The 57,671-nt window shown below is 32.8% G+C and carries 54 protein-coding genes (1 of these 54 running past the window's edge); 29 read left to right on the forward strand and 25 right to left on the reverse strand.

Annotated elements, in window-relative coordinates:
• The 12 genes from Q0856_RS02655 to Q0856_RS02710 all read right to left on the reverse strand — a co-directional run.
• On the reverse strand, positions 1-233 hold the 5' portion of the coding sequence (locus Q0856_RS02655; protein WP_298502307.1) for a response regulator. Its footprint begins 172 nt before the window's first position; the window shows 233 of its 405 coding nt (coding positions 1-233); its start codon is at positions 231-233; its stop codon lies beyond the left edge, outside the window.
• Positions 234-407: 174 nt separating this feature from the next.
• The gene (locus Q0856_RS02660; RefSeq protein ID WP_298502310.1) at positions 408-2,180 is read right to left on the reverse strand and encodes a DNA mismatch repair protein MutS; all 1,773 of its coding nucleotides are present in this window, start codon (positions 2,178-2,180) and stop codon (positions 408-410) included.
• A 40-nt stretch (positions 2,181-2,220) separates the two neighbouring features.
• Positions 2,221-2,580, reverse strand: coding sequence for an MmcQ/YjbR family DNA-binding protein (locus Q0856_RS02665; RefSeq protein WP_298502313.1), 360 nt, complete (start codon positions 2,578-2,580; stop codon positions 2,221-2,223).
• A 9-nt stretch (positions 2,581-2,589) separates the two neighbouring features.
• Positions 2,590-2,988, reverse strand: a complete 399-nt coding sequence (locus tag Q0856_RS02670) for a Dabb family protein (protein WP_298502317.1) — start codon at positions 2,986-2,988, stop codon at positions 2,590-2,592.
• Between the two features lie 79 nt (positions 2,989-3,067).
• Positions 3,068-3,703, reverse strand: coding sequence for a DUF4230 domain-containing protein (locus tag Q0856_RS02675; RefSeq protein WP_298473873.1), 636 nt, complete (start codon positions 3,701-3,703; stop codon positions 3,068-3,070).
• Positions 3,704-3,706: 3 nt separating this feature from the next.
• A complete protein-coding gene (locus tag Q0856_RS02680; RefSeq protein ID WP_298473876.1) occupies positions 3,707-4,063 on the reverse strand; it encodes a DUF4260 domain-containing protein in 357 nt (118 codons plus the stop codon).
• Complete coding sequence (locus Q0856_RS02685; protein WP_298502320.1) at positions 4,060-4,812, reverse strand: cyclase family protein; 753 nt, start codon at positions 4,810-4,812, stop codon at positions 4,060-4,062. The genes Q0856_RS02680 and Q0856_RS02685 overlap by 4 nt, the downstream gene beginning before the upstream one ends.
• 29 nt (positions 4,813-4,841) lie before the next feature.
• Complete coding sequence (hemW, locus tag Q0856_RS02690) at positions 4,842-5,975, reverse strand: radical SAM family heme chaperone HemW (RefSeq protein ID WP_298502322.1); 1,134 nt, start codon at positions 5,973-5,975, stop codon at positions 4,842-4,844.
• A 177-nt stretch (positions 5,976-6,152) separates the two neighbouring features.
• Positions 6,153-6,722, reverse strand: a complete 570-nt coding sequence (gene ruvC, locus Q0856_RS02695) for a crossover junction endodeoxyribonuclease RuvC (RefSeq protein WP_298473884.1) — start codon at positions 6,720-6,722, stop codon at positions 6,153-6,155.
• A gap of 6 nt (positions 6,723-6,728) precedes the next feature.
• Positions 6,729-7,205 (reverse strand): hypothetical protein, encoded by a 477-nt coding sequence (locus tag Q0856_RS02700; protein ID WP_298473886.1) that lies wholly within the window; start codon positions 7,203-7,205, stop codon positions 6,729-6,731.
• Between the two features lie 171 nt (positions 7,206-7,376).
• Positions 7,377-9,431 (reverse strand): M56 family metallopeptidase, encoded by a 2,055-nt coding sequence (locus Q0856_RS02705; protein WP_298502325.1) that lies wholly within the window; start codon positions 9,429-9,431, stop codon positions 7,377-7,379.
• Entirely contained in the window at positions 9,431-9,790 is a 360-nt protein-coding gene (locus tag Q0856_RS02710; protein ID WP_298473892.1) for a BlaI/MecI/CopY family transcriptional regulator, read from the reverse strand. The genes Q0856_RS02705 and Q0856_RS02710 overlap by 1 nt, the downstream gene beginning before the upstream one ends.
• A 143-nt stretch (positions 9,791-9,933) precedes the next feature.
• Here Q0856_RS02710 and Q0856_RS02715 point away from each other — a divergent pair, with 143 nt between their 5' ends.
• Positions 9,934-10,443, forward strand: a complete 510-nt coding sequence (locus tag Q0856_RS02715; RefSeq protein ID WP_298473895.1) for a DUF456 domain-containing protein — start codon at positions 9,934-9,936, stop codon at positions 10,441-10,443.
• A 1-nt stretch (position 10,444) separates the two neighbouring features.
• On the opposite strand, the gene Q0856_RS02720 is transcribed toward Q0856_RS02715, so the two are convergent.
• Together Q0856_RS02720 and Q0856_RS02725 are read right to left on the reverse strand one after the other, a co-directional pair.
• Entirely contained in the window at positions 10,445-10,996 is a 552-nt protein-coding gene (locus Q0856_RS02720; RefSeq protein WP_298502328.1) for a nitroreductase, read from the reverse strand.
• A 32-nt stretch (positions 10,997-11,028) separates the two neighbouring features.
• Positions 11,029-11,925 (reverse strand): LysR family transcriptional regulator, encoded by an 897-nt coding sequence (locus Q0856_RS02725; RefSeq protein WP_298502331.1) that lies wholly within the window; start codon positions 11,923-11,925, stop codon positions 11,029-11,031.
• Between the two features lie 71 nt (positions 11,926-11,996).
• Between Q0856_RS02725 and hutH the strand changes: the two genes are divergently transcribed.
• From hutH to hutG, 4 genes are read left to right on the forward strand one after another with little or no spacing between them, the layout of a single operon-like run.
• The gene (hutH, locus tag Q0856_RS02730) at positions 11,997-13,577 is read left to right on the forward strand and encodes a histidine ammonia-lyase (protein WP_298502334.1); all 1,581 of its coding nucleotides are present in this window, start codon (positions 11,997-11,999) and stop codon (positions 13,575-13,577) included.
• 4 nt (positions 13,578-13,581) lie between these two features.
• A complete protein-coding gene (hutI, locus tag Q0856_RS02735; RefSeq protein ID WP_298502336.1) occupies positions 13,582-14,829 on the forward strand; it encodes an imidazolonepropionase in 1,248 nt (415 codons plus the stop codon).
• 1 nt (position 14,830) lies between these two features.
• The gene (locus Q0856_RS02740) at positions 14,831-16,834 is read left to right on the forward strand and encodes a urocanate hydratase (RefSeq protein WP_298502337.1); all 2,004 of its coding nucleotides are present in this window, start codon (positions 14,831-14,833) and stop codon (positions 16,832-16,834) included.
• Complete coding sequence (gene hutG, locus Q0856_RS02745; protein ID WP_298502339.1) at positions 16,834-17,799, forward strand: formimidoylglutamase; 966 nt, start codon at positions 16,834-16,836, stop codon at positions 17,797-17,799. The genes Q0856_RS02740 and hutG overlap by 1 nt, the downstream gene beginning before the upstream one ends.
• A gap of 205 nt (positions 17,800-18,004) precedes the next feature.
• Here hutG and Q0856_RS02750 read toward each other — a convergent pair whose 3' ends face one another.
• The 3 genes from Q0856_RS02750 to Q0856_RS02760 all read right to left on the reverse strand — a co-directional run bounded on the left by Q0856_RS02750 (position 18,005) and on the right by Q0856_RS02760 (position 22,369).
• Positions 18,005-19,645, reverse strand: coding sequence for a hypothetical protein (locus tag Q0856_RS02750; protein ID WP_298502342.1), 1,641 nt, complete (start codon positions 19,643-19,645; stop codon positions 18,005-18,007).
• Between the two features lie 109 nt (positions 19,646-19,754).
• Positions 19,755-20,387 (reverse strand): response regulator transcription factor, encoded by a 633-nt coding sequence (locus Q0856_RS02755; RefSeq protein WP_298502345.1) that lies wholly within the window; start codon positions 20,385-20,387, stop codon positions 19,755-19,757.
• Positions 20,384-22,369: an ATP-binding protein gene (locus tag Q0856_RS02760; protein WP_298502348.1), complete on the reverse strand. Its 1,986-nt coding sequence runs from the start codon at positions 22,367-22,369 to the stop codon at positions 20,384-20,386. Before Q0856_RS02760 ends, Q0856_RS02755 begins: the two co-directional genes overlap by 4 nt.
• Before the next feature lie 264 nt (positions 22,370-22,633).
• Between Q0856_RS02760 and Q0856_RS02765 the strand changes: the two genes are divergently transcribed.
• On the forward strand, positions 22,634-23,824 hold the full coding sequence (locus Q0856_RS02765; protein WP_298502350.1) for a hypothetical protein: 1,191 nt from the start codon (positions 22,634-22,636) through the stop codon (positions 23,822-23,824).
• Between the two features lie 15 nt (positions 23,825-23,839).
• Here the strand turns inward: Q0856_RS02765 and Q0856_RS02770 are convergent, their stop codons facing one another.
• Both Q0856_RS02770 and Q0856_RS02775 read right to left on the reverse strand, forming a co-directional pair.
• Positions 23,840-24,742 carry a universal stress protein gene (locus Q0856_RS02770; protein WP_298502352.1) on the reverse strand — a complete coding sequence of 301 codons (903 nt, stop codon included), beginning with the start codon at positions 24,740-24,742 and terminating at the stop codon, positions 23,840-23,842.
• A gap of 308 nt (positions 24,743-25,050) precedes the next feature.
• The gene (locus tag Q0856_RS02775) at positions 25,051-25,740 is read right to left on the reverse strand and encodes a Crp/Fnr family transcriptional regulator (protein ID WP_298473926.1); all 690 of its coding nucleotides are present in this window, start codon (positions 25,738-25,740) and stop codon (positions 25,051-25,053) included.
• 130 nt (positions 25,741-25,870) lie between these two features.
• On the opposite strand from Q0856_RS02775, the gene Q0856_RS02780 reads away from it, so the two are divergent.
• The 9 genes from Q0856_RS02780 to Q0856_RS02820 all read left to right on the forward strand — a co-directional run bounded on the left by Q0856_RS02780 (position 25,871) and on the right by Q0856_RS02820 (position 35,049).
• Positions 25,871-28,285, forward strand: a complete 2,415-nt coding sequence (locus tag Q0856_RS02780; protein ID WP_298502354.1) for a heavy metal translocating P-type ATPase metal-binding domain-containing protein — start codon at positions 25,871-25,873, stop codon at positions 28,283-28,285.
• Positions 28,286-28,352: 67 nt separating this feature from the next.
• The gene (ccoS, locus tag Q0856_RS02785) at positions 28,353-28,559 is read left to right on the forward strand and encodes a cbb3-type cytochrome oxidase assembly protein CcoS (protein WP_298473931.1); all 207 of its coding nucleotides are present in this window, start codon (positions 28,353-28,355) and stop codon (positions 28,557-28,559) included.
• 6 nt (positions 28,560-28,565) lie between these two features.
• A complete protein-coding gene (gene ccoN / locus Q0856_RS02790) occupies positions 28,566-30,767 on the forward strand; it encodes a cytochrome-c oxidase, cbb3-type subunit I (protein WP_298473933.1) in 2,202 nt (733 codons plus the stop codon).
• A 3-nt stretch (positions 30,768-30,770) separates the two neighbouring features.
• Complete coding sequence (locus tag Q0856_RS02795; protein ID WP_298473937.1) at positions 30,771-30,956, forward strand: CcoQ/FixQ family Cbb3-type cytochrome c oxidase assembly chaperone; 186 nt, start codon at positions 30,771-30,773, stop codon at positions 30,954-30,956.
• A 5-nt stretch (positions 30,957-30,961) separates the two neighbouring features.
• Positions 30,962-31,903, forward strand: coding sequence for a cbb3-type cytochrome c oxidase N-terminal domain-containing protein (locus Q0856_RS02800; protein WP_298502356.1), 942 nt, complete (start codon positions 30,962-30,964; stop codon positions 31,901-31,903).
• Positions 31,904-32,030: 127 nt separating this feature from the next.
• Positions 32,031-33,446 carry a cytochrome c oxidase accessory protein CcoG gene (ccoG, locus tag Q0856_RS02805; RefSeq protein ID WP_298502358.1) on the forward strand — a complete coding sequence of 472 codons (1,416 nt, stop codon included), beginning with the start codon at positions 32,031-32,033 and terminating at the stop codon, positions 33,444-33,446.
• A gap of 7 nt (positions 33,447-33,453) precedes the next feature.
• Positions 33,454-33,906 (forward strand): FixH family protein, encoded by a 453-nt coding sequence (locus Q0856_RS02810; protein ID WP_298473947.1) that lies wholly within the window; start codon positions 33,454-33,456, stop codon positions 33,904-33,906.
• Between the two features lie 7 nt (positions 33,907-33,913).
• On the forward strand, positions 33,914-34,618 hold the full coding sequence (locus Q0856_RS02815) for a sulfite exporter TauE/SafE family protein (protein WP_298502360.1): 705 nt from the start codon (positions 33,914-33,916) through the stop codon (positions 34,616-34,618).
• Positions 34,619-34,647: 29 nt separating this feature from the next.
• Complete coding sequence (locus Q0856_RS02820) at positions 34,648-35,049, forward strand: group III truncated hemoglobin (RefSeq protein WP_298473953.1); 402 nt, start codon at positions 34,648-34,650, stop codon at positions 35,047-35,049.
• Positions 35,050-35,052: 3 nt separating this feature from the next.
• Here the strand turns inward: Q0856_RS02820 and Q0856_RS02825 are convergent, their stop codons facing one another.
• A complete protein-coding gene (locus Q0856_RS02825; protein ID WP_298502363.1) occupies positions 35,053-36,276 on the reverse strand; it encodes a hypothetical protein in 1,224 nt (407 codons plus the stop codon).
• A gap of 130 nt (positions 36,277-36,406) precedes the next feature.
• Between Q0856_RS02825 and Q0856_RS02830 the strand changes: the two genes are divergently transcribed.
• Complete coding sequence (locus Q0856_RS02830) at positions 36,407-38,212, forward strand: hypothetical protein (RefSeq protein ID WP_298502366.1); 1,806 nt, start codon at positions 36,407-36,409, stop codon at positions 38,210-38,212.
• 321 nt (positions 38,213-38,533) lie between these two features.
• On the opposite strand, the gene Q0856_RS02835 is transcribed toward Q0856_RS02830, so the two are convergent.
• Entirely contained in the window at positions 38,534-39,355 is an 822-nt protein-coding gene (locus Q0856_RS02835) for a universal stress protein (protein ID WP_298502368.1), read from the reverse strand.
• Positions 39,356-39,366: 11 nt separating this feature from the next.
• Positions 39,367-40,728 (reverse strand): oxygen-independent coproporphyrinogen III oxidase, encoded by a 1,362-nt coding sequence (gene hemN, locus Q0856_RS02840; protein ID WP_298502372.1) that lies wholly within the window; start codon positions 40,726-40,728, stop codon positions 39,367-39,369.
• A 333-nt stretch (positions 40,729-41,061) separates the two neighbouring features.
• On the opposite strand from hemN, the gene Q0856_RS02845 reads away from it, so the two are divergent.
• Both Q0856_RS02845 and Q0856_RS02850 read left to right on the forward strand, forming a co-directional pair.
• On the forward strand, positions 41,062-41,952 hold the full coding sequence (locus Q0856_RS02845; RefSeq protein ID WP_298502376.1) for a sugar phosphate nucleotidyltransferase: 891 nt from the start codon (positions 41,062-41,064) through the stop codon (positions 41,950-41,952).
• 3 nt (positions 41,953-41,955) lie between these two features.
• Positions 41,956-43,035: an aminoglycoside phosphotransferase family protein gene (locus Q0856_RS02850; RefSeq protein WP_298502378.1), complete on the forward strand. Its 1,080-nt coding sequence runs from the start codon at positions 41,956-41,958 to the stop codon at positions 43,033-43,035.
• Here the strand turns inward: Q0856_RS02850 and Q0856_RS02855 are convergent.
• Both Q0856_RS02855 and Q0856_RS02860 read right to left on the reverse strand, forming a co-directional pair.
• On the reverse strand, positions 43,021-44,463 hold the full coding sequence (locus Q0856_RS02855; protein WP_298473972.1) for a rubredoxin: 1,443 nt from the start codon (positions 44,461-44,463) through the stop codon (positions 43,021-43,023). The two genes, Q0856_RS02850 and Q0856_RS02855, sit on opposite strands and share 15 nt — an antisense overlap.
• A gap of 11 nt (positions 44,464-44,474) precedes the next feature.
• Positions 44,475-48,002 carry a nitrate reductase gene (locus Q0856_RS02860; RefSeq protein WP_298502381.1) on the reverse strand — a complete coding sequence of 1,176 codons (3,528 nt, stop codon included), beginning with the start codon at positions 48,000-48,002 and terminating at the stop codon, positions 44,475-44,477.
• A 339-nt stretch (positions 48,003-48,341) separates the two neighbouring features.
• Here Q0856_RS02860 and Q0856_RS02865 point away from each other — a divergent pair, with 339 nt between their 5' ends.
• From Q0856_RS02865 to Q0856_RS02915, 11 genes are all read left to right on the forward strand, one after another.
• A complete protein-coding gene (locus Q0856_RS02865) occupies positions 48,342-48,950 on the forward strand; it encodes a hypothetical protein (RefSeq protein ID WP_298502385.1) in 609 nt (202 codons plus the stop codon).
• A gap of 109 nt (positions 48,951-49,059) precedes the next feature.
• Positions 49,060-49,797, forward strand: a complete 738-nt coding sequence (locus Q0856_RS02870) for a hypothetical protein (RefSeq protein WP_298473980.1) — start codon at positions 49,060-49,062, stop codon at positions 49,795-49,797.
• 80 nt (positions 49,798-49,877) lie between these two features.
• Complete coding sequence (locus tag Q0856_RS02875; protein ID WP_298502387.1) at positions 49,878-50,324, forward strand: hypothetical protein; 447 nt, start codon at positions 49,878-49,880, stop codon at positions 50,322-50,324.
• A gap of 237 nt (positions 50,325-50,561) precedes the next feature.
• Entirely contained in the window at positions 50,562-51,086 is a 525-nt protein-coding gene (locus Q0856_RS02880; protein WP_298502389.1) for a GNAT family N-acetyltransferase, read from the forward strand.
• Positions 51,087-51,348: 262 nt separating this feature from the next.
• Positions 51,349-51,699 carry a DUF4180 domain-containing protein gene (locus Q0856_RS02885; RefSeq protein WP_298473988.1) on the forward strand — a complete coding sequence of 117 codons (351 nt, stop codon included), beginning with the start codon at positions 51,349-51,351 and terminating at the stop codon, positions 51,697-51,699.
• 382 nt (positions 51,700-52,081) lie between these two features.
• Positions 52,082-52,858: a hypothetical protein gene (locus Q0856_RS02890; RefSeq protein ID WP_298502391.1), complete on the forward strand. Its 777-nt coding sequence runs from the start codon at positions 52,082-52,084 to the stop codon at positions 52,856-52,858.
• Positions 52,859-53,428: 570 nt separating this feature from the next.
• Entirely contained in the window at positions 53,429-54,259 is an 831-nt protein-coding gene (locus tag Q0856_RS02895; protein WP_298502394.1) for a sigma-70 family RNA polymerase sigma factor, read from the forward strand.
• A gap of 57 nt (positions 54,260-54,316) precedes the next feature.
• A complete protein-coding gene (locus Q0856_RS02900; RefSeq protein ID WP_298502397.1) occupies positions 54,317-54,928 on the forward strand; it encodes an NAD(P)H-dependent oxidoreductase in 612 nt (203 codons plus the stop codon).
• 4 nt (positions 54,929-54,932) lie between these two features.
• The gene (locus Q0856_RS02905; RefSeq protein ID WP_298502400.1) at positions 54,933-55,448 is read left to right on the forward strand and encodes a cupin domain-containing protein; all 516 of its coding nucleotides are present in this window, start codon (positions 54,933-54,935) and stop codon (positions 55,446-55,448) included.
• A 158-nt stretch (positions 55,449-55,606) separates the two neighbouring features.
• Positions 55,607-56,137: a DinB family protein gene (locus Q0856_RS02910; RefSeq protein WP_298474003.1), complete on the forward strand. Its 531-nt coding sequence runs from the start codon at positions 55,607-55,609 to the stop codon at positions 56,135-56,137.
• Between the two features lie 10 nt (positions 56,138-56,147).
• The gene (locus Q0856_RS02915; protein ID WP_298502403.1) at positions 56,148-56,690 is read left to right on the forward strand and encodes a hypothetical protein; all 543 of its coding nucleotides are present in this window, start codon (positions 56,148-56,150) and stop codon (positions 56,688-56,690) included.
• Between the two features lie 331 nt (positions 56,691-57,021).
• On the opposite strand, the gene Q0856_RS02920 is transcribed toward Q0856_RS02915, so the two are convergent.
• Positions 57,022-57,603 (reverse strand): TetR/AcrR family transcriptional regulator, encoded by a 582-nt coding sequence (locus tag Q0856_RS02920; RefSeq protein ID WP_298474009.1) that lies wholly within the window; start codon positions 57,601-57,603, stop codon positions 57,022-57,024.
• Positions 57,604-57,671 lie beyond the last annotated feature (68 nt).

The raw sequence follows: 57,671 nt of genomic DNA on the forward strand, positions 1-57,671 counted from the left end.
TTCAGTACTGGGTCTTCTTTTAAAATTCCTAAGAATTCTATCCCACTCATCTTAGGCATATTTAAATCTAAAAGAATAATATCTGGTAGAACCTCATCTGATCTTAGAAAATTAATAGCTTCTTCGCCATTTTTTGCTTCCGTTATTTTGTGCTTTAATTGTAACTTAGAAACTGTTCTATTCAGTTTCATTGTTTCAATAGCATCATCCTCAATAAAAAGTACATTTAACATGTTATAAGATTTATACTACAAATCTCTGTTAAAAGTTTGAATAAAAGAATTAATTATCGGTTAAATGCATATTACCGTCGACGAATGGATTATTGATTTAGGTTAACAACTACAAAACAAAGCATTTCATCGATAAGATATAATAAAATATAGGCTCGCAGGAGCCTAAACTTTTTAGTCCACTATTTCCATTTTCTTTAATAAAAAGGAGGCATTCATGTTTTTACAAATCCCATTTTTGAAAGTATAATCAAAATGTAGCTCGTTATTAATTATTTCGGCATCAAAATAATAGTTCTTTACCTGTGAAAATTCTTTTGCCGATTCGCACAAGCTTAAATCATGAGTAGCAATAATACCGGTAGATTTAGACCGTACTAGTTTTTCTATAAATTTTCTTGAGCCGGTTGCTTTATCTGTACTATTTGTACCTTTTAAAATTTCATCTAAAACTATAAAATAACGATCTAGTTGAATTTGGTCTACAATGAACTTAAGCCTTTTTAGTTCTGAAAAGAAATAAGATTCATCATCGGTAAGCGAATCCGTAGTACGCATACTAGTAATTAACTTTATAGGAGCGTAATTTACCTCTTTAGCACATACTGGTAATCCTAAATTTGCCATGACTATTTGTAAAGAAACTGTTCTTAAAAAAGTACTTTTACCTGCCATATTTGCACCTGTGACAATAAAAAACTGCTCTTTTTCTATATTTATATCATTCAAAATAGTGCTCTTAGGATGTAACAAAGGATGCCCTGCGTCTTTGGCTTTAAGAACAGTACCGTTATCCTGTATAATAGGATAAGCGTACTGAGGATGGTTAAAAGCAAAATTGCCAAGACTATTATATGCATCAAAAAAAGCAATAATATGAAACCATTTTTCTACCGATTTGCCATGCATAGCAATCCATTTTTCAATTTTATAACAAGTAGATAGTCCCCGTAAAAAAAGCCCGTTACCAAAAACCAAATAAACTATATTGTTATTTTGGTCCAAAGCTCCTAAATGACGTGAAAATTCGTGCAAAACTACGGACGTCTTTTTATGGTTCGAGATTATCTCTTCTTTCTTTTTTTGCAATAAAACAGACTTAAATTCTGTATTCTCAATTATAGTTAGCAACTTGTTATACTGTTCAAACGTATTTTGCACTTTTGAGGCGTTAGCCCCTAATCTTGTAATTTTTCTAGTAAAAATGCCTGTTATCCCTAATCCTATAAACATCCAAATTATTAAAGAAGATTCTGGAAGAACATTCATAAAATAGAGTACCAACATTCCTAAAGAGAGTACCGAAAAAACTAAAGGTATATGCTTCATTATTTCTGGCATAAATGGCGTATAGTTTTCTAACCATTTCTCAATAGCTTCTACCTGTGTTTCTGTTTTAGAAAGAGACGCTATTGCGGAATATTCTTGTCGCCATTTAGGTTTCGCAGCGAGTTCCTTAATAGCCTCTTGTTTTTCTGTTATATTATCAATATTATTTTCATTAAACAAATCTGCCAAAGTATTACTACCATGCATTAACGCCGTTCTATTGCAGTATTGATAAAAAGAACCTCTCCCAAATAAATCTATATCTTGACTGTAATGATGTAGCGGATTTTTATATTCTTTACCATCAGGCAGGTGATGAAATTTTCTTTCCTGAACCTGTATCTCCGTTTCATTAATAGCGATTAAAGCTTTTAACTTATTCCGTTGTTTTTGTAAATTACTATGCCTTGTTACCAGATACAAAAAAACTATTACTGTTATTAAAACAACAGCCACTATATATTTGGTATTACCATATAAAAGATAAATTGACAAAGCTGCCATACAAAAAACAAATAAACGTAGCATGCTAGAAGCATACAACTGCTTTTTTATTTTTGTCAATTTACTTTTGTACTTATGTATTTCTTGGGTATAAAAGGAAATTAATTCCTGCATAAAATGTATCGTTTAAGGAAAAAATAGAAAATAAGACTACCTAAGATAATGCATCTAACTCCCCTTTTAATTTCTTCGTAAATTTAGAAACAACCAAATCATAAGAATGATTTATAAGTTCTTCAATTAGGTTGTTAGGAAGTTGTTCCAATAAAAGAGTATTCCAATGCACCTTACTCATATGATAGCCCGGAATAATATTTCCGTCATGCTCTTCTCTAAGCTCTATAGCTCTTTCTGGATTACATTTAAGATTTACTTGCGGTGGTCTTCTTTCCAATGCACATAAAGCAAACATTTTACCCATTACTTTAAAAACAAGCGTATGTTCATCAAAAGGAAACTCCTCTGTTATTCCTTTTTTTCTTATACAGTACTCCCTAAATTCTTCTATATTCATATAACATGCCTATTGCACAGGAACGGAATCAAAAACAATAACTTTTGTCCATAAATGACTAGACTCTTCTATGAATTTTAAGTGTACATCTTCTTCCTGATATTTTTGCTGGGCCTCCGCAGATTCAAAAGTAACAATCAATGAAAAAGTAAATGAACCATCTACAACCTCTCTACTTGCTTTTGGAGGGTATCCTATGAAATTCGTTTTTGCATATTTAGAAGCATTTAAAAACTTCTGTAAAGAAGCCACAAAACTTGCTTTATCTTCTTTACTTTCAGGGTTTTTTAGCCAAAAATAAACGGTATGCGCAAAATTAGAATCGAATTCTTTCATAGTTTTTTTCTCTTGTCCGTAACTGTTTACGGCGCTTATTAATACAATTACAAGTATACCAATCTTTTTCATTTAATTTATTTTTCTAATCATTTTATTATTATTCTATACTCAATTTTCAAATTCTTTACGGTTTTACTCTAAACAAAAATCAGTTTCCAATTAATGTATCCTGCTCCTGGCTCTTAAGTAATTTACTGTCTGGCAACTCTAATTTAGAGTAATCCAATTCCCAACCTATAGTTTCTACTATCTTTTCAATTAACAAAACCGTATCTAAAGCTTCTTTCCTTGCAGATTCCATAAGGCCACTTTCTGGTATTTTATCTTCAATATGCTTTTTTGCTTCTTGGTTAAGCGTGGTTAAATCATCTGGAGTAAAGGTATTAAAAAGCCCGTTTTTAATATCATAAAACTCCAATTCTGGAACTATCGATAAAATTTCTGGTTGCGGAAACTGCTCCAAAACAATTTTTTTGCTCTTTGTATCTGCACGCATAAAAATTTTCTTAAGATCATACCCTATTTGTGCTTTGGCATTTATAACTATTAGAGCTTTCTTTTTACTGCTTACAAGACTTAAAAAACGTTCCTTAGTATTTTCATATTTATAAATTTCTGCAAAATCTCCTTCAACAGAAATTAATTTACAGACACTCCGAATTTTTTCTAACAAAACCGTCGACTGGTGTTTCGTTAGTTGTTTGTTTTCTTTCTTTTTAAAAATAGAATACCCCCAAAATGTACCTACAATACCAAGAAGTAAACCTAAAAAACTTTCTAACATATCTTATTCTCCTTTTCCTATTTTTCCTAAATGGGTAAATTTAAATCCATCTTCATACTTTAAACCATATCCCAGCATTCTATCAAAGGCTGCATGGGAGAATAATATGGTTCCCGCCAATTGCCAAAGTGGTAATTCAAAATATATGCCAATAAAATATAACAAAATGGCTATTCCTTTATGATGAAGCAAATTATACGTTATTGCCCCTATTTTGGAATTTACCAAATATCCTAACATTCCAATGTCCGGTGTTAAAAATAATACTAAAAAAAGCCACCAAGAATATCCTAAGATAGAAAACATAAAAATACCTAAGCCTAACATGCAAAACTCCTCTATCTTTATACTATTTTTCATGGTGTTATTACTTTATATAAAATAGGTTTACTTGGGGAAGCATCATTATGAAACGGTGCCATTTGTAAATCTAACATATACGTACCATCTTCAATAGTATTATTTACATAAATTAATTCTGTAATCGTGGCTTCTTTTCTTGCTTCTCCCGTTATATTCCAAAAAGCCTTATGTACTGCTAATGCGCCACCATCCTTTTCTTTGTCAACGGAAGGTAGATCTATCAATAAATGTTGTATCCCTTTACCAACTAAAAATAATACCGATTCTTCTGTTAAATATGGGGGATTAGTATTTGAATATTGTTTACTTTTTTTATCCTCCAAATTCGGCAAAGTTCGTATTACCAGGGCTTCTCTCTTTTTATTCCCTAAAGCATATTGTAATTGCTTTTTAGATATAATGAAATCTTCCCCTAATTCTTCTGGAGCCACAGTGATTAATTCTGCTAAAAAGAAAAACTGTTTTAACTGCTCATTCACTGAATAAAACTCTTCTGTTATATGACCTAAACATTCTGTATGCGTACCATGCGCATGCGGATTAAATGAAATATTATTAAAATTAGTAGAGCTTCCTTCTGTTACTTTTCCTATAAATTTTCCATCTCTATGAGCTTCTATCATTGGGTGTTTAACATACCACGCATTCACATTAGAAGTATCTCCCTTTAGTGGCATAGAAATATCCAACGGTTGGTGTAAATTAATTTTTACAGTTTTAGTTTTATGTTGAATGGTTGCTAACACAGTTTTTTATTGAAAGATTATATTTAATTCTAGTCTAATTTAACCATAAATAAATCGGAAGCAATTCCGTCGGTTAAAAAATTGCCTTTTCGTGTAACCAACAAAATACTATCCTCCATCTTTATTAAGCCTTCGGATATATGTTTTTTAGATTGCTTTACGATATATTTATAATACTCCTCTCCAAATTCTGACTGAATTCTTTTTAAAGAAACACCCCAAATAGTTCGTAAACCAGTCATTACATACTCATTATAGGTATCCGTAATGGTTAACACCTCTATTTCAGAAGGAAGTTCTCCTACTTCTATTGCTTTTATGTACTTAGGGTTATTAGCTACATTCCAACTCCTATTCTTACCATCATAAGAATGTGCCGAAGGTCCAATTCCCATATACCTTTTTCCTAACCAATAGGCAGTATTATTCTTAGAAAAATAATTAGGTTTCCCAAAATTAGAAACCTCATACCCAATAAACCCTTCTTCCTCTAAACGTTCTTTTAAAATAAAAAAATGTTCTTGCGCCAACGCCTCGTCTAAAGGTGCTAATTGCCCTTTTTTAATAAAACTAGCCAAAGCCGTTTTTGGTTCTACCGTTAAAGCATAGCTAGATATATGTGGAATATTAAAAGACAATGCAGTTTCAATGTTTTGTAACCATCGTTCCTTTGCCATATTTGGCATTCCGTAAATTAAATCGATAGAAATATTATCAAATAGTGCTGTTGCTTCTTTTAAAGATTGATGTGCTTGTGTACTAGAATGTGCTCTATTCATTAACTTTAAATCGTCCTCAAAGAAAGACTGTACACCAATACTTAATCTATTAATGTCTGATGCATGAAGTTGTTGTAACTTTTCAGAGGTTAAATCATCTGGATTTGCCTCTAAAGTAATTTCTGGATTCTCTACAACTTTAAAATTATCATAAACTGTTTCTATAAGTTTATTAATTTCTGAGGTATCTAGCACAGATGGTGTACCTCCTCCAAAATAAATTGTTTCTACAATGGCATCTTTAAACTCCACTTTTCGTTGTTCTAATTCTTTACCAATAGCAGAAAGCATAGCTTCTTTCTTTCCTAAACTAGTAGAAAAATGAAAATCGCAATAATGACATGCTTGCTTACAAAAAGGGATGTGGATGTATATTCCGCTCATTTTATTCAATTAGCAATTAGCAATTAGCAATTAGCAATTAGCAATTAGCAATTAGCAATTAGCAATTAGCAATTAGCAAAATTAAAATATATATGAGAGGTCTTTACTATTAAAAAACATAATTTTAAACAAAGCATTAAAAGTATTGTTCATTGTAAACTGATAATTGTTAATTGGTCACTTTTTACTTTTTACCTTTGTTACCCGAGACTCATTTTGCTTCACAAAAGCGTCCCAACCAGTGTAACTTTTACCAACTTCAATTCTTCCAGAGTTATAAAAATGACACACCGCAGCTGCGAGTCCGTCTGTACTGTCTAAATTTTTAGGTAGTGTTTTTAAACTTAGAACACTTTGCAGCATCTTGGCAACTTGCTCTTTACTAGCATTACCATTACCCGTAACGGCCATTTTTATCTTTTTAGGTAAATATTCCGTAATAGGTATTTGTCTAGATAAACCTGCCGCCATTGCTACACCTTGCGCTCTACCAAGTTTTAGCATAGACTGCACATTCTTACCAAAAAATGGTGCTTCAATAGCAATTTCATCTGGATGGTACGTATCTATAAGTTCTATAGTACGCTCAAAAATAAGTTTTAGCTTGGTATAAGGATCCTTATATTTTTGAAGTAGCAACTCATTTAACTGCACAAATTGCATCTTCTTATTAACCACCTTAATAACACCAAAACCCATTATTGTAGTTCCAGGGTCTATTCCTAATATAATTCTTTCGTTTGCCAAATTTCTTTAATTACTATGTAGTACTATCGGAATTCTATATTTTGTAGTAACAGGAATTCCTTTTTTTAATGCTGGGTCTATTTCTGGTAAGCTCTTAAGGCTTTGTATTATTACGCCATCAAACTCAGGCATTTGCTCTATAATTTTTATATCTTTCTCAATGTCTAAAACCTTTATTTTCCCAATGGTATCAATAACAAAAACCACGTACACTGTGGAATCCACTTCTGGTGTAATAGTAAACTCAAATTCTTTTAATGTGTTAGAAAAATGTGAAACTAGTTCCTTTTCAAAACAAGCTTTTTGTTCTTCTTTAGAAGCAGTTTCATCACAAGTATAAAAAAGCGGGTAATTATCTATAGCATTCCAATTCATATGTAATAATTCTTGGTTTACTAATTGGCGAGTCTTTTCCTCTTTAGATACAAAAGGATTGCAGGAAGCTACGCAGCAAATAACCAGAAAGACCCAAACCTTATTCATTTTATACGATTCTTTGGGCAAATTACAATTTTTTAAGGACTTTAATCTCTCCTAGAATTAAATTACCAAATGCTGCAACGACATCTTAAAAAAGATAATCTTTAAAACATATAAAAACTAAAAATCCGAAGATTTCTCTTCGGATTATAATGTAATATCTGGAATAAATTTTTACTTTTTTAATGTAATTTCTATAACTCCATTTTTACCTTTTTTTCCATATTTTTCAGTAGCCATTTTATCTTTTAAAACATTAATAGATTCTATTCTATCCGTGTCTATTTTTTCCATTTCTTCTTTGGTTATTTCTATCCCATCTACTAAAATTAATGGAGGGTTATCCATTTTAAGTTTAACCGTGTTTTCCTGAATCTCTATACCACTAGATTTTTTATTTACTTCGTTACCGGAAACTAATTTAAAGGTTATAGGTATAGAATAACCTACATCTACATTGTTCCCCTTATGTACTCCTGGTTTCATTTTTGGTAGCTTAGATATAATACGTACAGCCTCCTTTTCTAACAACTCATGAGGCCCTCTTTTTCTAATATTGACTATCTCTCCCGTTTTAGATATTGTGAGCAATATACTTACCCTTCCCTGTATCCCTATTTCTTGTGCCTCCACAGGATAACTAAAATGCTTAGCAATATGCTTCTGCATCATTGTATTAAAACAAGCTCTTTTGTCTTCCTTATTTTCACAGCCTGGAAAAACGGGAACTTTATCTAATTGTGAAAAGGGAACAAAAGGTTTCTCTTGTACTTCTTCGTTAATTCTATAAATATTTTTTGTCCTGTACACTTTTACTGTTTTTTCTCCATCTTTTAGTATTAAATTATGTTCAAAGCCACCCCCCTTAAAAACAGCATCAATCTTAGTGTTTAAAAGTTTAATCTCATTACCCGATAACTTCTTTAAATTTTTCACTTTAAACTCATGAAAATTCTTGGGGTAACTGGATGAAGGTGAAACTAACTCTAAATAATACTCATCTCTACGGAGAGAAATATCTAAATTTCTATCTAAAACACGAAAAGCTTTTTCACGTTTTACATAGCGCTCATACAAAGGTGTAGATGGCAATGGAAGATAATGTTTTGATGCTTTTTGTTCTACATCATCCCCAAAAACAACTTTCGTATTTTTTGCATTTAATTTATACAAAAGAATAGTCTTAAAATATGTTCTTTTAGACCAAATTTCATTTTCTTTTAATTTGTTAGTTTCTTTAATCATGACTTGCATTACCTCCTCTATTGTACCATAAGTCGCAATTTCTTTCTTTATTTCTTTTTCTAACTCTTCTATTAATTTAGCATCTTCTTCTAATTGATATTTATCTGAACTACTATTATTTGCAGTTCCTTGCGCGGAAGAAGTGTAAAACAACATCCCCAATACTAAGGGCACTAATACTAAGTACTTTAATTGATTTTTTCTTTTAGATTTCGATTTTTGCAACATGACTATTCGTTTTTTGATTATTGATGATTTAAAAAATGTATTGATGAATGATATATTTTGGGTCTGAAAAACCTGCGATAACAATATCTGATACTGCTCTTTTTTATTCTTTTTTGATACTTGAGAATCTGCAATAAACTCATGCAATTCGGATATTCTTTTTTGATAGATATAGACCAAAGGGTTAAACCAGTTTATAATACGCATAACCTCAAAAAACATTAAATCGTAGGTGTGTTTTTGTTTTATATGCACTAACTCATGCGCTAAAATACTCTCATAATATTCCTTTTTAATCTGATCTCCCATAAAAATGGTCTTAAAAAAAGAAAAAGCAGAAGTACTCTTTTCTAATAGTACTTGGGTATAATTACTAAAAAACTGAATTTCACCCTCTTTTTTTAATCTTCTAAGTTGATATAATTTATAACCAAAAATTAGAGATGCTATGCACATTCCTATTGCTAAAATTCTATTTTCTAAAGGCATATTCAAAAACCAATTAGAGGCTTTTTCTGTAACAACTATTTCTGGCAAGTCTTGTTGCCATAAATATTCTGGATACACTATAAAATCTTCTGGCAGACTAGTTTTAAGCGCTGTAATTTTTATTACAGGAAGCAACAAAGACAACACATAAGAACCAATAAGATATACCCTATTCCATTGGAAAAATGTTTCTTTCTTTAAAAAAAAATCATATACCATTAGAAAAACTAACTGAAAAGCAATGCATTCTACCACATACTGTATCATTATTCTTCGCTTTTAATATCCTTTAAAATGGTCTCTAACTCTGAAAGGCTCATATCATTTTTCTTCATAAAAAAAGATACCATACTCTTAAAAGAACCCTGAAAATAACCATCTACTATTTTATTTATAGACTGGTTACTATAGTCCGCTTTGGGCACTAAAGCGAAATAAAGGTGCCCCTTCCCTGCTTTCTCATGATCAACAAAACCTTTACTTTCTAAAATTCTAACAATAGTAGATACTGTATTATATGCTGGTTTTGGTTCTGGTAACTCTTCTATTATAGATGCCACATTACATTTTTGTAATTGCCATATAATTTGCATTACCTCTTCTTCTGCTTTTGTGAGTTGTTTCATATTCAACTAAAAGTTTAGTTTTACAAATATAACTAAAAAATTAGTTTAAACTAATTTTTTAGTTACAAATTTTATAATACTCTAAAATTGGGGTTGTATGTGTAACAATAACCATCTATTTTCGTCCTATAGAAAACAACAAGATGGATATCTTTCTCCTAATTATAGGTTTTGCACTTATGTTTATAGGCATCATCGGTAGTTTTCTACCCGTGCTTCCAGGGCCACCCATAGGCTGGTTAGGTTTGTTGGTCTTGTATTTGACGAATGCTGTCCCCAAAGATTATTGGATTTTAGGAGTAACTTTAGCCGTTGCTTTAGTCGTTTGGGCACTAGATTATATAATACCTGCACTGGGAACCAAAAAATTTGGCGGTACAAAAGCTGGTATGATTGGAACTTCTTTAGGATTAATTGTTGGACTTATTGCTCCTATTCCAGGCGGAATAATTATTGGACCTTTTGTAGGTGCCTTAATCGGAGAATTATTAAATAAAGCGGACCAAAAAACCGCTCTAAAAGCGGCTTTCGGTTCTTTTTTAGGTTTCCTTACTGGAACTTTCTTAAAGTTTGTAGTTTCTATTGTATTCTTAGGGTTATTTGTATCTAAAACCTGGGAATACAAAAACGCCTTATTTCCTTTTCTTAATTAAATTATAACCACTCTACCTTTTCTGCTATTGGTTTTCTTGTTGCTTCTATAGGTTCATCATCTGAATATCCCATATAGAAAAACCCCAGACATTTTTCCCCTTCGTTTAGGTCAAAAAACTCATCCATATATTTTATAAGTCCCGGAGAACTCCAATAGCTACCAATTCCCATTTCTGTGCAACAAAGCCACATATTCTGTACTGCCATTGCTACAGCGGCAACTTCTTCCCATTCTGGAACACTTTCTAAAGGGTCTCTTTGCATACAAATAGCAATTACTGCTCCAGCCTTTTTAGGGTTTTCTATAAGTTTTTTAGATTTTATCTGCTTAGGTTTTTCTGTAATATCAATATACGTGTTCGATAAAAACTCCCCTAATTCCCCTTTCTTTTTCCCTTGCAGCACCTTAAATCGCCAAGGTTCAGTCTTCTTATGACTCGGTGCCCAATTGGCAGCATCTAATATTTTTTGAATATCGGTTTTAGCAATCGGTTTATCATTATACTGGACCGGAAAAACGGAACGTCTCTTTTTTATTATATCAAAAATCATTTGTCTTTATTATTTTAAACCATTAAAATAAGCTATTTCAAAGAAAATAGCATTTCTATACAATTAGTTAAGGCTTTATTCCTATTATCCTCTTTCCATACCGCCGAGAGGGTTGCTCGCTGCGGAATATTCTTTAATTCTATAAACTTTACACGCATATGAAACCCATACTGCAATGCTGTAGGGACAATTGCTACACCTAAATTATTCTCCACCAATTTAAAAATGGTATGAGCATGTACGGATTTATGAGAAATATTAGGAGTAAAACCTACATCTTCGCAAATGCTCATTACCGTTTCATAATATAAAGGACTGTAGTCTTGAGAAAAAAGAATAAAATCTTCATCCTTTAATATTTCTACACTATTAAAATCTCTAGTTAAAATAGGAAAAGATTCGGGCACCACAACAGAAAACGTATCCTCTTGCACGGTTTTCATCTGTAATCCTTCTGGTACTCTTGATAAGCGTATAAACCCTAAATCTAATTTATCTTTTACAATAGCATTTATTTGAGCTCCATTGGATAATTCTTCCAGACTTGTTTTAATCTTAGGAAAATTGTCCTTTAACTTTACCAATAAGTTGGGTATTACGCTTTGCATTGCAGAGCCTAAAAACCCAATTCTTACCTCTCCATACTCTCCTCCATCAATAACCTTTAGTTGCTTTGTGGTTACCTCTAAATGATTTAATATAAATTCTAACTCTACTTTTAAATATTCACCCGCAGCAGTTAATGATACTTTCTTTTTACTTCGAATAAACAGTTTCGTGTCCAGAATTTCTTCCATTTGCTTTATCTGCCTACTAAGTCCAGGTTGCGATATACACAACCTTTCGGCAGCTTTTCGGTAGTGCAGTTCCTCAGCTACAGCAATGAAATATTTAAAATGGCGTAACTCTAATTGATAACCTACAGGCATTACATGTGAATTATATGGTATTGGCAGGTATCAAAATTAATCAATAATTTTATACATCTAAAAGAAAATATATGGTTTCTACACCTACTACATTTCGTTTCGGAGAAGATCGGCTTACCACTAGTATTGCACTATCTATTGCAGATGGCAATACCAAAGTCATAATCTCACCAGAACAAAGAGGTAAAATTAGGCTCTCCGCTAAAAAAGTAACCGCAATTGTAGATAAAGGCGAAGCTGTTTATGGCATTAATACAGGCTTTGGCCCTCTTTGCACTACTAAAATATCTAAAGAAGAAACCCAAATATTACAAACCAATATTTTAAAGAGTCATAGCGTCGGTGTCGGCAAACCTATTGCTACAAAGATTTCAAAACTGATGCTTATTCTAAAAGCACAATCCTTAGCCAAAGGGTTTTCGGGTATTTCAGAAACAACTCTTGACCGAATTTTATGGCATATTGATACTGATGTAATACCTGTAGTTCCCTCGCAAGGTTCCGTTGGAGCCTCTGGAGATTTAGCGCCATTATCGCATTTGTTTCTTCCATTAATAGGTTTAGGCACGGTACAATTTGAAGGAGAAACAATTACAGTAAAGACTTTATTTAAGCGTAAGAATCTAAAACCCATAGAACTTGGACCAAAAGAAGGTCTAGCGTTAATAAATGGCACCCAATTTATAGCAGCACATGCTGTGAAAGTGGTAGACAAGTTGCAAAGTTGCTTGTCACAAGCAGATATTATTGGCGCTATGATGATTGAAGGACTCCAAGGCTCCATAAAGCCTTTTTATAAAGAATTACATGAATTACGACCTTTTAAAGGTAATATTCATGTAGCTTCCCGAGTAAAGTCGCTACTACATGGTTCAGAAATTATGGAAGACCATATCGACTGCGAACGTGTACAAGACCCCTACTCTTTACGTTGCATTCCTCAAGTACATGGAGCTTCTAGAAATGCGTGGCTACATTTAAAAGAACTGGTAGAAATTGAGCTTAACTCGGTTACAGACAATCCTATTATTATAAATGAAGAACTAACTATTAGTGGTGGTAATTTTCATGGACAACCACTTGCTATGGCATTAGATTATGCTTGTTTAGCTGCTTCGGAAATAGGAAATATATCGGACCGTAGAATCTATTTAGCCCTAGAAGGCAATAGTCCCGGAGTACCTAAATTATTGATGGAAGATACCGGAATAAATTCTGGTTATATGATTTTACAGTATACCACTGCTGCATTAGCTAGCGAAAACAAAGGGCTTTGCTTTCCATCGAGCGCAGATAGTATACCCACTTCTTTAGGGCAAGAAGACCATGTAAGCATGGGGTCTATAGGTGGTAGAAAAGCCTTACAGGTTATTGAGAATGTAGAGAAAATATTGGCTATTGAACTATTGACTGCTGCACAAGCATTTGAATTTAGAAAACCTCTAAAATCTGGAATTCTATTAGATGAAATTCATAAAGAAATACGTACTAAAGTTGCCTTTGTAGACAAAGACCGCGTATTCGCTGATGATATCCAAACTGGGATTAAAATTGTTCAAAACAAAACTATCATTCATGTGATTAATGAGACTTGTAAAAGAGAAGATATATCACTCCAAACAGAATATTCCAACGAATTTGAAGTATATTAAGGATATGCAAAAACAAACACTCATCGGGCCATTTTCACAGGTAGTAACCATGGCTAACTTACCTTTAAAAGGGACACTTAAAGAGGACCAACTTCAAGTAGTTCCAGAAGGCGGAATCCTAATAAAAGACACTATTATTGAAGCTATTGGAAACTTTGAAGAGCTACTAGAAAAATATAAAACTGCTGAAGTAATTATTCTAAAAGGGAAACACGTTTGTCTTCCTGGTTTCATAGATGCACATACGCACATTTGCTTTGGAGGAACAAGAGCTAATGACTATGCCATGCGTAATGCTGGTAAAACGTATTTAGAAATAGCAAAAGCTGGTGGTGGTATTTGGGATACAGTAACCCAAACCAGAAAAGCTACCCAAGAGGAGCTTACCAAAAACACTATAAAAAGAGCCAATCGTCATTTAAAAAATGGCGTTACTACAATAGAAGTAAAAAGCGGTTATGGCCTTTCCGTGAGAGAAGAGCTAAAAATGTTGTACGCCATAAAAGAAGCAAACGAAACTACAGTATCCGATTTAATTTCTACTTGCTTAGCTGCGCATATGTTACCTAAAGATTATGAAGGCTCCGAAGAAGAATATTTAGAGGAAATATCTACGCAGCTTTTCCCTTTATTGAAAGAAGAAAATCTTACTAACAGAATAGATGCTTTTATAGAAGAAAGCGCTTTTTCTAAAGAACAAATTACCCCGTATTTTAAAAGGGCAAAGGAATTAGGTTTTGATATCACAGTTCATGCCGACCAATTTTCTACTAGCGGTAGCCAAACTGCATTAGAACACAAAGCCATAAGTGCAGACCATTTAGAAGCTAGTACGGAAAAAGAAATTAACCTTTTAGCAAAAAGTAATGTTATATCTATGGCGTTACCAGGTGCTTCATTAGGTTTAGGATGTGGCTTTACTCCTGCAAGAAAAATACTAGATGCTGGTGGTGCCTTAGCAATTGCAAGTGACCACAACCCTGGTTCTGCTCCTATGGGAGATTTACTAACCCAAGCCTCTATATTAGGGGCTTTTGAAAAACTCACTAATGCAGAAGTTTTAGCTGGAATAACACATAGAGCAGCAGCTTCTTTAAATCTGGAAGACAGAGGACAGTTAGCCAAAGGTTTCCTTGCAGATATGAGTGTTTTTCACACTAACAATTATAACGAAATTCTATACAACCAAGGAAACTTAAAACCTTGTATGGTCTGGAAAAATGGCACATTAGTTTACGATAAGCACAAATAGTATGATTGATTTTAAAGCAACAATACTACAAGGAATTCCATCAGAATTACCTCCAAAAAGAATACGTTCTTCAAAAGTAAATCATGCGCCAAAACGAAAAGATATTCTTTCTAAAGAAGAAAAAAAACTAGCCGTTCGTAATGCTTTACGTTACTTCCCAAAAGCATGGCACTCTGAATTAGCTCCAGAATTTGCAGAAGAGCTAAAACAATATGGTCGTATTTACATGTATCGCTTTATGCCAGAATATAAACTATATGCAAGGTCTATTTCTGAATATCCTGCTCAGACTTCTCAAGCTGGTAGTATTATGCTAATGATTCAGAATAATTTAGACCCCGCAGTGGCACAACACCCAGAAGAACTCATCACTTACGGTGGAAATGGTGCTGTTTTTCAGAATTGGGCACAATACCTATTAACTATGCAATTTTTGGCCACCATGACTAATGAGCAAACATTACATATTTATTCAGGTCACCCAATGGGGTTGTTTCCTTCTACTAAAGAAGCTCCAAGAGTTGTGGTAACTAACGGCATGATGATTCCCAACTACTCACAACCTGATGATTGGGAGAAATATAATGCACTTGGTGTTACCCAATATGGACAAATGACTGCTGGTTCCTATATGTATATTGGTCCTCAAGGTATTGTTCACGGTACTACCATTACGGTAATGAATGCTTTTAGAAAAGTATTACAAAAGGATGAAACTCCTAATGGAAAAATATTCTTAACTGCAGGATTAGGAGGCATGAGCGGCGCACAGCCAAAGGCAGGGAATATTGTTGGTTGTATAACCATTTGTGCAGAAGTGAATGAAGCCGCTGCTCGTAAAAGACATGAACAAGGTTGGGTAGATGTACTTATAAACGATATTGATACCCTAGTATTTAGAACAAAACAAGCTAAAGCGCAAAAAGAAGTAGTTTCTATTGCTTTCATTGGTAATATAGTTACGGTATGGGAACGTTTTTATGAAGAAGAAATTTTTATTCATTTAGGCTCTGACCAAACATCATTGCATAATCCTTGGGCTGGTGGTTATTATCCTGTTGCTATTTCTTTTGAAGACGCCAATCAAATGATGGCTAATCAACCAGAAAAATTCAAAAAAGAAGTCCAACAAACATTAAAGAGACACGCTGCTGCTATACATAAACATACCGCAAAAGGAACGTATTTCTTTGATTATGGTAATGCTTTTTTACTAGAAGCTTCTCGTGCTGGTGGCGATGTAATGGCAGAAAATAATATCGATTTTAAATACCCTTCTTATGTACAAGATATATTAGGACCTATGTGTTTTGATTATGGTTTTGGCCCATTTAGATGGGTTTGTACTTCAGGAATACCAGAAGATTTAGACAAAACAGATGCTATAGCATGTGAGATTATGGAGCAAATAAAGTTGGATTCTCCAGAGGAGATTCAGCAACAAATGCAAGACAATATTACTTGGATTAAAGAAGCTAAAAAGAATAAATTAGTGGTAGGTTCCCAAGCTCGTATTTTATATGCCGATGCAGAAGGAAGAGCTAAAATTGCGGAAGCTTTTAACCAAGCAGTAAACTCTGGAGAACTTTCTGCCCCTATTGTATTAGGAAGAGACCACCATGATGTTAGCGGAACCGATTCTCCGTATAGAGAAACGAGTAATATTTATGATGGTAGTAAATTTACTGCCGATATGGCTATACACAATGTTATTGGGGATAGTTTTCGTGGGGCTACTTGGGTATCTATACACAATGGCGGTGGCGTAGGTTGGGGAGAAGTTATCAATGGTGGCTTTGGAATGGTATTAGATGGTTCTGATGAAGCGTCTAAACGACTTAAAAACATGTTGTTTTATGATGTAAATAATGGTATTTCTCGTAGAAGTTGGGCTCGTAATAAAGAAGCTGTTTTCGCCATTAAAAGAGAAATGGAACGAACTCCAGAACTAAAAGTTACAATTCCTAACTTAGTAGAAGATAATCTTTTAGAAGAATTGTTTTAATGCAGAATTACGAAGCACCAAATAAAGAAAATTGGTCTGGAAGAAATTCCGAAGATCAAAGCTATATTCATGAAAAAGTAGAATGCATTGCTTTAGACGACAACTTAAAAAAAGTCCTGCCAAAAAGTATTGCTCTTCTTGGCTACGCCTGTGATGATGGAGTAAAACGCAATCAAGGTAGAATTGGGGCTGTAGATGGACCAAACATACTTAAAAAAACGTTGGCCCCTATGCCAAATCCTATATCCCAAAAAACACATCTTTATGATTTAGGCAATATAGAATGTTTGCAGGAGAATTTAGAAAGTACACAAGAAAGTTTATCTATTACAGTTTCTAAAATCTTAGAAAGAAAATGCTTTCCCATTATTTTAGGAGGTGGTCACGATATTGCGTACGGTCATTACAATGGTATTAAAAATGCTATAAGTAAGAATAAAAAAATTGGCATCATAAATTTTGATGCGCATTTTGATTTACGTTCCTATGAAAACGGGCCAAACTCTGGGACTCCTTTTTATCAAATTGCAAAAGATTGCAAGAAAGAAAACACCCCTTTTAACTACTTATGTTTAGGGATTAGAAAAGATGCTAATACCAAATTACTATTTAAAACCGCTAAAAAATTTAATGTTGAATATATCTATAATTATGATTTTAATATACAAAATTTAAAAAGTGTAATTCGGGCTATAGACTCTTTTATAAACAAAGTAGATGTAGTTTATACTACTATAGATTTAGATGGGTTTTCCTCTGCTTACGCTCCAGGAGTAAGTGCTGCTTCACCCATGGGTTTTGCGCCAGATATTGTACTAAAATGCCTTAAAAAAACCATTAGATCCAAAAAACTAATTTCTCTAGATCTGGCGGAATTCAACCCAAAATATGATAGAGATAACCAAACTGCAAAATTAGCATCTTCTATAATTCATTTCCTTTTAAACCAACATAAACTACTGTAAATCAACCCCAAAATAACTTTTACAAAAAAAGCCTCCCAATATGGAAAGCCTTTCATTGGATAGTATCGATCACCATCGATATCTACACCTGGCTTCAATAAAAAATTGAAGCACAACACAACAGTTCAAAGATACTAAAGCTTTTAATATAAAACCATATGTTTCTAGGAACTTTATAAATGGTTAGCGTGTTTTACTTTTTAATTTATTTTTTAAAATTAGCACCATAGGCATTAAATGTATTGGTTACAGGACCAGTTTTACCAGTAGCCACCTCTAGCCACCAAACTTGTATCTTATTATTTTTAAGACGTAAAGAGTATACCATATACTTACCGTCTTTAGACCATGATATATTCGGGTATACAAAACCATGATCTAGTAGCGCTATATTACTTGTCTTATTCGTGTTTAGGTCCAAAACTACCACATTAGTAGCCCAATCAGAAGTCTCATTAATATATACAGAAGCCCCTCCGTTTTCTAAAAAAACCAACTTACTACCATCTGGCGACCAATCTACCACGTCGCGAATACCGGCATAACTTCTATGTACTTCATCATGCGTTATGGTAGTACCCGAAATATCGGAAACATACATTACATTTTTATACACATAAGCCAACCTACCTGTAGAAGACCAAACTGCATTAAAACCATTAAAACCTTCTCCGATTCTATTGCCATCACTATCAATAATATATATAAAACAAACATCATCCGACACATAAACATTACCCCTATTATTTGCACATACGGTTAATGCACCTTGATTTCTATCTTTATTCCAAAAACACCTTTTTACCTCAACATCTAACGCATCAGAGTTAGAAGCATCTTGAAAACCTACGTACTTTCCTGGATTACCTAATGTTTCATAAATAAACTCTTTATCCCCACTTTTTAAATCGTATTTATAAAGTTCAGATTGACTTGCTGGAATTACTGTTGGGTCTGGGCTTGGTAAAGGGTTAAATGTTTTTTCTGCAATAGTTATGCTAGAATTATCGTACCAAAAAGGAATACTAGTTATGTTCTCTGTAGAAATATCTGTATAGTTAACAAAATTGCTACCATCTAAATTTAAAGTTGCCGGTATACTTTCATCTAAATTGGTAACTAAAATTTGCTCTTTAGTTATCCCAGTTGGCATAACATCTGCCTGTATGGTATCCTCTTCTAAAGTAATACGTATATCATCAAAAGATAATTTAATTTCATAGTATGTTGCCATTTCTAATAACAACCATTTAGGGGTTTCTCCCTGCATTGCATTTTCGATAGTTTCTTTATCCAATGACATTTTAATTTTGGTCCAATCTTGACCAATAGCATTTTCATAAATATTTACGAAGGTTGCATTTCTCTTTCCAAAATAATTATAGATATCTTCATTACCCATTAAACTAAAATTAAAGATATCTTCAAAATTTAAATTTATGGGTACAGAAGATTTTACATAAAATGATATGTAAACATTATCTGGTATGGTTTGGAACTCTAATGGGTAATACGCATTGCCATTTAATGTACCTACAAGACTATTGTAATTTTCGCAAGTACCATCAGATTCTAGTTCCAATATTGTATTGCCGTCATAAGCTTCATTAGAATCAAGTATTTCCGTTGTACCACAAGTTACCCAAAGACTATTGTCTTCCTCGAAACTACCATTTAACAATAAATTCTCTGAAAGTGGTTGTTTTTCTGGTATTAAACTTTTATCGTAACCAGAGGCATTGGATATTGGCAATTCTCCTGACTCATCAATATTTTTATTTTCAGAATCTTTCTGGCAACTAATTAGTAGCCCTAAAACAAAGGCTAAAAGAGATAACTTTTTCATATAATCCTATTTTACTTTATCATTTAATTGGATAAAGCAAAATATTGGTTTTTGGATAAAATGGTTAAACACTCAAAAAAAATACCCAAAAACTAGTAGAAAAAAAGCCTTATATCAACTTTTTCTCGTAAGCCATTTTAACTAAACCTGCGGCATTAGACACCTTCATTTTTTTCATTATGTTTTTTCTATGGGTTTCTACAGTTAGCTTACTTATAAATAATTCCTCTGCTATAGTATTGGTAGTTTTACCAGCAGCTATTAACTGTAATACATGTTTTTCCCTTCTAGTTAATCTTGGTGCACCTACGGTACTAAAAATGGCATCTGCTAATATTTTTTTTATTTCTGAATTTAGGTATTCATTACCATTATATATTTCTTTTATTGCAAGAGCCAATTCTTGAGATTTTACATTCTTTAACAGGTATCCTTTTGCGCCATTTTTAAGCATTTGTTTTATTATACTTGGATCACTATAATTACTTAAAGCTAAAATTTTTACGTGGGGATACGTATCGCAAATAAAAGAACAAAGCTCTATACCACTATAGTCTGGCAAATTAATATCTAACACCACTACATTTACAATAGTCGTTTTTAAAAACTTCATTAATTCTTTTCCTGTAGAAAAACTCCCCAAAATTTGTATTCTTGTGTCTGCCGCAAGTGATGCTTGTAAACCATCCTGAACTAAAGGATGATCATCTACAACGACTACTTTAATTCCATGTATTTTCATTCTATATTATCTATTTCTATATTTACGGTAGTACCATCCCCTTTTACAGAATGCATATCTATTTTCCCTTTTAAATAAGCCACCCTATTTTTTAGATTTAAAAGTCCCATTCCTTTTTCTCTTTGCTCTAATTCCATACCATCTCCATCATCTTCTACCGTAATTAAAAGCTGTTTATCTTCTAAGGAACATTCTATTAAAACCTCCTTCGCATTGGCATGTTTTATTACGTTATTAATTAACTCTTGAATAATTCTATAAAGCATTAATAAAGTGTTTTTATCCTTTAAAGACTCTGTATTATAAAATTGAAGAACCATCTTAGTATTATTGTGTTTTAATGTGCTACAATAATCTTCTACGGCAGTTTTTAAACCGTATTTTAACAACGTTTCTGGCATCAGATTTTTAGCAATACTTCTTAGCTCTATTAAAGAATCGTTTAAATTATTTAAAATATCTTCTATGGGTAGCGTAGAGCCTGTTTTGTTATTATCATTAGCAAGTTTAGATAACTTTATACTTATACCAGAGAGTCTACCTCCCAGACCATCATGTAAATCAACAGCAACCCGCTTTCTTTCTTGCTCTACGCCCTCTAGCATAGATTTAAAAACAACCCCTTCTTGTTCTGCTTTTAAAATCTGAATTTCTTGCTTTTGCGCTTGGGCTATTAATATCGATTTTTTCTGCCTATTTCTATATATTATATAGACCAAAGCAAGTAAAAATAATAACGACCCTAAAACAAAATACAACAAATAGCTCTGCGTTTTTTTTCTTTCTAAGGTTAATGCGGTTTCATTATTACTATTTTTTAATGCTAATATTTCTCGTTCCTTTTTTTCACTTTGGTACTGGGTTTCTAAGATTGCAATCTCTTTTAGCACTTCTTCTTTATGTAAACTATCGTTTAAATCTAAATATTGATTTATATAATACAGAGCTTTTTTATAGTTATGCTCTTTTTCTTCATATTTAGAAAGCTCTTGTAATGCATCTAATTCTAAAACGCCATTTTCACCTTGTACTTGTTCATAAAAATTATACATAGCTCTTTTACCATTTTCATGATCCCCCATTAATTTATAGGTTTCATGATAGTGCAGGTATAGCTCTCTTAAATACCTAAACATTTTATTTTTTTTAATAACCTCCATAGATTGCCCATACCTATGTAAAGCTTCTTTAAAATTTCCTTTGGCAGACAAATATCTTCCCCAAGCTTCATGATATTGTTGCCATTGCGGAATATTTGGCATTTGCTCTAATAACTTTCCGGTTTCTTCTAAAACTACTTTACAAGAATTTAGGGAATCTAATTCTAATAAGGTGTGAGAAAACATTAAACGATCCGTTACAAAAGCATTAGGTTCTTCTATTTTTTGATACTGCTTCTCATTATCTTTTAAGTAAAAATATGCTTTAGAATAGTCCTGAATATTTAAAAACGTTATACCAAGATTGGTATTAATAAATGCACTTATCCTATACTGATTGTATTTTTTTGCAATAGGAGCTAGCTTTAATAAATGTTGTAGTTGTTTGTCATCTGATCCTTGATTAGAGTAGGTTGCACTCAAATTAAAAGTAGTTAACACCCATTGTTCTATTAATGCTTCAGTGCTATCTTTCTGCATTAAATTTTCACATATTTCTTTAGAAGCGATATAATAGTTTTGCGCTATTTTCATATCGCTATAATCAAAATAAGCGCCACCTAATGCTGTATTTGCTTTAGCCAACCCAAAAGAATCTCGTGTTTTTTTAAAATAACGCAAAGCTTCAAAACCATAATTAAATGCTTTTGCCGAATCTCTAGAACTATATTGTTTAGAAAGATCACATAAAATATAAGCTCTTTCTGATTTAGAAACTTTATCTAACTTTTGTTCTAAACTATCTAAATATAACTGGGCCTTATTTTGTCCATTAGAGACGATGGAAACTAAAAAGAAAACCACAAAAAAGAGTATACGCATAACATTAAAATGTATTTATGAATATAAGAAACATTACTTTTTATTAAAAACAAACCAACTAATATACCAGTAAACCATTAGAAAATTCTTTTTATCGATATTACTATCTCATTAATTTTTATACCACATAGATTAAATACAAAAAATAGAGATTAAAAAACAACTCTTTACCCTAAGACGAAAAACCTTACATTTAAACGTGTATTTCTTTTTTGCATTATTAACAAGTTTAATTTTGTTGCAGAAAATAATTAACTATTGGGTATGCGTAAATTTGTTCTGCTTTTTGTTTGTTTTTCTTTTTTTATTAGTTCTTGTTCTAAAGAAGAGGTTACTGCTGAAGTACTTTTACCAGATGGTTTAACTCCAGAAATAACTCCTATTGAAGAACCTGTTTCTATTAATTTATCTGCTGCGGCTACAAAAACCAATACCTGGGTTTTTAATATGCAACAAACTAATGGATTATTACAAAGCTCGGAGAATTCGGACTTTGTTTCTCTTTACGATAATGCTTTAGCTGCTTTAGTTTTTATTAAACAAGGAGAACATGCCAAAGCCGAAAAAATCTTCGATTTTTTTAATGGCCAGGTCCAAACCGAATTATTAAACAACACGGGCGGTTTTTTTCAATTTAGAAATGCTAATGGCGAACAAGGTAGTAGAACTTGGATGGGAGATAATGCTTGGTTGTTAATTTCGCTTAATCATTATCATGAAGCTACGGGGACTCAAAAATATGCCTTTATGGCTAACGAACTTGAACAATGGTTGCGATCCTTACAAAAAGAAGACGGAGGGTTAATAGGTGGTTTCAATGAAAATGGCACTGAGATTCCAAAAGTAACCGAGGGTATTATCACTGCTTTTAATGCCGTTCCGGGTTATGATAATTTTCATTCTAACATTCTCTCTTTCTTAGAAAATAACCGTTGGGATAGTACAGAGAAACTATTAACAGCTTGGCCAGAAAATGCAGATTATAAATTTGCCTTAGACCTACATGGTTTAAGTGTTGGTATATTACCAGATTTTCCAATAGAAGCTTTATCTAAAACAGATCGCTACGAAACAACACAAACAAACACTACAAACGGCGAGTTAATAACAGGATATTCTTTCGATGAAGATAAAGATGTAATTTGGTTAGAAGGCACTGCGCAAATTTTAGTGGCATACCAGCAAGCCAATAAAAATGTTGAAGCCAATAATATTATTCAGAATATTGAAAAAACATTTATTAAAAGTACATCTTCAGAAAATGCGCAAGGCATTCCATACACTACAAATCATGGTACATCTTACGGTAGTGGTTTATTATGGGATCATGCGGATCTTACCCCAGCAGTTTCTTCCTCTGCTTGGTATCTTTTTTCTCAGTTAAATTTTAGTCCATTAACTTTAGGGAAAAATAAAAATATTCCGGAAGCAGATAAATTTTGGAATCTTAATTAACATCCAAAAAGTAGGTTATTTTGCAACTGCTTCCTGCTGCACCTTAGAAACACCAGATGCAGCAACCATTCCTAATTCAGGAATTACTAGTAAAGGTATTTGTGTATGAAAAGCAAGTCTTTTTACAACTGGTTCTCTTGTCATTTTTTCCATATAACTATGCTGAAAGTTTAGCATTGCTAATAAATGAATGTCTAATTCTGCGCTAAAAACTTCTAAAGTTTTGGATACCGAATTTAATTCAGACACTGTGTGTACATAGTGTTCTACACCATCAAAATATTTACGTAGCATCCCAAGATTAAAATGTTGTAACTCCGTCAGTGCTTTTATTTCATACTGCACATGTACAATCCTAATTACTGCTTTAAAAGTTTTCGCTAAATCTATAAGAGGTTTTAATTCTGAAGCAGTATAAAAACGATTAAAATCTGTAGCAAATGCAATTTCAGATGGACTAGTAAAATCAAAATATTGCGGAATTGCTAAAACTGGACAGTTCTTTACAGATTTAATAATACGAACCGTGTTACTTCCCATAAAAACTTCTTCTAAACCCGAAGCTCCTTTAGTTCCTGTTACAATAAGATCTATCTTTTTTTCGTCTACAATTTCTTTTATCTCATCTACCAATAAGCTAAAGGATGAAATAGTATTAAAACTATGTTTAGGGTTATTATACCTCTTTTTTATTTTTTGAACTACAGTATGAAGGCCTTTCTTAGATGCTGTATGTACTCCATCCTCAATTTGTCCTCCATTTAATGTCGCCGCCATAAAACGACTGTTAGCAATAGCGGGAGTATAGGTGTTAACCAAATGAAAAACACAATCTTCATTTTTAAAAAGTTCTAAAGCATATTTAGTTGCATTCCATGCATTATCTGAAAAGTCTGTAGGTAATAATATGTTTTTCATGCTATTATTTTAACTAAGCCGTAAAATTAGCATGACAACATTACCAAAACTATGACAAATGTCAGTTTTCAACAAAGTACAGAACTAAAACCACGAAAAACGTATTAAAATAAAGGGTTAAGAGATGTAAGAACATTCATGGAAAAAAACTTAATTACTTAAAGCTACACAGTAGTTATTTAAAGTAAAAGCCCAAAAATAATCCACCTATACCCTTGTTATACAACAATGCACTAATTAAGAAAATTCTTTAATCTAGCGACACAGGAACTTGGAAATTAAGTTCTATAGGACTATCTGCCCACGCCTTAAAAACCATCTACTAAATCTTGGAGTTGTTTTTCATTAACAATACCTATTCTCTTTCCAGATGTTTTTATGTACTCTTTTTTCTTAAATTCAGATATTATCCTAATACAAGATTCTGTAGCAGTACCAACTACATTAGCAATATCCTCTCTTGACAAAGTAAGGCTTAGATACCCTTCTTCATCGACTCCATAATTATTTTTTAGATATAAGAAAGCTTCAGCAATACGCTGCTTTACCGTTTTTTGAGACATATTAACAATAACATCGTCTGCCTCTTTTAAATCATGAGCCATATGCCGTAATACTTCTAAAGTAAAGTCTGGGTTTTTATGCATGCTCTTAGAAATAACCTCTTTGGGAACAAAGCACAACTCCATATCGCTAACAGCAATAGCACTTAAATTAGTAGGTTCTTCTACAACAACTGCACGCTGCCCTATAACTTCCCCCGTTGTTGCCAACTTTACAATTTGGTCCTTACCATTAGCACTAAGTTTAGACATTTTAGAAACTCCATTTCTAACACAGTAAACCCCATTTAGTTTTTCTCCTTCCTCAAAAATAGATTCTCCCTTTTTAATCTTCTTAGTGATTTTAGAATCAGAAACTTCTTTAAGTTCTTCCTTACTCATAGCTCGTAGTGTATTAAACTTACGAACAATACAATTTTCACATCTACTTTCCATACCTGTTATTATTTAGATCTGATTCTACAAATTTACTCTTAGTAAGATAATAAAAACCTGACAATTATCATATTTTATTTGATCTATTAAAAACACCTTTGCAATAGGTATAGCAAATGTAAATAAAGAAATGACAGAATGTTTCCATTGTGGTGACGATTGTGGTAATATCCCTATAGAGTTTGATGAAAAAAAATTCTGCTGTAATGGATGCAAAACAGTCTATGAAATATTTTCAACCAACGATTTATCCTATTATTACGATATACAATCAACGGCAGGTGCCACTCCCAATGAAGTGGAAGGAAAATATGATTTTTTAGAAAATCCCGAAATCATTGAAAAACTTATTGACTTTAATGACGAAAACATACAGATACTCAATTTATATATTCCACATATACATTGTAGTTCTTGTATTTGGGTTCTAGAAAATTTAAACAAACTAAACTCCAATATTAATCATTCTCAAGTAAATTTTCCAAAAAAAACAGTTCGTATTACCTATAATCCAGAATTGATTTCTTTAAAACAGCTTGTTCTTTTATTAGCACGTATTGGATATGAACCCTATATTTCTTTAGATGATTTAGAAAAAAAAGACACCCCCATCAATAAAACTTTAATTTATAAATTGGGTGTTGCCGGCTTTGCTTTTGGAAATGTTATGTTTTTATCTTTTCCAGAATATTTTGATTTAGCTAGTAGTGCCTCTAATGGAGGGGAATACTGGTTAAACAAATACCAAGACATTTTTCGGTGGTTAATGTTTACTTTTTCATTACCTGTGGTATTCTATGCTGCCCAAGATTATTTTATATCTGCCTATAAAGGTCTCCGCACAAAACTGTTAAATATTGATGTTCCTATAGCCCTTGGAATTATAGTTTTATTTTTAAGAAGTACTGCTGAAATAATTTTTAATAGGGGGCCAGGCTTTTTTGATAGTTTAACTGGTCTTGTCTTCTTTTTATTATTAGGTAAATTTTTTCAGCAAAAAACATATTCCTTTTTATCTTTTGAAAGAGACTACAAATCCTATTTTCCAATTGCAGTAACGCGTATTCTAAGCAATGGAAAAGAAGAAACCGCTCCAATATATGATATAAAAAGAGGGGATAGAATTCTTATAAGAAACGAAGAACTTATCCCCGTAGACGGAATTTTAATTAGCGAAAAAACGCAAATCGATTATAGTTTTGTTACCGGAGAATCAGAGCCCGTTACCAAACAATCCGGAAATAAAGTCTTTGCTGGTGGAAAACAAATAAACAGTGCCATGGAAATGGAGGCTCTTAAATCGGTATCACAAAGTTACCTTACCCAATTATGGAGCAACACCATTTTTCAAGATAATAAGGCTAGTAAATTTCAGTCTATTACCGATAGTATAGGTAAGCGTTTTACCACTAGTATCTTGAGTATTGCGTTTGTTGCTACTGCTTTTTGGCTTTATTATGATAGCAGTATGGCTCTAAATGTATTTACAGCTGTATTAATAATTGCATGTCCTTGCGCTATTGCCCTTGCCTCTCCTTTTACACTAGGCAATATGTTGCGCATTTTTGGTAGCAAAAAATTCTATTTAAAAGACACCCATACCATTGAGCAACTTGCAAAAATAGATACTGCTATTTTCGACAAAACGGGAACAATCACTGCTGCTAAAAAAAGTACCGCTACTTATGAAGGATACTCTCTTAATAAAGAAGAAGAATCTTTACTAAAAAACACGCTACGTTCCTCTAACCATCCATTAAGTAGAGCGCTATATGATATTCTCTCTGAGCAAAATATAATAACGCTAGACGAGTATGAAGAACATTTAGGCAAAGGAATTTCTGGAACCAAAGCAAAGGATACCATAAAAATTGGTTCCGCAGAGTTTATTGGCAATACAGAAACAAAAGATACGGAGAATACATCTGTATATATTAGTAGTAACAATAACTATAAAGGGCGCTTTGTTTTTCATAATGAATATAGAGACGGATTATCTAACTTATTCAAAACCATGTCTCAAACATTAAACTTAGCCATTTTATCCGGAGATAATTCTGGAGAAAAATATCGTCTTGAAAAATTACTACCAAAACTAACTCCATTATATTTTAATCAAAAACCAGAAGATAAATTAGAGTTCATAAAGTCACTACAAAACCAAGGTAAATCGGTTATGATGGTTGGAGACGGATTAAATGATGCAGGTGCACTAGCCCAGAGTAATGTTGGTATAGCAATATCTGAAGATGTAAATGTATTCTCACCTGCTTGTGATGGAATTTTAGACGCAACAAAATTTAAAGATCTATATGATTTTATTATAGCTTCTAAAAAAGCCATGAGAATAATAAAGTGGAGTTTCATTTTATCCTTAGCATATAATATGGTAGGTCTTTATTTTGCAATAACTGGCCAATTACTACCTGTAATAGCAGCCATTTTAATGCCTCTAAGCTCTATTAGTGTAGTTGCTTTTACTACGATAGCAACGAACATTTTGGGGCAAAAATTGGATAAAAAAGAAATAGATGAAAAAAATTAAGAAACTGATATATGTCATATTTTAAAAATAACCCCAGGTGTATTTTTACACCCGAATTCAGGTAGGTATGAGTGTTATTTATGTGTTATTAGCAATAAGTATTATTGTTGCCATTATTTTTTTTACGGCATTTATTTTTTCTGTAAAAAACGGACAATATGATGATTCCTATACTCCTTCTGTACGAATGCTTTTTGAAGATGAGCTAGTTACAGACTATTCTAAAGAAGAAAAAACAAACAAGAATAAATCAATCCAACTAAATAAAGAGTAATTAATTATGGAAGTACAACAGTTTTATTACGACAACAAAATCGTAAAAAATTTCCTCTATGCTACTATGTTTTGGGGTATCGTGGGAATGTCCGTGGGGCTTTTATTGGCCTTTATGTTTTTGTTTCCAAATGTAACAGATGGCATATCTTGGTTAAGTTTTGGTCGTTTAAGACCGCTACATACTAATGCCGTAATTTTTGCATTTGTCGGAAACGCAATTTATGCAGGGGTATACTATTCCACACAACGTTTACTTAAGGCGAGAATGTTTAGTGATGCTCTAAGCCAAATTAATTTTTGGGGATGGCAGTTAATCATCGTCGCAGCAGCTATTACACTTCCTTTAGGATACACTTCTTCTAAAGAATATGCTGAACTAGAATGGCCCATTGATATTGCTATTGCTTTAGTTTGGGTAGCGTTTGGTGTAAATCTTATTGGTACCATGATTAAACGAAGACAACGACATTTATATGTTGCCATTTGGTTTTACGTTGCCACCTTTGTAACGGTTGCTGTATTGCATATTTTTAATAGTTTAGAACTTCCTGTAAGTGCCTTTAAAAGTTATTCTGTTTACGCCGGTGTACAAGACGCATTAGTACAATGGTGGTACGGGCATAATGCCGTAGCTTTTTTCCTAACTACTCCTTTCTTAGGATTAATGTATTATTTTGTTCCAAAAGCCGCGAACAGACCAGTTTATTCCTATAGACTATCTATTGTACACTTTTGGTCTTTAATATTTATATATATCTGGGCAGGCCCACACCATTTGCTATATTCTGCTTTACCAGACTGGGCACAAAATTTAGGTGTTGCATTCTCTGTAATGTTAATTGCTCCTTCTTGGGGAGGTATGATAAACGGATTATTAACCTTAAGAGGTGCTTGGGATAAAGTTAGAACTGACCCAACTTTAAAATTCATGGTGGTTGCTATAACAGGTTATGGTATGGCCACCTTCGAAGGGCCTATGCTTTCTCTTAAAAATGTAAATGCTATTGCTCATTTTAGTGATTGGATTATTGCCCACGTACACGTAGGTGCATTAGCATGGAACGGATTTCTAACTTTTGGTATGATATACTGGTTGGTTCCTAAAATGTTTAAAACCAGATTACACTCTAATGGATTGGCTAATTTCCATTTTTGGATTGGTACTTTAGGAATCATCCTGTATGCCTTACCAATGTATGTTGCTGGGTTTATACAAGCTTTAATGTGGAAAGAATTTAACCCCGATGGCACCTTAGTTTATGGTAACTTCTTAGAAACGGTAAATGAAATTATTCCTATGTACTGGATGCGCGCAATAGGTGGCAGCTTGTACATTGTTGGTGCATTAGTAATGATTTACAATGTAGTAATTACCATAAAAGCAGGCGAAAAAGTAGAAGATGAGTTAGCCGAAGCTGCTCCTTTAACAAGAGTATCTAAAAGGAGAACTGTTGGAGAAACATTCCACACTTGGCTAGAACGTAAACCAATACAATTAACCATTGGGGCAACTATAGCTATACTTATTGGTGGTATTGTTCAGATTATTCCGACCATTATGGTAAAATCTAATATTCCTACTATTACCAGTGTAAAGCCATATACTCCGTTAGAATTGGAGGGTAGAGATTTATACATAAGAGAAGGTTGTGTAGGGTGTCATTCACAAATGGTAAGACCCTTCCGAAGTGAAGTAGAACGTTATGGCGAGTACGCCAAAGCAGGAGAGTTTGTTTACGACCACCCATTCTTATGGGGTAGTAAACGTACGGGACCAGATTTACTCAGAGTGGGAGGAAAATATTCCGACAACTGGCACTTAAACCATATGTATGATCCACAAAGTACTTCTTCTGGTTCTATTATGCCTGCATATCAATGGTTAGTAAGAAATGAGCATGACAGAAGCGATATTCAAGCTAAAATGGAAGCAATGGTAACTCTAGGTGTTCCTTATACTGAAGAAGATATTGCAAATGCCCATGAGAATATGGCGGCACAAGCGGAGAAAATAGAAAAAAATCTATATGCAGATCCTGATTTTGCAAAAGGGTATGAAGAAGATAAAAAATATGCTGCGGAAAATGGTGAAAAGTTTGTTGAAATGAGAGACAGAGAAATTGTATCTCTAATAGCATACTTACAACGTTTAGGAACGGATATTAAGATTAAAGAAACTGATGAATTAATCTCTGAAAACAAATAAGCTATGTTCAAATTCGTAAAAGGATATATGGAAACAATAGATGGTGTAGCTACGTACCCCATGATATCGTTATTAATTTTCTTCATTTTTTTTACGCTTCTCTTCTGGTGGGTATTTACTGCCTCAAAAGAACATATCGAAGAAGTTAGTAATATCCCATTAGAAAACAATAATCAACCTAAAGAATAAAAATCATGAAAAATATATCACCTTGGTGGATCCGAGTTCCTGTAATTTTCTTCCTTATCTTCGGAATGATGGAATATTTTATTGACTCAGGAGATAAACCTGCAATCATAGAATACCCTATTACGCAATTCTTTTTGCTCATGGTTCTTCTCATTTTAATAGGAATAGAAGTAATTCTAAAATCTATTGAAAATGTTTTATACCAAACACTTTCGAAAGAAGCAAAAGCAAAATATGACGCCTCTAAAGCCAGTAAGTGGAAAACATCATCTATAGGAAGAATATATAAAAACCTAACAGGCAATAAGCCAATAGAAGAGGAAGGCGAAATAATATTAGACCATAATTATGACGGGATTAAAGAATTAGATAATAATTTACCTCCATGGTGGGTATATATGTTTTATGCTACAGCTATTTTCGCTGTTGTTTATTTTCTCCGTTTCGAGGTATTTAATGCTTACAATCAAGATCAAGAATACGAGCAAGAAGTTGCAGAAGCACAAATAGCTATAGAGGAGTACAAAAAGACTGCTAAAGGCTTGGTTGATGCTAACTCCGTAGAACTATTAACAGACCCATCGGACCTTAAAGCAGGTGAAGCTATTTTCACAGCCAATTGTATTGCTTGTCATATGGCAGACGGTGGAGGTGGAATTGGTCCCAACTTAACAGATAAAAACTGGATTCTTGGCGGGGGTATTAAAAATGTATTTAATACTATCTCTGAAGGTGGTAGAGACGGAAAAGGAATGGTAGCTTGGAAACAAAGCCTAAAACCTGCAGAAATTGCGCAAGTTGCTAGTTACGTAATTCAGGAAATTGGAAACAAAACACCTGCCAATCCAAAAGACCCAGAAGGCGATATTTGGGTAGATCCAAACGCTCCCGTAGAAACAGTTCCCGAACAAGTAATAGATTCTACTAACATTATAGTTAACGAATAGACATTTAATTAAACAACTACTTATAGGCTAGTTCTTTTCGTAAAGAAAACAACTTTAGATACGTATTTCGTACGAATAAGTACTCAAAACATTCCAATCTCGATTATCGAGTAAAGCAAGAGTCGTAATGGCACAAGACGAAAAATTTAGAGATTCTATAGGTACCATCAATGAAGAAGGGAAACGTGCTTGGGTTTTTCCTAAAAAACCTAGCGGTAAATTCTATGAATATCGCAAATGGGTGAGTTATGCCCTACTCTTGTTCCTTATAGCATCTCCTTTTATTAAAATAAATGGGAATCAATTTTTAATGTTTAATGTCTTAGAAAGACGATTTAATATATTCGGATTCCCTTTTTGGCCTCAGGATTTTCATTTGTTTGTAATCTCCATGATAATAGGAGTTATCTTCATTGCTTTATTTACGGTAGCTTTTGGACGTATATTTTGTGGATGGATGTGTCCACAAACCATATTTTTAGAAATGGTATTCCGTAGAATAGAATACTGGATTGATGGCGATCGCGGGGCTCAAATAAAATTAGAAAGACAACCTTGGAATCCTGAAAAAATAAGAAAACGCGTTCTTAAATGGACTGTTTTCTTTGTTATTTCTTTTCTCATTGCCAATGTATTTTTGGCTTATTTAATCGGTAGCGACCGTTTAATACAATACATAATAGACAATCCTTTAAACCATATAAGTACCCTAGTTTCATTATTAATTTTTACTGGAATCTTCTATTTTGTTTTTGCTTGGTTTAGAGAACAGGTTTGTATTATAGCTTGTCCATATGGCAGAATGCAAGGTGTTTTGTTGGACAATAAATCTGTAGTTGTTGCCTATGACCATAAACGCGGAGAAGGAGAAAATGGAAGGAAAAAATTTAGAAAAAATGAAGATCGTTCGGCCCTTGGCAATGGCGATTGTATTGACTGTTTTCAATGCGTAAACGTCTGCCCCACTGGCATTGACATTCGTAATGGCACCCAACTAGAATGTATTAACTGTACTGCTTGTATTGATGAGTGCGATACCATAATGGATAAAGTAAATTTACCAAAAGGGTTAATTCGTTATGCAAGTGAAGATAATATAGAAAATAAAGATAAATTTAAGTTCACGACAAGACTTAAAGGGTATTCGGCTGTTCTTTTTATTCTTATCGGAATTCTTGTAGGTATGCTATTTTTAAGAAACGAACTAGAAGCCAATATCTTAAGATTACCAGGACAATTATACGAACATAAAGAAGGAAACATTATTAGTAATGTTTACACCTATAAATTAGTAAACAAAACGTCCAGAAACATTGAAGATGTTAGCTTTAAACTACTATCTCATAAAGGAACAATAGAGTTGGTTCGTCATGAAGATTTTACTGTAAAAGCACAAGAATTAGCAGAAGGAACTTTGTTTATTGAAATTAATAATTCCGCTTTAAATGGTGACAAAGACAAATTAGAAATCGGTGTGTATAGTGGTGATAAACTCATTGAAACCACTATGGCTAGATTTTTAGCACCAAGAAGTTATAAATAACAGAACTATGAAAATAAACTGGGGAACAGGTATTGTAATTGCTTTTATTGGCTTTATTAGCTTTATTCTATTTTTTGTAGTTAGAATGAGTACCGATAATAGAGCTAATCATGATCTAGTAACTAAAGAATATTACAAAGCAGAATTGGGCTATCAAAAAGAAATAGATGCTGAAAATAATGCAAAAGAAATGAATGTCTTTCTAGAAAAAACAAAAGAAGGCCTTCTAATTAAATTTCCGAAAAATATAGATTCCCAAAGTGTAAACGGAACTTTGTCCCTATACAGACCATCTAATAAACACTTGGATTTTGACTTACCCTTAAGTCTGTCCAATTCACATTTGCTCATACCTGACAAACGTTTGTTAGATGGTCGCTGGGACATTAAAATATTCTGGAACTATAAAGGCAAAGAATATCTTTACAAAGAAAGTATTACTTATGTACAACAAAAGTAAAATGTAAATGCTACTATCTGCTATAGCTTTAGGAATAATGGGTAGTTTGCACTGCGTGGGCATGTGTGGCCCCATTGCATTTATGCTCCCGGTAGATAGAGAAAGTAATCTTAAAAAATTTACACAAATTTTTATTTACCATTTTGGTCGTTTATTAGCTTATGCGATTATGGGATTAGTATTTGGTTTTTTAGGTAAAGGCCTACAAGTATTTGGTTTACAACAAAAATTGTCAATCGCTATTGGAGTTCTAATGATTCTAATAGTTCTTATTCCATATAAAACATTTAACAAATACAATTTTTCTAAACCTGTATATAAAATTATAAGCAAGGTTAAAAACCAATTAGGAAAAGAGTTAAAGAAAAAAACTCCAGACACTTTTTTAACCATAGGTTTTTTAAACGGTTTTCTTCCTTGCGGTTTAGTATATATGGCATTATTTGGAGCCATAGCTATGGCTAACGCATGGCAAGGTTCTGTTTACATGCTTCTTTTTGGACTAGGAACCATTCCTTTAATGACCACTGCAATTTATTTTAGCAGTCTTTTAAAAGGAGTGGCAAGGCAAAAAATACAAAAAATAATTCCCGTATTTGTTATCCTTATAGGAGCTCTCTTCATTATAAGAGGATTGGGGTTAGGTATTCCATATATTTCACCTAAACCTGTAACAGAAGTAGTATCATCTGGAATGGAGTGCCATAATTAACTATCTTAACATTTTTTAAACAAATAGTCATGATTCTAAAAAAGGACATCGAAAATAGAGACGATGTAAAACTACTTGTAGAAACCTTTTACGAAAAAATTAGAGCACATCAAGTACTTGGCCCCATATTCAATTCCATTATAAAGGATTGGGATGCCCATTTAGTTCTACTTACCGATTTTTGGGAAACTCAACTTTTCTTAAAACGAAAATACCACGGCAACCCCGTTACAGCACACCAAGAGGTAGATACCAAAAGTAATGGCACTATTACCTCTGAGCATTTTGGTCTTTGGTTAAATACCTGGTTTGCTACTATTGATCAATTATTTGATGGAGAAACAGCTTGGATAGCTAAAAATAGGGCTCAAAAAATGTCTACCATGTTATTCATGCATATGTTTGAACATAGAAAAAAAAATACAGAATAGATGTTATTTCATATATACTCCCTTAATATTGTCTTTTAAAATTAGTAGTAATGCTATGGGAATAAAGATGCTTACTATGGCCAAAATAATGTCGTAATTATCTATAATGGGTTTATTCTGCCAAACACCAAATCCCTTGTAAAATATTAAAAATTCCGTAGGTAAAAAACCAATAATATACACATAAAAACTCCTTTCAGATATTCTTATAAGCCCAAAAATATCTGCAAATAAAAAGAGACCGATAGTTACCACTCCTAAGAATGTCCAATGTAAATATGCAATGGTAAAATCTAAGACTGTAGCCGCCAATGTTGCAAAATAAGGAACCGCAGAAAGCAATTGCAAAGACATTTTAAAAATTAATAAACCAACTAAGAAAGTAATCATACTTAGTTGTACATTAGAAAATAGCCCTCTATAAGTTATTTTAAGCTTTAAGAATCCCCGGAATAAATAACCAAAAGCTGCCATCTGCAATACAGCTCCAAAGCCCGCCAAATAATTAACATACACAGGAGGATTTACCCATAAAACAGAAAGTAAAAAAGTAAATACTATTCCTATATTAAAACCCCAGATAAAGCGTTCAAATTGCTTTTTTCCTAGTACTATTTCACTACTTTCCAATAAAAAAAAGAAAGCTCCTAGCAGTCCCATAATCATCCAACCGTTATATTGAAAATGCAAATAAAAATATATTGCAATTCTGTACCAGACAGAGGTTGGCCCTAAAGTATTCATTACAATACCCAATACCCATGGACCAATACTAGAGAGCAACAAATAACCCAGGGCTATTAAAAAACAGGTATAAGAATAGGTGTTCTTAATTTTTTTAGGAGTGTTCGTAACAAAAAAACATGCAAACCAATAAGACGCAAATAAAAACAGGGTAGAAAATGTAATGGATAATAAGGCATACCCTTGAAAAGGAAAACTGCATAGCATTCCCGCTAAAGTCATTTGGGTAAACCAAAAAATACGACTATAGCGTTTATCTAAATTTTGATTACTTAAATATAACCTATACAATAAAGTCGTTAAAGCCAAATAAACCCAACCTAAAAGTGCTATATGCGAGTGTGTATGTACTATAAACTTATAATTCACAGGAATATCTAACACACGAAAAAAACGCAATACAACACCTAGGAATGCAGCTATAAAAAAGTACCCGAGAGCAATTAAAATATGTTGTTTTAACTTTAAGATGGTTGGTTTCATTACGTTAAACTAATTACAATACAGCTATTAATACCTGACAAATATCATGTTTTATAGAGTAGAAAAATCGAAAATTTGCGTTTGGTAAATTAACTAATGTATTTACCTATCCAATCGTAACAAAAAAGACATGGCAAAAAAACATTCGTTTCATATTCCTGTTATGGGAATAGGCTTTACCATAGATTCTCCTTTAAAAGTTTCTCCTTTTGGAATAGACTCTGTAATTTCCTTAGTAGATGATATTCTATTAGAGAAACTTCGCAAAATGTATTGCGAAATTTCAGAATTACCCTATTCCGAAATTACAGAAAAAATGGAGGATTTTAGAGCTAAAAGAATAACTTCTTATCTTAATCTAATTCAAAATTTAGCAGAAGAAAAATTCGAGGCATTAAAAAGTGCCACGCAAGAATCGAGCAATGAAATAAAAAAATACTTTTCTATTTTACCAGATTCTTCGTCCTTAAAGCAAGAATTTAATACGTTAACGAAAGAACATTTTAACCTAGATGAAATTAAGCATTGGCTTAAAGACAATTTATCTATGGGTAGTATTGACGTTAACATAATGACCAAAGTTGACAAGGATAATTATGTAAAAAAAGAGCAATTACCTACGGAGTATAATGACGCTCATGCGGCCCTTAGAGGGTATGCAACTAGTAACCTTAACTCCTCTCTTATTCTGTCTGCTGGAATGAACCCTAGATTATATAGTTATCTAGAACAATTTGAAGATTTTTTCCCAGATGAAAACGGATACATAAAAAAGAAAATTGTTCTTAAAGTTAGTGATTATAGATCCGCATTAATTCAAGGTAAATTTTTAGCTAAAAAGGGGCTATGGGTTTCCGAGTACCGCATAGAATCTGGTCTAAATTGTGGCGGTCATGCTTTTGCGACCGATGGCTATCTAATGGGCCCGATTTTAGAACAATTTAAAAATGAAAAAGAAGATTTGGCCGCTTCTATATATTCTATTTTTGCTCCTGCCTTAGAAAGAAAAGGAAAAAAGGCTCCCAAAAACGTATTACCTATAAAACTAACCGCTCAAGGTGGTGTAGGTACATCAGAAGAGCACGATTTTATGTTAAACCATTACAACGTAGATTCTGTAGGTTGGGGAACACCTTTTTTACTAGTTCCAGAAGCTACAACTGTAGACAATGCAACCGTTAAACAACTTGTCGAAGCCAAAGAAAAAGACCTTTATCTAAGTAATATTTCTCCTTTAGGAATTCCTTTTCATAGCTTAAGAGGAAATACAAAAGATGAGGAAAAAGCAAAGAATATTGCAAAAAACAGACCCGGTAGTTCTTGCCCAAAAAAGTTCGTTTCTCTAAACAAGGATTTTGAAGATTCTGGTTTATGCGTTGCTTCTAGACAATACCAACACCTAAAATTGCAAGAACTAGATAAAGAAAAATTAACGGAGCAACAGTACAAACTTAAATACGAAAAAATAGTTGAAAAATCTTGTACTTGTGTTGGCCTAGGCACCTCTGCGTTACTTGCCTATGGTTTAGATACTAAAACAGAAGGTCCAGGTGTATCTATTTGTCCTGGTCCAAACATGGCATACTATTCTAAAATAATGAAATTAGAAGAAATGATAGATCATATTTACGGGCGTGCTAACGTTATTACTAGAACCGATCGTCCACATATGTTTATAAAAGAATTGGGTATTTATTTAAATTATTTAGAAGAAAAAATAGAAGAAACCAAAAATGTAATTACTGCCAAACAAATTAAATATCTTACTACATTTAAAAACAACTTAAATGAAGGTATAACATACTATCAAAATCTATTTATCAAAAAAGCATCTTTCTTAAAAGAGCTAGAACTTGGTAAAAGTGTATTAGATAATATGGCTATTGAAATTGAAAAAATGCAATTACCAAAACCATTAAAAAGTGCTTTAACTTAACGTTTTTTCTCCGAATAGAAGTGATTTATTCGATAATGGAGATTAACTACTCCAAGGCAAATTTCTAAATAAAAAGTAGTCTTCCATTGATGCCTCATAGATATACTATGAGGCAGCTACTTTTTTACTCTTAACCTTTAGTAAAAAACCTCGGGGCAAGCCCACGAGGCATTAGAAGGAAAATTAGCATTGATTTCGACGCAAGCGTCGGAGCATTTAAATCTCGATTATCGAGTAAACGTATTTCAATTTATAACAAAAGAAAAGGGAAGCCAACTACAACTTCCCCTTTACATCAACTAAAACTATATAAATAAATCACTAAATCCTAAACGTTACTACAGGTATATTAGAGTGGTTTGCCACATCTTCCCCTATACTTCCCATAAAAAAATGCGAGAGACCTTTACGTCCGTGCGTAGGAATACCAATAATATCTGCACCACTATGATCACTATAATTTAATATTCCTTTTTCTACACTATAGTCATTATAGATCTGTACCTCAGCACCAATAGAACCTTTACGTAAAAATTTATTAATACGCTTATACGCATCAGAGGTACTTAAAAAATCGTCTCCAGGAATATTTATAAAAATCAATTCCATTTTTGCATTTAACATATCAGAAAAAGCTTTTGCTTTTTTATAAGCTACTAAGCTTTCCTCTTTAAAATCACAGGCAAAAACGAAATTGTCTATTTTAAAATCTTGGTGTTCTTTTTTTATTACCAATACTGGTATATCTGCGTTCCTAACTACTTTTTCGGCATTAGAACCAACAAATATTTCTTTAAGTCCGTCGGTACCATGAGAACCCATGATAATTAAATCGGCATTATTTTCATTTGCTACTTCATTTACTTCACTAAACACTTTAAAGTGTTTTATAATTGGAGTAAGTTTAATGTCTTTTAAATACTCTTTATTTAAAAATTCTTTAAACCTCTTTTCTGCAAGTTTTAAAAAGAAAACAGTTTGTTCTGGATGCATTCCTCCTTCGGAAGAAATCATAGCTTGGTTTAGCTCTAACATATGCAATACTAAAATTTCTGAATTATGTTTTTTAGCTAAAGACACAGCTACTTTTAAAGCATTCTCAGATTGTTCGGAAAAATCTATAGGTACAATTATTTTTTTCATGATATTAGAATTTAAATGGTCATTGAAAATAAACGAGTTTCGGGGGATTTTCTGTGTAAAAGAACATCAAAAGCCATACATATATTACGTATAAACGGCTTCCCCTTTTGTGTCACTTGCAATGTATTTTCAGTTATAGTAACTAATTGATCCAATTGCATTTCGTGCAATTTTTCTAAAACAATTTCTATATCTTCAAAAAGCATTTTATTACTAGACCAAGAAGTCTGGTACGTACACATAAGGTTTAAAATGTGCTTCCTAATTATTTCATCTTCCTGTGTTAAAATGTGTCCTCTATATATTGGTATTATTTGGTTTTCTACTAATTGTTTATACTCTTCTAAGCTTTTTACATTTTGAGCAAAACTATACCAGCTATCGCTAATACTAGAAGCTCCTAAACCTATCATAAGCTGTGTTTTAGATGCAGTATACCCCATAAAATTACGATGCAACTTACCAGCATCCATAGATTTATGTAGACTATCGGAAGGCAAGGCAAAATGATCCATCCCTATTTCATTATACCCTACTTCCTTAAGTAATTTTTTACCTTCTTCATACTGCTCTCTCTTTTCTTCTGCAGACGGTAAATCAGAATCTTTATATCCTCTTTGTCCATTTCCTTTTATCCATGGAACATGTGCATAACTATAAAATGCTAAACGATCTGGCCTAAGCTCTTTTGTTTTTAGTATGGTCTCCTTTACATGTTCTAGAGACTGAAATGGCAATCCAAATATGATATCGTGACCAACAGAGGTATACCCTATTTCTCTGGCTATTTCCGTGGCTTTTTTTACGTTTTCAAAAGGTTGTACTCTATGTATTGCTTTTTGAACGGTTTCATTATAATCCTGTACTCCATAACTAACCCTTCTAAAACCAACATCATATAATGCTTGCAAATGCTCTCTCGTGGTATTATTAGGGTGACCTTCAAAACTAAACTCGTATCCTTCTGCTTTCTCAGCTAACATAAAAATGCCATTTATGAGCATTTTTAAATTTTCTGGAGAAAAGAACGTTGGTGTACCACCGCCAAGATGTAATTCTTTTATTTTAGGTCTTTCTGAAAATAAATTAATATATAACTCCCATTCTTTTAATAGTGTTTTTATATAAGGAGATTCTACTTCATGGCGCTTGGTAATGCGTTTATGGCAACCACAAAAGGTACATAGACTCTCACAAAATGGTAAATGTATATATAAACTTATACCCTCTTTAGCATTACTCTCTGAAAAACTCTGGGCTAGCGTAGCCTCCCATTTTTTTCCAGAAAATGTATCCATATTCCAATAAGGAACTGTAGGATAGCTAGTATACCTAGGACCTGGAATATTATATTTTTGAACTAAACTGCACATACCTGTTATTTACACCACAAAATTAGGTGCATCTAAAAGGAAAAAACATGATAAATGTCATATACGATTTCTATACATGTAAAACTTTAATAAATAAAAATTTTGGCAGGAACTAATTATTACAAAACATCCACAGTAATTACAATAAAAGTCAATTTTATTCTCTTCGTTAACCCTACTAAAAGACAGATTTAGGACAAAAAATCTATTTATTCCTATTTTCTCTTAAAATTGCAAAACAAAACGTAAAATTTAACGTTAGATTTCCATGCTAACCAAATTTTAAAATATCTTTATAGTAGTAAAAAAACTACTTTTTAACATTTTTAAATTATGACATTATTATTGATGGCAGCCGGACGCGGAAGCCGATATGGGAAGTTAAAACAATTTGATGATTTAGGGCCTAATGGAGAGCTTTTAATGGAATTCAGCATTTTTGATGCTATAGAAGCCGGATTTACCCAAATCGTTGTTATTACCCAAAAAGATAAAGTGGACTTTACACATAACCACTTAGACGAACGTATTCCTGAAGATATAGATTTGGATGTAATTGCGCAAGAAACTTTAGACTTGCCATATGGTGTTGGTTTTTCGGGAGAAAGAGAAAAACCTTGGGGAACTGCCCATGCTGTATGGGCTGCACGCCATGTTATAGAAAATCCATTTGTAGTGATTAATGCAGATGATTACTACGGAAAAAATGCATTTATAAATGCTGCTAATTTTATTAGTAACCCAGACACGGAAAATAGTTACGGACTTGTTGGCTATACTTTAAAAGATACATTATCTAATAATGGTTCTGTCTCAAGAGGAATATGTAAAATAAACGGAGATCATAATTTAGTAGCTATTGAAGAACATTTAAAGATTGAAAAGAAAAATAATACAATAACCGATTCTGCTACTGGAACTATTTTCTCTGGGGAAGAATTAGCTAGTATGAATTTTTGGATATGTCAATCCGAAATATTTGAAGCTATAGAAGAAGAGTTTATATCTTTTTTAGAAGATGAGCGCTTAATTAAAAATAGTGAACTATACCTTCCATTAATTCTAAAAAAACTAATAGAATCTGGAGAAGATTCTATAAAAGCTGTACCATCTAACGGGCAATGGTTTGGGATAACCTATGCCGAAGACCGAGAGGAAGTAGCCCAAGCCTTAAACGAAAAGGTGGAGAACAAGGAATACCCTGTTCCGCTTTGGCAAGATTAAAAAATGCGAAAGTATTCGGATAAAACTTTACATGCTATAGTATCTCATTTTATAGAAGGCGATAAAAAGTATCATTTTTCTCCTTTGACCAATGGGTTAATAAATGCGACCTTTTTAGTTTCGGATGCAAGCACTCCTATTTGTATTTTACAACGGATTAACACCAATGTTTTTCCAAATATAGATGGGTTAATGCAAAACATAACCAGAGCAGTTCATCTTTTAGAGCATAAGGAATATGCTAAAATTGAATTTCTTAAAACAGAGAAAAACCAAACATACCTTAATACAGAAAATGGTGTTTGGCGCGTAATGACCTATCTAAAAGATAGTATTGTTTATAATACTACTACCAATACAAACATTGCTTTAGAAGCTGGTAAAATAATTGGTATTTTTCATTACCAGCTACAAAAAGAATACGCCAAAGATTATACAGATACTATTCCCGATTTTCATAGTTTAGAGACTCGGAGAAAACAGTTTATACAAGCTTTAGAAACCGCTACAGCTGAAAGAAAAGAAACCGCTAAAGAGGCATTAGCCTATACCGATACTTTTTTCCAGGTACTGGCTCCTTTGGAAAATCCTAAATTACCCGCTAGGGTTTGCCATAACGACACCAAATTAAATAACATATTATTTTCCACAACTAACAATAAGGCACTTTGTCTTATAGATTTAGATACTATTATGAACGGATACTTCTTTTATGATTTTGGCGATGCTATCCGTACTATTGTAAATACAGCTCCGGAAGATGAAAAAGACCATAGCAAAATAACCTTTAATAAACAGTTGTTCACTGCATTTATAAATGGTTTAAAATGCCACTCGGGCTTTTTATCCTCTGCCGAATTAAAAACCTTACCCCTAGGTGTTATCTTTATGCCCTTTATTCATGGTTTGCGGGCTTTAACAGATTACCTCAACGGTAATATATATTACCAAGTGGCATACGAAAATCAGAATCTAGACCGAGCATTAAGTCTATTTAATTTTGCAAAAAAAGCACTTGCCGAGATAGATTTTATTACTCAGGAAATTATGCCGCTTAAACAAAGACTATTACCGAGTTCCTAAAACCAAATACGTCTTTTTAAAAGAAGATTTGGATGCTTCACAAACAGGGCAAGTATACGTTTCTGGGAGCTCTTCAAAAGAAGTTCCTGCTTTTATATTCCTTTTACTATCCCCGTAAAAAGCATCATAAATAGTAAAACAAGAATTACACTGGTGTATTTCCGAAGGCTCTTCCGGGTTTTTCTTTTCTGCTTTCTTTGTGGGCTTTTTAGGGCTTCCCAATTGTCCAAAATACTTTTTACTAAGTTCCATTAATAAACCCGGCAATTCTATTTTATCTACATCTTGGGCATATAGCTTATACCGCTGTGTATTGGGGTCAAAGTTTTTAAAATGCAGCACGTTATACGTTGGTCTAACATCAAAATCTTTAACAATACTTGGTGGCGTATTTTTTTCTATTAAAACCGATGCAAAATGGGTTCTCTTTCCGGGTGTATCACTAATACCGAAGGTAAGTCCATAGGTACTAATATCATTCTGGTCAAAACTACGCACCAAGAATTTTTTAAGCTCTAGAGCTTCCTTATCATCTACAGGCAAATGCCAATTCATTTCCAATTGCGAATGTCGAACATTAATTCCCCACTGTCCTAAGAAACGTTCTAATTGCGGCCTACTTTCTGTTTTAATTCCTTTTACGATAAAAGATTTCCAAGGTGTAATGCATATTCTACCAATACTATTGTCTAGACAGAATTCGCAAAAATGTTTTAAAAAATCTAAATCGTACTTATTATTACGCCAATATAAACCCAGCCAATACTCATCTAGGCCCATACGGTTCATCCCCTCATAGTACGGAAAAGTAATATACGGAATGTCTAATTCCTTCTCCATTACCTTATTATTGGTTTCTAACTTTTTGTTTAGGATAAAAAAGATATCGTCCACAGATGCTACCTCTTCGTAAATATCTTCAATAGCCTGCGCAATCTTTGTAATATCCCAACTGTATACTAGTACTGGGTAATAAGCCCCTTCTTGCCAACCTGGTAATTTTATATACAAATACCAATAGTCTTCACTCTCTGATGCTATAAAATTTAGATTTCCACTAAAAACGGGAACCAATCTTTGCTTAGGGTCGGTAATATTTATTTTTAGTTTGGGCAAAAAATTAAATCCCTCTAAAATATAGAGATAGGTAGAACCTTTTAACCAATGCGTCATATCAAAAATATCGGCTGCGACATAGGAACATACTATATTTTGATACGCTCTTTCTGACGCTATATCGGTATTAAACATAGATAAATTCTCCAACTGTTTTTCGGATACATCATCCAGAGGAAAAAGTAAATCTTGTCGCGAACCAAAGTAAACTTCCTTTAATCCGGCTGCTTCTAACATGGTGATGCTATCTTTTAATTCTCCTGGAGAAGTAATTCCACCTTTTATTAAAATTCTATGCAAATCGTCGTTCATACTTCTTCTTTTTAAACTGTTGCCAATTGGGAATTTAAAATTTCTTTTATTTCTGGTTTACAGCTACCACAACCTAATCCGCCCCCTGTTTGGGAACATAATTTAGTAAATTCTGTACACCCTCCTTGAATAGCTTCTATAATATTCCCTTCGCCTACTTGGCTACAAGAACATACAAGCTTGCCTTTTAAGGGCTCTGTATTACTAGCCCCACGGAGCAGTTCATTTCTTTTTTCGGAGAGTTCTATTTCTTCTTCTATCAGCCTTTTAAATTCGGCAAACTCATTCTTATCGCCCATTAAAATAGCACCTTTTAGCATATCGTCTTTTACAATACATTTTTTATAAAAACGCTTACTCACATCCATCAGAATAATTTCTTCATAGCTATCATCATTGCTGGGCGTGTAAGCCATACCAATACTACAAAGGTCTAGATTCTCGAACTTTAGAATATTCATTAATACAGAACCGTTGTACATGCTACCATAATCGCCCAACATATAATTAGCTGCAATATCTGCTTGTTGTTCAGCTGCCGATGTTATTCCGAAAAGCATATTATTAAACTCTGCAATTTCTCCTAATGCAAAAATAGAAGGGTCACTGGTTTGCAAATACGAGTTTACAACTACTCCACGACGGGTTTCTATATTGGACTGTTTTGCTAGCTCTATATTCGGCCGGGTACCAATAGCATATACTATAGCATTACATTTTACGGTACGGCCTGTTTTTAAATTCACCAAGAGAGAATGTTCACTTTCTCTTTCTTTAAATACAGTGCTTACTTCATTATCAAAATAAATGGTAATACCCCGTTCTTTAACGTCTTCAGCAAGCAAACGACTCGCTACACGATCTAACTGGCGCTCCATTAATCTTGGGGCACGTTGTACAATACTAATATTTACATCTATCTTTTTAAGTGCAGCAGCCAGTTCTAATCCTAGCAATCCGCCACCTACAATAACTACGTGTTGTTCTTCTGCGGACAAGCCCGTTTCGTCTAAGTACTTTTTAAGTTTATCGGCATCGCCACGCTCACGCATGGTAAAACGTCCTGGTAATTTCATTTGGGCATCGTCTGGAACAAAAGCTCTACTACCCGTTGCCATAATAAGCCGATCATAGGAATGCTGAACGCCTTTTTCATCGGTTACCGTTTTTCCTTCGGTATTTACCGCTACAATACCGTTTCCGGAATGTAGGTTTACCTCTAACTTTTCTAGTTCGCCTTTCTTTAGTTTTTCTAAAGCCTCCCAACCCAACTCATCACTAACATACTCAGGTAAAAGAACACGATTATAAAACGGGTCTTTTTCTTTAGAAAATACGTGTATCTGATCTACTTCGTTCTTTTCTCTGTACGATTGAATAAAACGATAGGCAGCAGCTCCTGCTCCTATTACCACCACTTTTTCCTCTTTCTTACTGAATTTTTCTACTTGTACCGCACAGTATTTAAAATCGGGTTCTTTGGAAACGGGATCTACTAAATCGTTGGTTAGGTTATTGGCTCTACCAAAATCGTTATTTAACATTTTTCCCCAATGCATGGGTAAGAAAACCACACTCTCACGAATATCAAAATTAATTTGAACCTTTACCTGTACCTCTCCCCTACGACTTTTAATTACTGCAATATCGCCATCTTTTAAATTACGTAAATAGGCATCGACCTTATTCATTTCTAAATAAGGTTGCGGAATATGGGTAAGCAAACGCTTTACTTTTCCGGTTTTTGTACGGGTATGCCATTGATCGCGTACCCTTCCTGTATTTAGGATTAAAGGAAACTCTTCGTTCGTAGTTTCGGACTGATTATATATTTGCCTTGGCGCATTAAAATGTGCCATCTTATCTTGAGTAAAAAATTCCTTGTCCTGAAAAAGTCTTGGAGTTCCTGGGTGCGTACTATGTGGTACAGGCCATTGGAAACTCCCTTCGTCCTTTAATCTATCATAAGAAAGTCCGGAAACATCTATTTTAGTGCCTTTGGTAAGTCTACAATGTTCATCATACACTTCGCTAGCATTTGTATAATCGAACCCAGTAAAATCCATTGCTTGGGCAAATTTCCAAAGAATTTCTGCATCTGGCAGTGCTTCTCCGGGAGCATCAATAACCTTTGGTAAATAACTAACCCTACGCTCGGAGTTGGTCATTGTACCCTCCTTTTCTAACCAGCCAGCGGCTGGCAACAACAAATCGGCATATTTAGTTGTTTCCGAGTTGTGCGATATATCTTGTACTACCACAAAACTAGCCTTCTCTAAAGCCCTTTCTATTTGCTTAGCATTGGGCATACTCACTACAGGATTGGTACAAATAACCCAAATAGCTTTTAAATCGCCTTTTTCCAAGGCTTTAAACATTTCTGTGGCCGTATAACCTGGTTTTCCTTGTATTTCTTTGCCTCCCCAAAAATCGGACACCTCTTTACGGTGTTCAGGATTGCTTAAATCTTTATGTGCTGCTAGTAAATTTGCCATACCACCAACTTCGCGACCACCCATAGCATTAGGCTGCCCAGTAAGGGAAAATGGCCCAGAACCAGGTTTCCCAATCTGACCCGTTAATAAGGATAGGTTGAGTAACGAAACATTTTTATCTACCCCAATAACACTTTGGTTAAGGCCCATGGTCCACATACTAATAAAACCAGAAGCATCGCCAATATATTTTGCTGCCTTACGAATGTCTTCCGCAGGAATACCACATTTCTCTGCTGCTTGGCGAACCGATAATTGAAAGGCACTCTCGCGACATGCATCGAAATTTATGGTGTGTTTTTTTATGAATTTTTTGTCTATTTTTTTCTTCTCTATTAAGCAACGTGCTATAGCATTAAACAAAATAACATCAGTACCAGGAAGAATTTGCAAATGCAAATCTGCCGATGCACAGGTTTGTGTTTTTCTTGGATCTACAACGATTATCTTAATATCTGGGTTTTCTTCTTTATGCTTTTCTATACGTCTAAAAAGTATAGGATGGCACCAAGCTGGGTTTGCTCCTGCAACTAAAAAACAATCCGCCAATTCTATATCTGCATAAGCAATAGGAACCGAATCGTCTCCCACGGTTTTTTTATACCCAACCACGGCAGAACTCATACATAAACGAGAATTGGTATCAATATTATTAGTACCAATAAAACCTTTGGTTAATTTATTTACCAAATAATATTCCTCTGTTAAACATTGCCCAGAAACGTAAAACCCGACACTATTAGGGCCATGTTTATCTATAATAGTTTTAAAAACACCAGCAGCTCTTTGAAAAGCAGTATCCCAAGAAACTCTTTGCATGGGGTGATTTCTACTATAGCGCATTTCTGGATGTAAAATACGGTCTGTAGTATCTTGAGCTACGTAATTAAGATTCATACCCTTGGAACATAACATTCCTTTGTTTACCGGATAATTTTCATCGCCTTCTACGCTAATAGTTCCTTTGTTATCTACCGAAACATCTATGCCGCAACCAACTCCGCAGTAGCTACATGTTGTTTTATGAATCTTATTTTTTTGCATTGTTCTTGTATTATGGGGCACTTATATTCTAGGTATGCAAGGTATTAAATTACGTATTAATACGTAGTAATTAATCCGTAATAGTTTGCGGTATAAAAAACAGATTTCTCAAAAACAAGAACTAAAAAAAGAGATATTTATAGTACACTTGGGTGTTTGCAGGCATCCAAGAAAAAGGTTAAATGGAAAAACCCTCCATATTATGCCGTATATCTTAACGTTTCTTGAAATTAACTTATTTTAACGTAGGAAAATTACTCAAAATGCTAGTGATTACGTAAAGAATATAACCGTATGTTTACGGTTATTTGTATGTTGCAAATTATTTGAATTAGTCATATGGAAACTTCAAACACCTTTATAAAAAATGCAACTATTGATAGTCCACAAATTCTAATGGAAAATATAAAGCAATGGCTGATAAACCAACAAATTATATCATCAAAAGCACAACCATTAGTATTTGAAGCACCCAATACCTATTATGGGGATATAGGTTGCAAAAAAATAATAGCAGACCAAGACTTTTACGGTAAAGTTGAGTTCATTACCCAAAAAATAGAAATAATGCATACCGTAGGTTGGGACTGGGGGGTAGATTTTTTATTACCAGATGTTGTTTTCTGCCCCCAATGCAAAATTGACTTAATCAAAGGGATTGACCCTGCAACTTTTTACGGAGAAAGTAGTTTAGAACAAGATCCCGATGGAACTAAGTTTTTACAAGAATTAAGGGACGGTATTGCATTGTGGAAATCTGGTAAAAATATAAATCTTCAGTGTCATAATTGTCTTACCAAAAGTCCAATTGAAAAGTATGATTATAATAACAGTTTAATTTTTACAAATTTTGCAATTATTTTTTGGAATTGGCCCGAATTGAAAAGTGAATTCAAAAATGCATTAATGGTTAAATTAGGTAAAGACGCACTATTTCTGGATTTATAAACAATTTACAACAATAGCTATAAGTAATTGCTTGTTCTCCCATACTCATGAAAATCCTGGCAACTACTCATAGCCCAGACCGTTGCAGCCAATTTAAGCAAGTGCCTAAATGAAAGATATAGAGATATTTTGTACAGATAGTTCTTTAAAAATAAATGGAAAAGAATTGTTGTTTCCTGTTTCGTATGAAACACTTGAAAATCTTTTTGGGGAACCAATTTTTCCTGAAGATAGTACTTTTGTAGTTTGGAATGATTTAGGCATATCTGCATTTTCTCATACTTGTGGAGAAGATTATGATGAGATTTATCTACATTTATCGAAATACCCGTCTAAATTTCTACCAGAACTAACTAACTCTTTTCAAGGTGAGTTATTCATAAACCAAAAAGCCTTTCTGAATGAGATTCAAATGGATTATTTTGAATCACAAGAATATGCTGTTTTTAAACTAGAAGAAACAAACTATTTCTTTGCCGTTCTTATATCAAATCTCTATAAAGAAAAAGAAATACCAAAAGATAAATATGTTATTGAGCAGCCAAGTGAAAATGTTCTTGAATTTAAAGATTTTGGCTTTAAGTTGTCCGTTATTCAGGAATTAATGTATAACAAAGAACTTTTGGAACCCAAGTTTGATTTACATGAATTTGTAGAGTGGTACGGTAAAAGGAAAATAGATATTGAAAAAGAAGGTCATGAACCCATACCAGAAGTAACTCAATATTTTAAAGAATTGCCAATTCCTATGAAATATGCATCTGAAATAACCGAGATTTATCAAGATGGGGGAAATGAAATTTATATGCAACTTTTAAGGTTCGGAGAAGGTTGGGAAGACTATTGAAGATGCAAAGCAATTTCCAAACTTAAAAAGAGCTATATTATGTTTTGCAAAAGACGAGATTATTGACCAAATGAATGGCATTGGAATTAAAGCAGAGTGGATATAAAAACAGAATGAAAAGAATAACACTTCTTATTACCTTACTGATTTTACTCAATTGCAAATCTAAAAATGAGTTCGAAGGACAATTTCTTTCTGCAATTGAAACGACTACTCTCGACGTTAATGGAAATGAAATTGAATTTAACGTTGCATATACCGTAGAATTTGAACAAACGGAAAAACAAGACTGTTTGGTGGAATCGAAAGATGAATTGAACTCAATGCTAATAGAACCGCTTATTAGAAGTGTAATTCGGGGTTTCGTTGGTAGGTTGGATAAAAATGAAATTGAAACAATCGACAAAGAAGATGTAAAAGATGAAATTAATAAGGAATTGTCGGAAGGGGATATTTCTTTAAACTCGAATAAATTTGTCTCTTGCCCAGTGAGAGTTTCAACGTTCGCAATAACCAAAAGAAATTAAAAAAACGTGCTATAACAATGCCTAAACGTAATATGGGGTTTTGGGCTAAATCAAAGGGGTTGTATATATTTACAACAATTTTAGAACACATTGGTGTCTCAATATAGGCACACTTAACAAATGTTTACTTCAAACAAAATATAAACTACAAATTGTATCTAAAAAAATAAAAAAATCTGGAATTCCTAACCTTTTAAACCGCACAAAAAAAAGGTAACCTACTTCAGAACAAGACGTATGAAACTGATAAGACTAAAAAATATTTCAGATAAATATTTTCAAAAGGCGTGGAAACTTTACGAAAATGCTTTTCCTATGGAAGAGCGAAGACTATTAAATGACCAATCATATATTTTACAAAATGACAGTTATCATTTTGATGTTTTAATAGACAAGGATCAATTTATAGGATTTATCTTATGGTGGGATTTTGACACGTATAGATACATAGACCACTTTGCCACGGTTTTAGAACAAAGAAATAAAGGAATTGGAAAGTTAATTCTAAATAAATTTATTAATCGTGATGCCAAATCGATTATACTAGAGGTTGAACTACCTACATCCAAAATTAATGACCGTAGAATACAATTTTATGAAAGAGTAGGATTTAAACTAAATAAACATCATTACGAAATACCTCCTATAAAAGAAGATCAATCTCCATTACAATTATTACTAATGTCATATCCTAATTTTATATCTGAAAAAGATGTTGACTTATTTGTTCAAAAATATCACCCTATTATTTTCAACAAATAAATTGTTATAAATTGGATATAAAACCGGTTGTCAACAAAGAACTAAGGTAAAAAACAAATAGATTCTTTATTAATTTAAAACAGTATTATTTTAAGCTCAAAAATTCAATACCCTGATTCTTTGAGTTTTTTTGTAAGTATTTACTTTTATCTTTGGAGTGTAAAACACCTAATTATGAGCATCAACGTGCCACATGTAAATAAGTGGTAATCTGTAGCTGTATGTTAGGACGTGACTTTCAAAAAAACGTTATAGATTTAAAATGAAGACAAAGACACACGAAATAGATAATATAAAAATTGTTGAAATATCGTCAGAACAGAACATTATAAATAATGTCGAAGACGGACTAAATTTATTAGGGAACATCTATTATCAAGGGTTTGATAAAATCATTATTCATCAAAAAAATATTATTCCAGATTTTTTTGAACTCAAAAATAGAATGGCAGGTGAAATTCTTCAAAAATTTTCTACTTACCGTATTCAATTAGCTATTGTTGGAGATTTCTCGATATATAAGAGTAAAAGCCTGGAAGATTTTATCTTTGAAAGCAATAAGGGGAACCAAGTTAATTTTGTTTCTTCAACGACCGAAGCATTAAAAAAATAATAAGAAAAGAATGTTTCGAAAATCGACTTAAAAACAATTGTTTCAAAGCAAATGGTTCATATTCCTGAAATAACTATTGAATTATGTGATGGTAGCCAAAAAGAAAAATGGATAATTAAATTCAAACCGTTTTTCGATTTAAATTATCCAAGTAAACAAAATTTATATTTTACAACCCCACAACAATAAACTACAGGTTGAAACAGTTTCTTGGATTAAGAATTGTACGACACAAATAAAAACGACCCGCCAAAAATGATTATAAAATATAAGCCAAACAATAATAAAGCCATAACTTTTTGTTCCTAGTTCGGTGCATCCTAATCGCCTACTTTTCATATCCTAACCATTGCGTATAACTAATACATTATAAATAAAACAAATGAGTAATTCAATTAAATTATTTTTATTAAGCCAGTTTTTCGTTATCACTAGTTGTAAATATTTAAATAGTAATACGACTAGTAAATATAACGTCACCGAAACTGATAAATTCATAGCATTAAGATGGGGTACACTTGGAGCTATTAAAAATGATAAGATTAAATTCTATGAAATTAATAAAAATAATACATGGGAAATTACCAAGATTCCAGAGTTTAGTATCCCGAAAAATGAAGGTCTTATACCTATTGGTCTAAGTACAATTGGAATCATTAGTAAAGGCACCATCAAATTTCATGAGTATTCCAGTAATGATGGAATTTGGAAAACAGGTGAATATCCTGATTTTAGCCTTTCAAAAAATGAAAAAATAATTTCCATTACCTTAGGAATTATAGGGATTTTAAAAGAAGGTAAAATAACATTTTATAGGGCGAAAGACGATAAATGGATTTTAGATACTAGGATATCCAATTTTAGTGTTCCCAATGAAGGAAGGCTTGTAACACTTATGTTAAATCCCATGGGAATAGCTTCTATCGGAGTAATAGTTAATGATAAATTACAGATTTATAATTATGATGATGATACTTGGACATCTCGTGAGTTTAATTTGCCAGTATTACTTAATAATAGAATAGTATCGATTGGATTTGGTTCAATAGGAATAATAAAAGGAGAAAAAATTGAATTTTATCCAATAGGAGCACGTATTAATGGACGTTGGTATACGAACAATATTCCCGATATTCCCGATTTTCATCTCAATGAATAACAGTACCCAACATTCTGTATAGTTAATGCTCTAAAGAATAATAAATGTAAAACTTGGACTAAGCTATTAAATTGACTTGAACAATCTAAAATCCAATAATTAAAAGGTTAAATTTAAATAGCCTTCGAAGTTTCCAAAAGGAAGTGAATTTTGGAGAACCAAAAATGACTATTTCATTGCTGCAAATATTGATTTTAGTAAAATCATTTTTAGCCAAACTAAATCTAACGGAGATGTGACCGGAAGATATACGATGGGAATTCTGAACGGAAGTGGGTATAGAAATTATACCAAAAAACACGAGAGTGGTAAACGGATATTAGATGAAATTGTTGGAACATGGATTTCGTAAAAAAATACTTGCTTGTGGTGCCACCTATGGAAACAATACATGAAAAGAATTGGAAAAACAAAAGCCAAGCTATATAATTAATAGCTTTAAAGACCGCAAGAAAATTGTTTAAAAGTAAAAGAGGAAAAACACATTCCTTAAAATCTATTTATTATATCCTTCAAAAAAAATGTCACGTTTTTAATGACTAAATTGTCTGTTTCTATAAAATAGCAAAATTGAATAATTATCAAGAAAAATTGTTTCCGTACGCATATAATATTTTAGGCACTGTAGATAATGCTAAAGATATTGTGCAAGAGGTAATCTATAAGCACATTGCGCATAACAATAAAGAGGTTAAAAACGAAACTGGATATTTAGTTAAATCGGTAATTAATGCCGCTATTAACTTAAAAAAGCGTAACCAAAAAATTAGAAATACAGGCATGTGGTTACCCGAACCTATTGCCACCGAAACTTCAGATAATGGCATTGATAGTAAAGAAATTATTAGCTATTCTATGTTAGTGCTTTTAGAAAAATTATCTGCAAAAGAAAGAGCTGTTTTTATCTTAAAAAATGGTTTTGATTATTCGCATAAAGAAATCTCAGAGGTTATTGATTCTACAGTGGAAAATTCCAGAAAACTACTAAGTAGAGCTAAAGCTAAAATAGTAGAACACAAACCAAGGGTCAACAAAACTCCATTACAAAATATTTTGCCCATAGAAAATTATATTCAGGTCATAAAAAATGGAGACGTTACTGCTTTAGAAATGCTATTATCCAAAGACATTTTATTGGCTGCAGATGGCGGAAGAAACATTAAAGTGGTCAGAGAATTAACCACGGGAATAACTGCTACATCTAAATTACTAATATATGTATATCGAGCATTTTTAACTGGATTAAAATTTAAAATTAGTTCGGTAAACCACCAACCCGCTGTTTTATTTTATCAAAAGGATTCTTTATATAATTGCCAAGTCTTGGAGCTAGAAAAAATGAAAATTAAAAGTATTTATTCTATAGTTGATCCAAAGAAATTAAAATCGCTTTGCGTGTAAACCTGTCACGTTTTTTCTTGTGTTCTTGTCTTTCTATTGAACATAAAAAATCAACAGATGAAAAAATTATTAAGAATAGATTGTAGTTCCAGAATTACTGGTTCTCATTCCAGGGAATTAGCAAATTACTTCGAAAAAAAGTGGCATTTAAATAACCCTAACGGAATTGTTATTCGTAGAGATTTAGCGAAACATCAAGTGCCACACATTCAAAACAATACTATTGAAGGGTTTTATACGCCGGTAGCACATATGACCCCTGAAAGTAAAAAAGCTACTTCTTTATCCGACGAATTAATTACGGAATTAAAATCTGTAGATGAAATCTTAATCAGTAGTCCATTATATAATCTAAATATTCCATCGAACCTTAAAGCATATCTAGATCAAATTGTTAGAATAGGGCACACTTTTAGTTTAAATGAAAGTAATTATTACGGTCTAATAGAAGATAAAACAGCATATATAATAACTTCCAAGGGCGGCGTATACAAAGGCTCTCCTATGGAACAGTACGATTTTCAGGAACCTTACCTACAGGCAATTCTAGGGCATATGGGAATTAAAACTGAAAAAATATTTTCATTAGAAGGCACAAGTGATAGTAAAATAACAGCCCAAAATAAAATTGCATTACAAAACAGCATTACCAAAATATTTAAGAACTAAAATTATGAACTCCATTAAAGAAGATTATTTTGAAGACCATTTAGAAGATAATGCTACTATAATTAAACCCAATGAAGGTGAAAAATTAGACCTTAATTCTATATCTATTACATTTAAAGTAACTAGTGAAATGTCTAAAGACCAATTAGGAGTTTACGAGATATCTCTACCACCTATGTCTATAGGCGCAAAGTTACATTATCATAGATTTATGGATGAAACCTTTATTGTAAACCAAGGAATTTTAACCATACAAGCAGCAAATAAAGAATATCAAGCTGCCCCTGGCTCTGTTGCTTATATTCCTAAATTTACACCTCACGGATTTAAAAACGACACTAATGAAACTGTAAAATTAACCTTGATTTTTAACCCATCGCAAAAGAGAGAAGGTTTTTTTAGAGGTCTAAAAGATACTTTAAGTGAAGTCCCTATTAATGCAGAAAAGTATTTAAAACTATACAACAAATATGATAGTTTTCCTGTGGACACCTCTAATATGATTCCTATTAGAGAATAAAACAAGGAACTAAAATACACTCACTTCATTTTTTTTAGAAGAGAGTATAACATAAACACCTGATGAAATACTATAACTTTGGGCAAGGTCCAAAGGTTTATTTATATTGCTCCAATATCCTCTTTGATTTTACTCTTAGAGAAAAAATATAAAAAAGAATGATTAAAACTATTGATTTTCCATCACCTAAGGAGTATCCTCCCTACGCAGAAATGTATATGAAACTAGTAAAGAAAGATGGTAGTCTTTTAGAGCAGCTACAATCTAGCTTAAAGAAAACAAAAAGGTTAATTAACAATCTATCTCAGGAAGAATTAGACTATAAATACGCAAAAAACAAATGGTCTATTAAAGAAGTTTTAGTTCACATTATTGATGATGAAAGAATATACGGATATAGAGCGCTTTCTTTTGCCAGAAATGACAAGACGAATTTTCCAGGATTTGAACAAGAAGATTACAACCTCTATTCGGACACATCAGAAAGGACAATTAACAATATAATGGAAGAATATGAAGCTATAAGACTCTCTACTATTACGTTATTTAATGGCCTTTCGGATAGATCTTTAAAGCGCATAGGAATTGCAAATGGACACGAAGCAAGTGCAAGAGCTTTGGGGTATCATATTCTTGGGCATGAATTACATCATATTCAATTAATAAAAAAACTATATTTAAAGAGGTAAGAAAATAATAATGGAGAAATCAAAACATTGTGAATTATGTGATTTGCAATCCTCTAATTTAAAAGAAGGTATTATCTGTAGCCTAACGAATAAGAAAGGAGAATTTAATATACAATGCTCCAAAATAAAATTAGGCAAAAAACTGAAAGAAAAGCTTTTTGAAATAAATGGAGAATACGAAGATACCAGATACACTAAAAAATTAGCCCTAATGCACTGTGCTCTTTATTCGTTAATTGGTGTACTTGTAATTTATTTAGCCTATTACATTAGTATTCAACTTTTAAAAAATGGTTTTTTCTCTACACTTACTATAACTATACTCGTAATAGGTCTTTCTATTATTTGTATAGGAATAGGTTCCTTAAACTTTTACAAAAGAAAACTAGACATTATTGTTCCTAGGAAGAAGGTTTTAGATAAACTAACCAATATATACCGTATTAAGTATAGTTTCAAATCTGTCATTTCCACAGATATTATGGGAATAAAAGAAACTACAAATCAATTACATATAGAAGGGCAAGTAATTGAAAAAAAGAAGCGTTATTAATGATTTGAATTAAAAAACTGCACTATAGAAATTACTGAAACTTTTACCACCTACCTAAACAACCCTGTTGTTTTTAATTCTAGATGTGATAAGATTCCCAATCGTTATAATTTAGAAGATACCTTAGATTTTTTTAGACCGTAAATCTAAGAGAAACTTGGTACAAGAAAATTAATTTATTGGAACAATTAGTTTGTTTTAGAAATTGACGTTAAGGTCCTAGATGATATTTTTAGATGAAGCGAAGAGATAAGTCATTTTTATTGCAGAGCCATTTAGCAGAAACTATATATGATCATACATAGGTTAATCTACAATAGCGAAGAAACATTTATACTAACAAAGACAAACCTACCTCCACAGATTTTAGTAGTTTTTCTTTATCTACATCTGCCTTAGAAACTATTTTAATTCCTGCCTGAATGGTATATAATAAATACGCTAAGGATTTTAAATCTTGGGTTGTTTTTAACTGCCCGTTTTCTTTCCCTTTCTTAAGGTATTCGAAAAAGGTAACCTCCATAAATTCCTGATTTTCTTGAATTAATCTAACCATATGGTCATCCCCTGGAATAAGTTCGGCTATACTATTTACAACAAAACAACCTTTACAATCTATATCCGAAACCGCTTCGTTTATAGATGCATTAAACAAAGCCGTAAAACCTTCTTTAACATTGGGGTATTTTTTTAGAAACGCAACTAAGGCGTCATTGTTTATTTTCCTATAATACGCAAATGCCTTTTTAAAAAGTTTTTCTTTATCGCCAAAAGTATCATACAGGCTAGCCCTATTAATACCCAAAGAATTTACCAAATCTTGTACAGAAGTAGCAGCATAACCTTGCTTCCAAAACAAATGCATTGCTTTGATTAGGACTTCTTTTTCATCAAATAATTTAACTCTTGGCATACTAAATAAAAAAGTGGAAGCGAAAAACGCTCCCACAAATATAAAATATTGGAATTTTCTATTCCAAA

Source organism: uncultured Maribacter sp., from assembly GCF_947496775.1.
Taxonomy (GTDB): domain Bacteria; phylum Bacteroidota; class Bacteroidia; order Flavobacteriales; family Flavobacteriaceae; genus Maribacter_B.

Bases quoted from the DNA above. Each gene is read 5' to 3' on its own strand.
- Q0856_RS02660 (WP_298502310.1), bottom strand. From the start codon at position 2,180: ATGCAGGAATTAATTTCCTTTTATACCCAAGAAATACATAAGTACAAA.
- Q0856_RS02665 (WP_298502313.1), bottom strand. From the start codon at position 2,580: ATGAATATAGAAGAATTTAGGGAGTACTGTATAAGAAAAAAAGGAATA.
- Q0856_RS02670 (WP_298502317.1), bottom strand. From the start codon at position 2,988: ATGAAAAAGATTGGTATACTTGTAATTGTATTAATAAGCGCCGTAAAC.
- Q0856_RS02675 (WP_298473873.1), bottom strand. From the start codon at position 3,703: ATGTTAGAAAGTTTTTTAGGTTTACTTCTTGGTATTGTAGGTACATTT.
- Q0856_RS02680 (WP_298473876.1), bottom strand. From the start codon at position 4,063: ATGAAAAATAGTATAAAGATAGAGGAGTTTTGCATGTTAGGCTTAGGT.
- hemW (WP_298502322.1), bottom strand. From the start codon at position 5,975: ATGAGCGGAATATACATCCACATCCCTTTTTGTAAGCAAGCATGTCAT.
- Q0856_RS02700 (WP_298473886.1), bottom strand. From the start codon at position 7,205: ATGAATAAGGTTTGGGTCTTTCTGGTTATTTGCTGCGTAGCTTCCTGC.
- Q0856_RS02705 (WP_298502325.1), bottom strand. From the start codon at position 9,431: ATGATACAGTATGTGGTAGAATGCATTGCTTTTCAGTTAGTTTTTCTA.
- Q0856_RS02710 (WP_298473892.1), bottom strand. From the start codon at position 9,790: ATGAAACAACTCACAAAAGCAGAAGAAGAGGTAATGCAAATTATATGG.
- Q0856_RS02715 (WP_298473895.1), top strand. From the start codon at position 9,934: ATGGATATCTTTCTCCTAATTATAGGTTTTGCACTTATGTTTATAGGC.
- Q0856_RS02720 (WP_298502328.1), bottom strand. From the start codon at position 10,996: ATGATTTTTGATATAATAAAAAAGAGACGTTCCGTTTTTCCGGTCCAG.
- Q0856_RS02725 (WP_298502331.1), bottom strand. From the start codon at position 11,925: ATGCCTGTAGGTTATCAATTAGAGTTACGCCATTTTAAATATTTCATT.
- hutH (WP_298502334.1), top strand. From the start codon at position 11,997: ATGGTTTCTACACCTACTACATTTCGTTTCGGAGAAGATCGGCTTACC.
- hutI (WP_298502336.1), top strand. From the start codon at position 13,582: ATGCAAAAACAAACACTCATCGGGCCATTTTCACAGGTAGTAACCATG.
- Q0856_RS02740 (WP_298502337.1), top strand. From the start codon at position 14,831: ATGATTGATTTTAAAGCAACAATACTACAAGGAATTCCATCAGAATTA.
- hutG (WP_298502339.1), top strand. From the start codon at position 16,834: ATGCAGAATTACGAAGCACCAAATAAAGAAAATTGGTCTGGAAGAAAT.
- Q0856_RS02750 (WP_298502342.1), bottom strand. From the start codon at position 19,645: ATGAAAAAGTTATCTCTTTTAGCCTTTGTTTTAGGGCTACTAATTAGT.
- Q0856_RS02755 (WP_298502345.1), bottom strand. From the start codon at position 20,387: ATGAAAATACATGGAATTAAAGTAGTCGTTGTAGATGATCATCCTTTA.
- Q0856_RS02760 (WP_298502348.1), bottom strand. From the start codon at position 22,369: ATGCGTATACTCTTTTTTGTGGTTTTCTTTTTAGTTTCCATCGTCTCT.
- Q0856_RS02765 (WP_298502350.1), top strand. From the start codon at position 22,634: ATGCGTAAATTTGTTCTGCTTTTTGTTTGTTTTTCTTTTTTTATTAGT.
- Q0856_RS02770 (WP_298502352.1), bottom strand. From the start codon at position 24,742: ATGAAAAACATATTATTACCTACAGACTTTTCAGATAATGCATGGAAT.
- Q0856_RS02775 (WP_298473926.1), bottom strand. From the start codon at position 25,740: ATGGAAAGTAGATGTGAAAATTGTATTGTTCGTAAGTTTAATACACTA.
- Q0856_RS02780 (WP_298502354.1), top strand. From the start codon at position 25,871: ATGACAGAATGTTTCCATTGTGGTGACGATTGTGGTAATATCCCTATA.
- ccoS (WP_298473931.1), top strand. From the start codon at position 28,353: ATGAGTGTTATTTATGTGTTATTAGCAATAAGTATTATTGTTGCCATT.
- ccoN (WP_298473933.1), top strand. From the start codon at position 28,566: ATGGAAGTACAACAGTTTTATTACGACAACAAAATCGTAAAAAATTTC.
- Q0856_RS02795 (WP_298473937.1), top strand. From the start codon at position 30,771: ATGTTCAAATTCGTAAAAGGATATATGGAAACAATAGATGGTGTAGCT.
- Q0856_RS02800 (WP_298502356.1), top strand. From the start codon at position 30,962: ATGAAAAATATATCACCTTGGTGGATCCGAGTTCCTGTAATTTTCTTC.
- ccoG (WP_298502358.1), top strand. From the start codon at position 32,031: ATGGCACAAGACGAAAAATTTAGAGATTCTATAGGTACCATCAATGAA.
- Q0856_RS02810 (WP_298473947.1), top strand. From the start codon at position 33,454: ATGAAAATAAACTGGGGAACAGGTATTGTAATTGCTTTTATTGGCTTT.
- Q0856_RS02815 (WP_298502360.1), top strand. From the start codon at position 33,914: ATGCTACTATCTGCTATAGCTTTAGGAATAATGGGTAGTTTGCACTGC.
- Q0856_RS02820 (WP_298473953.1), top strand. From the start codon at position 34,648: ATGATTCTAAAAAAGGACATCGAAAATAGAGACGATGTAAAACTACTT.
- Q0856_RS02825 (WP_298502363.1), bottom strand. From the start codon at position 36,276: ATGAAACCAACCATCTTAAAGTTAAAACAACATATTTTAATTGCTCTC.
- Q0856_RS02830 (WP_298502366.1), top strand. From the start codon at position 36,407: ATGGCAAAAAAACATTCGTTTCATATTCCTGTTATGGGAATAGGCTTT.
- Q0856_RS02835 (WP_298502368.1), bottom strand. From the start codon at position 39,355: ATGAAAAAAATAATTGTACCTATAGATTTTTCCGAACAATCTGAGAAT.
- hemN (WP_298502372.1), bottom strand. From the start codon at position 40,728: ATGTGCAGTTTAGTTCAAAAATATAATATTCCAGGTCCTAGGTATACT.
- Q0856_RS02845 (WP_298502376.1), top strand. From the start codon at position 41,062: ATGACATTATTATTGATGGCAGCCGGACGCGGAAGCCGATATGGGAAG.
- Q0856_RS02850 (WP_298502378.1), top strand. From the start codon at position 41,956: ATGCGAAAGTATTCGGATAAAACTTTACATGCTATAGTATCTCATTTT.
- Q0856_RS02855 (WP_298473972.1), bottom strand. From the start codon at position 44,463: ATGAACGACGATTTGCATAGAATTTTAATAAAAGGTGGAATTACTTCT.
- Q0856_RS02860 (WP_298502381.1), bottom strand. From the start codon at position 48,002: ATGCAAAAAAATAAGATTCATAAAACAACATGTAGCTACTGCGGAGTT.
- Q0856_RS02865 (WP_298502385.1), top strand. From the start codon at position 48,342: ATGGAAACTTCAAACACCTTTATAAAAAATGCAACTATTGATAGTCCA.
- Q0856_RS02870 (WP_298473980.1), top strand. From the start codon at position 49,060: ATGAAAGATATAGAGATATTTTGTACAGATAGTTCTTTAAAAATAAAT.
- Q0856_RS02880 (WP_298502389.1), top strand. From the start codon at position 50,562: ATGAAACTGATAAGACTAAAAAATATTTCAGATAAATATTTTCAAAAG.
- Q0856_RS02885 (WP_298473988.1), top strand. From the start codon at position 51,349: ATGAAGACAAAGACACACGAAATAGATAATATAAAAATTGTTGAAATA.
- Q0856_RS02890 (WP_298502391.1), top strand. From the start codon at position 52,082: ATGAGTAATTCAATTAAATTATTTTTATTAAGCCAGTTTTTCGTTATC.
- Q0856_RS02900 (WP_298502397.1), top strand. From the start codon at position 54,317: ATGAAAAAATTATTAAGAATAGATTGTAGTTCCAGAATTACTGGTTCT.
- Q0856_RS02905 (WP_298502400.1), top strand. From the start codon at position 54,933: ATGAACTCCATTAAAGAAGATTATTTTGAAGACCATTTAGAAGATAAT.
- Q0856_RS02910 (WP_298474003.1), top strand. From the start codon at position 55,607: ATGATTAAAACTATTGATTTTCCATCACCTAAGGAGTATCCTCCCTAC.
- Q0856_RS02915 (WP_298502403.1), top strand. From the start codon at position 56,148: ATGGAGAAATCAAAACATTGTGAATTATGTGATTTGCAATCCTCTAAT.
- Q0856_RS02920 (WP_298474009.1), bottom strand. From the start codon at position 57,603: ATGCCAAGAGTTAAATTATTTGATGAAAAAGAAGTCCTAATCAAAGCA.